The following is a 57671-nucleotide window of genomic DNA, read 5'->3' as shown; positions in this document are numbered from 1 at the left end:
CGGCCAGATACGGCAGTTCGCGCGCATACTCGTATGCACTGATGAACGCCGGAAAGTCCCGGCCATATTCGAAGAGCAGAGGCGAGTGCGGTGGACACGCGCGCACATGGAAGCGCGCCATCGCTCGGAAGAACTCCACGCCCGTCAGGCGCTGCGTCGCGGGGAATATCGCAGCCAGCGCGTCGATCAGGCTGACCGTCACGTTGTTGCGGTAGACGTCGTAGCGCTTGCCGGCCTTCTTGCTTCCTGGGCCGATCACATTAGGCGGCGTGGGCCGGCCCGGATCGGTTAAGCCAGGAGCGAAGTCCGCCGCGAAGGTCGACGAGCGCCTTGTGCTGTGATCCTCAGCCGAGCGCACGGGCTCGCTCCGTCGCGACCGCGTACTTGTCCAATATTCGTTGAGCAGCCGCGGCCTCGGACCGGAGCACCGACCACTCGGGCAGGTCGCTGTCCCACTCAATCAATGTTGGAGCCGGGCCGCGGCTGCCGATGACTTTTTCGTAGAGGTCCCAAACTTCATCGGCGACTGCTCGATCGTGGCTGTCGATCAGTAGTAGGCCGCCTTCGTCGTCTACCTGGGGCGCATGTCCAGCGAGATGGATCTCGCCAACGAGCTCGAGCGGGAATTCGGAAAGATACTGTACTGGCGAAAATCCCTGATTCACCGCCGAGACAGCGACGTTATTGACGTCGAGCAATAGACCGCAGCCCGACCTGCGCGCCACCGCGCGGATGAAGTCGATCTCGCTCATGGTCGTGTCACTGAAGGCGACATAGCTGGACGGGTTCTCCAGCAGGATTGGCCGACCAATCGCCTGCTGCACCTCGTCAATATGGCGGGCGACATGGGCGAGCGTCGTCTCGTTGTACGGGAGCGGCAGAAGATCGTTGAAGAATACCTCCTGATGGGTTGACCATGCGAGATGTTCGGACACCAGAGCTGGCTCATACCGCTCGACCAGTCTCCGGAACCGCTCAAGATGAAGCCGGTCGATTGGCTGCGGACCGCCGATGGACATGCAGACCCCGTGTAGCGACAGAGGAAAGTCCCGTCTGATCCGCTCCAACACACGATGGGGCGGCCCGCCGGAGGTCATGTAGTTCTCTGCGTGAACCTCGAAGTAGCCCACCTGAGGTTCGGCCTCGATCGCCGGGAGATGCTCATGCTTCAGGCTAGTTCCGGAGAGGCCCGACACCGGATAGGCCGGGAACTGAAGATCTCGCGTCGGATCCCGACCGTCGATGTGAATGACGTCGGCCATCATCGCCTCCGCTCCCGGCCTATTAGGATCAGGACTTGATGGGCTTCAGAGAGCCGTGACCGCCCCCCGGCACCTCGATGCTGGCGCAGGTGCCGCCCTGAACGAACTTCCACGCGTTACCCTGGAAGTCAGTGGTCGAGGTGCCCTGGCACGTGGTGCCCGGACCGGCGGCGCAGTCGTTCTGGCCCTTCAGAGCGACGCCATAGCACTTCTCCTTGTGCGCGGCGACGGCCGCCTGGCCTTCCGCCTTGGTCAGCGGAGCGGCGACGGCGGCGGACGCCAGCGCGGAGGTGACGGCGCTTGCCAGGACGGCAGCGGAAATCTTGGTACGTGCGGACATAAGTGTCTCCCGTTGGGTCTACCGTGCGTCACATGACGCACGATGTTTTCTTCGGGCAGCTCCGGCGCGCGGTTACAGCCCCGCCGTCGCAAACTAGGGGGCCGCTTTATGGCTTTCCCGGCGGCGGTGGAGAGGCTGCTCCGAAGTCGCAGCACCGTGGACCAGGAGTGGAGGATCGCGCTCGCCGCAAACATCGGCGGGGAATTAGAACATGTCGCCGATCGGCCGCTAAGTGCAGACCGCAATGATCGCGTTCGATTACTGCAAGAGGCTTATCAACGGCGTTCCTCGCCTCCTCCATGCGCGAAGCATTCACACGTGCGAAGACGGCGTACGGGTTGAGCTCTGCGTTCCGGGCTATGCGCCGGGCGCCGTGGCGGCGACCGGCGTCATCGCGATCCTCGTAGCGTCGGTTAGCTTGTCGTGAGGGCGATGGTCTCAGGCGTGGGCGGCCGCGGCGGCGGGGGCCGGTGCCGGGCTCTCGCCCATCTCCGGGCGGATGCGGAACCAGATCGCGTAGAGTGCGGGGAGGAAGAGCAGGATCAGCACGGTGCCTGCCGCGGTGCCGCCGATCAGCGTGTAGGCGAGAGAGCCCCAGAACACCGAAAGCGTCAGCGGCATGAAGGCGAAGACGGCGGCGAGCGCGGTCAGTACCACGGGCCGCGCCCGCTGGACGGTAGCCTCCACCACCGCCTCGTAGGGGCTCATGCCCTCTTCCTCGTTGGTGTGGATCTGCCCGATGAGGATCAGCGTGTTGCGCATCAGGATGCCGGACAGGCCGATCATCCCGAGGATACCGTTGAAGCCGAATGGCACGTTGAACAGGAACAGCGTTGGCATGACCCCGACGAGCCCGAGCGGGGCGGTGATGAACACCATCCACATGGCCGAGAAGCTACGAACCTGCAGGATGAGGGTGAGCAGGATGAAGCCGACCATCACGGGGAAGATCGGGACCAGCGCCGCATTAGCCTTGGCCGACTCCTCAGCGTTGCCGCCGATCTCGATGCGGTAGCCGGGAGGCAGCGCTGCGATTGTGGGCTGAAGCGCCTCGAACACCTCCGCAGTGACCTGCGGAGGCTGCAAGCTTTCGTTGATGTCGCTCTGCACCGCAATCGTCGGGATGCGGTTGCGCCGGCGCGTCACCGGATCTTCCGGGCGAGACACGACATGGCCGATCTGGCTGAGCGGCACAGGAGCGCCCTCACGGTTGACGATGGTGAGATCGCCGAGCCGGCCGAGGTCAGGTGCGGCCCCGAGGTCGCTCCGCACCACGAGCGCTACAGCGCGGATGTCCTCGCGAACCTGGGCGACGGTCACGCCGCGGAGCAGGACCTGGAGCTGGTCGGACACGTCCGCGGTCGTCAAGCCGATCGCCTGCAGGCGATCCTGGTCGAGCACGAAGCGCGCCGTCGGGGCCCGCTCGCCCCAGTCCTGGTTGACCGTGCGGGTATTAGGGTTCGCCGTCATGACGACCTGGACCGTGTCGGCGATTCCGCGCACGACTTGCGGGTCGGGACCCATGACGCGGAACGCGACCGGGTAGCGCGTGTAGGGGCCGAACACGAGCTGCGAGACGCGTACCTGCGCCTCCGGCGCGAGGCCGGCCGCGATCACCCGCCGCGCCTTGAGCTTGAGCGCCTCGCGCTCGTCCTCGCTACCCGTCAGCACGATGATCTTGGCGAAGGACGGGTCCGGGAGCTCGGGGTTGTAGGAGAAGAAGAAGCGCGGCGCGCCGGCCCCGACATAGGCGGTGACGATCTTGGCCTCCGGCTGCTTGAGCAGCCACTCCTCGACGCGACGGCTTCCGGCGTAAGCGCGGACAGTTTGACGGTTTTACGCGCGGAAGCGGCGGCCGGAGGCAGTGCGATGCCCGGCGTTTCATTGACGCGGCGGAGGAGTTCCTCCCGTTCGGCAAGTTCGCTGAACACCGGCTTGTTCTTCAAATACTCGAATTGAACGCCAAACGACCCGTCGCTCCAGATGGCAAGTGGCCGTGCCTCTGCTCCGGGGCGAGTGAACACAGCGGTGATCGATCCCCACTCGACGCTGGTGTTGAAGGCGACGCGATCAGCAGTCCGCTTCATCCAGCTGATGATCAAACGTGCGTTCGTCACGCTCCTTTCATCAGTGCGCTCGCCCAGCGCCTCAAGCAAGGAGACCTCGTCCCAGCTCCGCTGTGGAGCGCCCGACGTCGAGCTCTTGCTCCGGATGGCCGCCTGCGTCTGGCCGATCACAGTGGGAACGAGCGTACGCAGGCCTTCGCCCTGAAACTGCCGAAGCTCGATCGCGAGAACCTCGGCAGGGCTCATTTGGGCGTTGAGGAACTCGACCACTCGCCTGAGCTCCCGCGGGATGACGTCAGCGACAAACAGCAGACGCACCTTACCGGCCCTGAGGTTCGTCTCCACGCGGCCCCAGAAAACGTCAGGCTTCTCTTCCAGGCCCAGACGATCGCGGAGCACTGACGCTGGATCTACACCGTCCTCCGCCGATCGCGACTCGAACCGGTCCCGCAGGTTCTGCACCGGCCAGTACGACACCGAGTTCGCCGCATAATCCAGCATCTGGCCGATGACCTCGCGGCGGATGCGCGTGTCGCTCGACCGCTTGACCTCGACGAGCGTCGGAACGCCATCCTGATCGATGAAGAGATGGTCTACCGCCCAGCGGCCGCCGCCGCCCTCCTGATCGGCGATCGACTGCTCGCGCGAGACGAGGATGAAGCGGCGGGGGGACTGACTGTCGATCTGGTCGCCGACCAGCAGCTCCGGAAAACTCGCGAGCAGGTTCTGGAACTCGTCCTCGGTGACGAAGCTCGCCGGCTTCATCGGGATCAGCGTTGCAGCGTCTGTCAGCACGAACACTCCGGCGGTCACGATGGTCTCCTGCGCGCCGACCTCCGGCGCACGTCCGGCATCGCTCCGTTCCGCGCGGCAGTCCAGCGAAATGAGACTCATCGTCTGTAGATCGATAGGCGACATCGCCCTGACCGTCCGCACATGGACGTGCGTCGCCGGGTCGGCCTCAATGTGAAGCGTTACCGGCGGGCGAAAGGCTGGTCTCAGGAGGGGCTCGCCTTCGAGGCGAAGCTCCATCGAACCTATGTCTCGGGCGTCGAGCGCGGCGTGCGTAATCCCACGGTGACGGTGCTTGAGGGGATCGCGGTCGCGCTCGGAGTGCCAAGCTCAAAATTGCTCGACGAGCTCGAAGAGCCACGATCGAGCGCGTGAAGCTCCGGCCGCTTCTCTGATTGGTTGCCTGCCGCCAGCATCTCAGGCTCGGTCGCTTGCCGACCTATGCGCCACGCTGGCCGACGAAGCACCGATCGTCTCGCAGGAAAACAGACCGCCTGCCGGGACGGCGAAAATCTGTGCGCAATGCTCTGGCCGCGTTGACGATTTTTCTCCGCCCGAGCAAATCCCGCTCCCGCGAAAACGTCAGCGTGAGCGTACGCCGTCCGTGTCCAGAAGCCTCACCCCCAGAATGTTGGAAAGCTTTTTCCGCCGCCGCCTCGATGCGAAATTGGACGCCGAAGAACGGCGAACGCTGTATGACCATCTCCTGCTTCATCTCGAGGGCCGAACGTTCCCGGCCTACCGAGGACGTTGGATCGACCTCGTCGCGCTGGCTGAGAACACAGGGGCCGCGCCTGCGCGCCTTCTCGAGCTTCGTTCCGATCTCCAGCCGCTCTGTGACGCCATCTGCCGAGCCGCCGGCGACCCGCCGACGCGACCTCCGCGTGTCGACACGGCGGCCCGCGCGCCTGTTACTAGAACGCGCCGACTTCCTGTAGCGGCAAAGGCAAAGCCAGCCAAAGAACGAAGGTCAGCCGAGCCAGCTCTGGACCACTTGTAGCGACCCGTCGAGCTTGGGCGAAGCCTTGCGTTTGCACATGGCGCAGCATGGCGACACATTGCGGTCCCTGCACGCCTCGCTCCTCGCTGCCGGTCCAACTCCATCGCTGAACGCCTTGGCGACCTGGAGCAGGGGGGCATCCATGCCGTCGAACGCCGTCAGCTTCGCTGCCCTACGAGCGATTGAGCGCCGTTATCGGCTGCCGGCGGGCTATCTCGAGGCGAAGGTCGAACGTCGAGGGCGCACGAGGACGGCCAAGGGCGTTGCTCCTATCGCGCCGTCCGAGCGCCGACGGTTGGCATGGCATCTTCCGGATGATTTTCCGCGCCGGTCCGCGGCGGAACAGGAAGAGATCCTGAGCTGGGTCCGAGAGGTGGTCATCAGCGGGGCCACCGATTACCGCCGCTTCCAGGCGGCGGCCAGCAAGACACGTTACGCGCTGCGCTTCGTCGGGTTGAACGCGAAGCTCCTCGGCGCCGGCCTGACGCTTCCCTCCGCGCGCAGCAGCGCCCTAACGATCGCGCCGGAACGCCTCAGATCAGAAATGGCGAACCTGCGGGGAGAGATGACTGTTACGGTCGCCCTAAGGGCCGTTTCGGTCGGCACGGAAATCCGAATCGAACAGCATGGCATTCCGGACGTGATCCCGCAGGAAGCCTGCTATCTCGGTTGGCAGGAATCCCTGCGCAAGCTCGCAAAGCTGGTTGAACCTGAGATCAACCAGTAGCCCGGCTCTTCGACAACGGCTATTTCGGCCTGTCCTACAGCCATTACGACGCGCTCTACCACATCCCTGGCGGCGAGGCGGCGGAGTCGGACACCCGGCTCGACCCGCGCCAGGACAAGCTGCAGGCGCAGGGCGAATGGCGCTTTGACGCCGGCCCGTTCGAGGCCGTGCGCTTCTGGCTTGGCGGCTCGAGCTACAAGCACAACGAGGTCGGCGTCGGCGAAGATGGCGTCGACGGCGTGCAGGCGACCTTCAAGAACCGTGAGGCGGAAGGCCGGGTCGAGATCCAGCACCGGGAGATCGACCTGCCGTTCGCCGCCCTCACCGGCGCCTTCGGCGCCCAGGGGGATTATGCCGAGCTTCGGACCGGCGGAGAGGCCGGGGAGCTCATTCCGCCAGCAGACACCGGCTCCGGCGCGGCCTACGTGTTCGAGCAACTCGACTTCGGCGGCGGCTTCCGCGCGCAGGGCGCGGCCCGCATCGAACACGCCTCTGTCGACGGCACGGCGACGGCGTTCCCATCCGGTTATCTGCCCGCCGGCGGCGATCTCCCCCAGAGCAAGCGCACCCGCCGCTTCACGCCAATGAGCGTCAGCGGAGGCCTGATGCAGGATCTGCCGCTCGGCTTTGTGGCGAGCGTCACCGGCAGCTATGTGGAACGTGCGCCGCAGGCGCTCGAGCTGTTCTCCAAGGGCCCGCACGACGCTCCGGGCACATTCGAGATCGGCGATCCGAACCTGAAGCTCGAAAAGGCGAAGTCCGTCGAGATCGGACTGCGCCGCGCCGAAGGCCCGCTTCGCGTCGACGCCAGCGCCTACTACACCCGGTACAGCGGCTTCATCTACCGACGGCTGACCGGCGCCCGCTGCGACGATGATTTTGATAGCTGCGGGATCGGAGACGAGCTCGCTCAGGTCGTCTATTCTCAGCAGAACGCCAAGTTTTACGGCGTAGATCTCGCGGCTCAGTTCGACGCAATCACGGTCGGCCGCAATGTCTTCGGGGTCGACGTCCAGTATGACTTTGTGCGCGCCAAGTTCTCGGATGGAACTGACGTGCCCCGCATTCCGCCCCACCGGGTCGGCGGCGGTCTGTTCTGGCGCAGCGAGGATGGCTTCTATGGCCGGGTCGGACTGCTGCACGCCTTCGCGCATGACGAGACAGCGCCGTTCGAGACCCGCACGCCGGGCTACGACGATCTGAAGGCCGAGCTCAGCTACACCCGCCGGTTTGACGGATCGGTGACTCGGCTGAGCTCGATTACGGTCGGTCTTGTCGGCGACAATCTGCTGAATGACCGCATCCGGAACTCGGCCTCATTCAAGAAGGACGAGATCCTGCTGCCGGGCGCCAATGTCCGCGCATTCGTCAAGGCGAAGTTCTGAGGGGCAGGAGACGCTCAGCCCGGGAATAGAGCGACCGCAATCGAATCTCGGGGCCGGCGGCGAGTGCAACGGAGAGCCGGCGCGCAATTGCTCGTCAAGCCCGCCTGCTCCGTCCAACCCTCGGCGGTGCGATCGGACCGGCAGTCGGCGTGCGGATCGCCATCACTTTCGAGCCCCGCAGCGTAGCTCAGCCCGTACCCTTGCGGCGAACAGCGTCTCCGGCGCTCTTGGCGTAGGCGCGTGGACTGACGCCCATGTTCGACCGGAACATGAAGGTGAACGATGAAACCGACCCATAGCCGAGCGTGAAAGCGGTCTCGGTGACGCTCTCGCCGTGCTTGAGCATCTCGATCGCGCGGGCCACACGCGCTTTCGCCCGCCACGCACTGAAGGTCACGCCGACTTCGCTGTTGAACTTGCGCGCCAGGGTGCGCACTGACACGCCAAGGGCGGCGCCCCAGTGTTCGAGATCTCGAGGGTCGGCGGGATCTTCATAGATCGCTTCGCAGATCGCCTGCAGCGGACCGCTGCGGGGCCAAGGCAGCGCGAAGGCAACGCGTGGCGCGCGCCTGAGCTGCGTGAATATGAAAGCCGAGAGCTCGCCGAAATACGCCGCATCGATCGTGCGATCGACCTGGGCCGCTTCGTTGATCAGGCTCCGGAGCAATGGGCTGACCGAAAGCACGCAGCAAACGTCAGCGCAGGCCTGTCTCGGCAGATTCTTGATCCACAGGCTCCGAAATTCGCAGCCGTAGAGCGAGCTTACCTCATGGGGGGCGCCCGCCGGAACCCACGCGCCATGTTCCGGATCGATCACGAACCGGGTTCCGTCCACTGACACGATAAGAACCCCCGAGATCGCGTAGACCAGCTGGTGCCAGTCGTGATGATGCTCATGGAACCTCGATCGGGGCGGCATGCTCTCCACCCGGATCGTCAGCGGCTGCGGCGCATCGCCCGCCGGAACCGTGAGAGCTCTCCAGGTCGATCGCGCCCAGGCGGTCATCTGACCGTTGCGCCAAGCTTCAGGAGGATTGGGGAAGCGGCTTTCTCCCGAGGCCGGACTTCAGCAGGCAGAACGCAGCGAGCGCCAGCGGGGGCAGCGTGATCAGGCAGACGGTGTTCCAGCCGAACGAGGTCAGCACTCCGCCTGACAGGAACGAGCCGACCGTCATCAGTCCGAACACGATGAAGTCGTTCAGCGACTGGACCCGCGTCTTCTCTTCCGGCCGGTGGCACTCGAGCACCATAGCGGAGGCTCCCGTGAATCCGAAGTTCCAGCCGACCCCGAGAAGGATCAGCGTGACCCAGAAGTGAGCGATATCCACCCCGGTCAGTCCAACGGCCACCGAGCAAGCTGTCAGCGCCAGGCCCGTCAGGATGATCGACGGGGCACCGAAGCGGGTGATCAGCTTGCCGGTGACGAACCCCGGCCCATACATTGCAATGACGTGCCACTGGATGCCGAGATTCGCCGCGTTCTGAGAGATGCCGCAGATCCGCATGGCGAGCGGCGCTGAGGTCATCAGCAGGTTCATCAGCATATAGCTGACCACGCCGCAGATCACGGCGGTGACGAAGCGCGGCTGACGGACGATCTCAGCGAGCGGACGACCTGCGTCCTTCGATGGCTGCGGCTTCGGCAGCCGAACGCCCCACAGAACACAGGCCGACAGAGCTGCGACGAACGCCTGGGCGAGGAAGGTGGCCACGAAGGCGTGCGGCGGCGTCAGGTCCATCGTCGCGGATACCAGCTGTGGTCCGATCACGCCCGAGAACACGCCGCCCGCCATGACGGCCGACACCGCGCGTGCGCGCCGGTCTGCTGGGACGCCGTCGGCCGCCGCGAAACGGAAAGACAAGACGACGGCGCCGTACATGCCGCCGAAGAACGTGCCGGCGCAGTATAGCCAGAACGAGCCCAGATACATCGCGAGCGCAGAGATCAGGCCGACCAGCACGCCGCAGGTGGTTCCGACGAGGAACGAAGCCCGCCTGCCATGTCTCCGGGCGATCGCGCCCGCCGGCAGCGTTCCGGCCGCCATGCCGACCACAAACGTCGATACGGGCATCGTCGCAAGGGCGCTTGAGGGCGCCAGCATGGCTCCCGCGACGGCGCCCGTCGCGAAGACGACCGTCGAGTTCGCGCCGGCGAGCGCCTGAGCGATCGCGAGGCGGACCACGTTCCCGCGCACACGGTTGTGAAGGTCCACTTGCAGCGGTTGTTCCAGGAGGGTCAGCGGCGTCATCCCGATCGGCGGAGTGGTTCGGCTGGCGAGAGCCTAGCGTGACCGCGCCAGGACGGCTTTCGACAGGATGCCATTGTTTATCGAGAACAGGACAGACGCGCAGCGTACCTCCCCGGGGAAAGGCGGATCAATAGAGTGCTTCCATGCAGGAGGCCGGTACGAACCGCCGGGAGAGTCTGGGCCGAGCGAACGGGTTAAGCTCGCGGAGCGCATTGGTGCGCTATCGAACGACGCTCTCGATCCTCGCGAACCCGCTGGTAGGGGTCAATAACATCCTGATGCAGCATTCGAATGCAGCCGACGATACCGGTCTGCCGATGGTTTCCGGCTCGTTGGTGCCGTGGACTCGATAGAGCGTGTCCTTGCCGTTTCAGAATCCCTCGGGCGCGCCCGCCCGAGGGATTCTGGGAACCGCCATCTAGCCGTCCTGCCAGACGCAGTAGCGTCTGGGATCCTGTGCGATCATGTCGAGCGTCGGCGTCGAGCGCGGCCACTCGCGCTTCATCGGAGAACCAGCAAAAATTCTGCGCCTATGCACCAATAGCATTCGCTTGAGTGCATAGTCGGCCGGCGTCATCGTCTTACCCAGAGCGGCGCCTTCGGGTGCACGGAGTCGGCATGGCAGTGCACCTAAAACCTGAGACAATCGCCGCTTCAAACGGAATTGGAAGCGATCCAAGCTTCCGCTCGATCGCGCCACCCATCCACCTCACCAGCACATTCGCTTTCCAAGGGTTCGACAGCGCGGGAGCCTACGAGTATTCTCGTGTGGCAAATCCAAGTCGCGACATGCTCGCCGACACACTGGCCAAGCTAGAAGGCGGCGCGCGCGCCGTGATCACGTCGAGCGGCATGGCTGCGATCGACCTCGTACTTTCCCGGCTCGGACCCGGTGACCTCGTGATCGCGCCGCATGATTGTTACAGTGGGACCCAACGCTTGCTCATGGCCAAGCAGGCAAGACGGCATCTGAACGTGGCGTTCGTCGATCAGTCCGACAGCGCTGCGGTCGCGGCAGCATTGAGCCATACGCCGTCGTTGGTTCTAATCGAGACGCCAAGCAACCCTCTGTTACGCGTGGTCGACATACGGGAGATCAGCCTAAGCGCTAAGGCGCGAGGTGCCAAGGTGGCGGTCGACAACACTTTTCTTTCGCCGGCGCTGCAGAAGCCGATCGAACTCGGTGCAGATATCGTCATTCATTCGACGACGAAGTACCTCAACGGACACTCGGACGTCGTGGGTGGCGCCGTGATCCTTGCAGACCCTATTCTTGGTGACGATCTTGCTCACTGGGCCAATGTGACGGGGGTATCTGGCGCCCCATTCGATGCCTATCTGACGCTTCGCGGGATACGAACGCTTTTCGCCCGGATTGAGCGCCAGCAGCGCAGCGCGGGTCTGATAGCGGAATTCCTCTCCGGCCACCACGGCGTTGTGGCGACCCACTATCCGGGACTGACCTCCCATCCAAATTTCCATCTCGCGCGGCGGCAGCAGAGAGGCGCCGGAGCAATGCTGAGCTTCGAGATTGACGGCGGCATCCAGGCGGCAGCCCGTTTCGCTGACGCTGTGCGGGTGTTCACGTTGGCCGAGTCGCTCGGCGGAGTCGAAAGCTTGCTGGCGCACCCGGCCACGATGACGCACGTCGGGATGAGCGAAGAGGCCCGTCGTCTGGCGGGCATCGGTTGGGGGTTGTTGCGACTATCTGTCGGCCTTGAGGATGCCGGAGATCTGATCGCCGATCTCGAGCAGGCGCTCGACGTCGCTAGAGGCGTCATCCAGCGACCATCCACGATCTTTACCGGATAACCGAAAATCGTCATTGAAGCACCCGTAGAGACGTCGACGACCATGCCGAACAAATGTTCAGTCGAGATCCAACCGGTTGGAGTTAGGTCTAGCCTCCGGACGCTCGTCTACGAGGCGCTGAAGGCGGCTATCACCAAAATGGACGTTTACGATTCCGCCGAGGAGGTACGACTTGACGAACGAAAACTGTCCTGCGACCTAGGCGTGAGCCGCACGCCCGTGCGAGAAGCTCTCAAGGTGCTGGAGCAGCAGGGCTTTGTACGCTCCAAGCCGCGAAGCGGCGTGTTCGTCGTAAAAAAGACTAAGCCCGAGATCATCGATATCGTCCACGCCTGCGCTGCGCTAGAAAGCATGGCTGCCCGGCTGGCATGTGCGCGAGCAACCACTTCGCAGCTGAGCTCGCTGTACGACGCACTTATTCCGTCGATTTCCGATGACCGGTACTTTTATTCCAATGGCAACATTCGATTCCATCGCGAGATCATATTGCTTGGGAGGTGCGCTGCCATAGATGCGTTATCGCAAGACCTTCTAATCCATTTGCGCGGCATTCGTAACATCGCGCTGTCCGAAGCCGGACCCGCCGTAGGCGCTAAGACAAGTTGCGTGTCTATCATTAAGGCCATCGAACATCGTGATGCGGAGCTGGCTGCCGGATTGATCCGCGACCGGGGCCTCGATCTCGCTCGAATGCTGACGTAGCTGTCAGGTATTTCAATAATTGGCTCCTATACTATGGCGCATAGGAGAGACATACTCAAACTCGTTCATTCAACGCCGTGCGCCTCCTGGCTGCGAGTGCAGGCTTGTAGACCGTCACGCACCCTCTCGAGCGTATCAGCAGTGCTGCGTGACGAGTATACAGCATGAACGGAGTGCGAAAATTCTGGCGCGCCGGTTACCCTATGCAGACGCTTCGAGGCGAGATAGGAGCGAACTACGCTCAACCTGAAATATCCGGATCCTCCAACTTCCAGCATGAAATTAAGCGCCGCCCTGCCAAGCGTGATGGAGGTGCCAGGATTGGCGAGATGAGGGAATGCTGCATCGTGGCTTGCCACAAACGCCGACCCCCATTCCACAAAAATGTAGTCCGCAGGACTCATACTGCCCCGCTGGCAGGTCGTAACCATCACAAGCTTTTCTTCATCTATCAACTCCATCACCAGATCAGGCCGAGCGGGAGGATTGTACAAAATTGCGACGTCTAGTGCACCTTCCTGCACGCGATCGATCAGCCGTTCTGGCGTATTTACCTCAGCTCTCAGCGCCAATTCAGGCGCCTTCTGTCGTAGCCAGCACAGAAGCCTTGGAAGCAGCGGGTTCCACAGGCTGATCTCGCTTCCCAATCCAACGAGCTCCGACCGCCCGGTAGGGAGCGCGACCTGCTGACGCGCTCGCTCCCATAGCTGAACTAGGGCCGTCGCGTGGGGATGGAATCGCTCGCCGGCAGGCGTCAAGCGTGCGCCGGCGCGACTCCGAACAAACAAGCGGCGATTGAGCTGATCTTCGAGGATTCGTATCCGGGCGCTCACGGCGGTCGGGGTAATGTGCAGTTTGTCTGCCGCAGCCACGAAGCTGCCGGTCGACGCCACTTCAAGGAATGTTCGTGCAAGGCCGATATCCATCCTACAGCATTATTGGCCTTGCCATCAGCCCGCAATAGCGACTTCTGAAGAGAACCGCTTTGTGATCTTAGATTGTCATCAAGCGCGGTGGCTGCGTCATAGACGACGTCACATCGCGACGGTCTTCTTGCCGATGCAGTAAGTCAATGCGCATGAGCATTTCTGCGCACGTCAGGTATCTCCGGTGCGACGCGAACGGCATTGGTTCTCATGTCAGGCGAAAAGCGGCGCTGTGGAGCGCCTTAAGAACGGTAGAGTTGGTCCATGCCGCCACTCATCTAGTGCGGGCGGCGAACGTCGCATGCTCGGTTACGATTTGACCCATCGGAACGTCGTGCCACTGTGGATAGATCGTCGCGACCGCAGAATGGGAATACCCAACGCCAATCGTCGTAGGCGAGTAGTCGCAGGCTGACAGTGTCCGGTCGAAATACCCGCCACCATACCCTAATCGATACCCGGCGAAGTCGAAGCCCACAAGGGGTGCGAGGACGATGTCGGGTGTGAGGTTCTGCCCAGCCGGCGGGACGGGGATGTTCCACAAGCCGCGCTCTAGTCGGCCGCCACGGCTCCAGCCGCGGAAGACGAGCGGCCTGTTCTTCTCGATTACGACCGGCAGAGCGCAGATCGCTCCACGCTCGGCGGCGGAGGCGAGCCAGTCGAGTAAATTGAGCTCCCCCCGGATCGGCCAGTAAGCGGCGACGATACGGTTGCGCACGTCACCAACCAGTTCGTCGAGCCGTGATGCGACTGCCGCCGCCTTACACGCGCGCTCGGCAATCGGCAACGTAAGGCGTTGCTCAATCAGTCGTCGACGCGCGGCTTTCCGCCACCGGTAAACATCCGGCACTTTCCGACGCCCTATGCGATTGGGCCGCCATGCTTCGGTGGCGTCGTGCTGGGGCAACAAAGATGGATCCGGCGCATAATAGTCAGGCCGCCTGATACATTCAGAGTGGAGCAATGACGCTCTTGCAATGGTGGTTCGACCGGCCATCTTGCCTCCAGGCGCGCGCTCTCCTTAGCGTTTCAAGTGACACGATCAATCATCGTGCTAGATCGTCCTAAGGCCGCCACGTTTCTCAAGCCGGAACAAGGCTAGAAGAGAGGCGACGACGGAGTGTCCTAGAACCTTCTCCGGACATAGTGATCGTCGCAATCGCAGCAATCAAGATCATGCTGTTGTTCCGAGAGCGCAAAAAAATTCATCAATCTCCTCACTCTAAAGGACGGTGTCCACAATCAGGTAGCCCTGGTCGGTTCGACAGAAGTGCTCTTTGGAGCTTTTCGCTTCATTGGATATTCGTGGGCGTCTGGGAAGAAGTGTGTGATCCGAGACAACGCGAATCTTGGATCGTGATCTTCTAAAACAGCCAAAATAGTTTCGCGGGGTGACCAGCCTGTGGTTCAGGAAAGCGGGACCGCGGTTGAGGTGAAAGTCTGAGGTCGCGGACTGGAATGCGCCGGGATCTGCCGCTGTTCGCCGTGCCGGAGCAGCTTTTCGGTCGGCAGGTGCTAGTTTTACTGCGTGCGTCACGGCACGGGCACGCAGGCGGCGGCGTTCCGAAGCCCTCAGGTGTTACCAGATCGAATGGACCGCCGACGAGATATAGCGATTAGGGCGATCTAACGTAACCGGAGGCAAATAGCTCGGTGCGTCGCTCGATCATATCGGTTCGCGCGCGATCGAAGAGTCGATTGCAAATATACCGAGTCTACGCAGCAACAAAGCGCCGCATTCAGAAATGCCGCCGAAGAGAGTGCGCTCGAAGAGTGCGTCAGGTTAAGGCCGTGTTCTTGGGCGCAGCCTCATCAGGCTCCCAGTCCCGAAACTAATTGGCCACTCTGCGGCGCTCCAAACGCCCAGTCGCGTCTCGGCGAGATCTTACCGCTGTCGAAAATCAACCCCTAGGTAGGCGAACAGAAGGGCGAAACTTAACCAAGGCGCGACGCGCCGAAGAACGGTGTACCGCCGCGTACTTCCTAGTGATTGCACCGTAAGCAATCCGAGCACGACAACGAGCGCGCCGAAGAGTGCGCCGTAACGTTGGAACACAAGCGCTATTGCGGTGAGCGACGCGGTTACGCCCACGGTCGATTCGATGACATCGTAACGCCCGCCGATCTTTCCATCCCGAATCAGAGCTGTAAAGCTGGTCAGCCCCAACACGAACGATGCTGCCGGGACGAGTGCCAACACTCGTGGATCAATGAGTTCTTCAACAAGAGGCAGGGTCAATTAAATCCTCCCACGCGGCCGCTCCCGCGCGCTTCGGGGCGAAGCCTGATTGTCATGTGCGTCATTGCGCCAACCCATCAGCCCCGGCGCCCTCGGATTGAGCGTTCTGCACAAGCATGTTGCATTTCAGGAAGCTCTTGCCGATAAGGTGCGCCGCCAATGTACCTTATCGGTAGCTGCGAACAAGCTCACCTGCTCCATGATTGTCCACGCTGCCCCCACGCGAGCGACTGTTCGCCATTCATTCCTCCAGGAGCGCAGCTCGCGGCCTCGATCTTGAGGTGCGTCGTCGGCCCGCCCACTCCGTGTCAGAATTTGTGAGCGCTTATGCCATTTGGAAAACTTCGACCGTGGCGAGGCAGAGATGCCGCCGGCTTTCGGCTGTTCAGACCTATCCTCGCCGGTGCCACGCTTCGCGAGCGCGTGATCGCGTGTTTGGGGGCTTTGGCAGGGATTACTCTGACGGGTTTGATTTGCGGTTGGTGCTTCGGGGAGGGACCTCATATCCCCCTGATCGTCGCTCCTATGGGAGCTTCGGCGGTTCTGATTTTTGCTGTGCCGGCGAGCCCCTTGGCTCAGCCTTGGTCGGTGATCGGTGGCAATACCATTTCGGCATTCATGGGCGTTCTGGCCGCCCATTGGGTCTCAAGCCCAGTGCTCGCCATCGGCGTCGGTGTCTCGCTCGCGGTTGCGGCGATGTCGGTCACGCGTTCCCTCCATCCTCCAGGAGGAGCTGCTGCGTTGACGGCGTTGATCGGAGGGCCAGCGGTCACCTCGGCTGGCTTCCTGTTTCCGCTCTTTCCGGTCTGCCTAAATTCGCTGGTGCTGGTGGCGCTCGGCGTCGCATTTCACAAAATTTCCCGGAGAAACTATCCGCACATCGCGGTTCCCGTGCCCGCGAACAACCATGCGACAGCGGACCTTCCCGCCTCCATTCGCGTCGGATTCAAGCCGGAGGATATCGATGCGGCGCTGGTCGCTTTCAACGAAACGCTGGACATAGACCGTGCTGATTTGGACCGGCTTTTGCGGCAGGTCGAGCACCAGGCGCTTGTGCGAACTCATGGCAATCTGACTTGCCGCGAGATTATGTCGCGCGACGTGGTACAGATACGGGTGGACAACACGATCCGGCAGGCGCGCGAGCTCCTTCTGGCGCACAACATCAGGACTCTGCCAGTCGTAGATGCGGGCGGGCGTCTTGTAGGAACTCTGGGCTTACGGGAGCTGGCGCTTCGAAACAGTGGCGCAATCGCCGACGTGATGTCGGAGCCGAGGACGGCTGATCCGAATGATCCGGCGGTAAACCTCGTCCCTATCCTGACGGACGGGTCGACCCACGCGATCATCGTTACCCACGGTGATCAGACGGTTCTCGGCATCATCACGCAAACGGATTTGCTCTCGACGGTGGCTCGCTCGAGTGCAATCAACCAGATGCCGGAACGACACGAATTGGTGAGCTGACCCCGCAGCAGATTCAATTCCGCATAGAAGAGAACGATGGGCGGTCACGATGTTTGGGCGAGCACGCCGGTCTTCTTTTGGAAGGTCGTGCGTAGGTTCAACCGGGAGGAGGGCGTCGTTCTGCACGTTCCTTCGCTCGTCGAAGCGGACGTTCTCGATGTCCTCATAAATCAACGGCAGCTCCCCCGCCGTTGAGCCGGTCGTGCTCACCCCCAGCCGATCTATCGAATATCCAGTTCGATGGCAGCGTCATTGCCGTTCGTCAGTGCGGCGGCCGTTCGGCCCTGGGATCGTTGAAGACTTCTCATTCGGGCAGAAATTCATGGCCGTGTGCAGCCCGGCCACCGCGAGCGGCCGCGGCGCATCCTGTAGTCCGCGGATCCCACGATCTTATCGCACTTCTCGCAATCTACCCGGCCGGCGACAATTCGGGGGCCAGTGGAGCATCGAGCAAGCTATGAGAGCGGACTTTTCGCTTCGTTGGAACCGCCAATGAGCCCCGAGACCCTCTCCCTCCGCACGCTTCGCTTCGTCAACGTCGCGCACGCAATTGACCACTTTGTGCTCCTGATCTTTCCCACGGCCGTGATCGCGATCGCCCCCGACCTCGGTCTCGATTACTCGTCCCTGATTGGGGTCGCGACTGGGGCTTTCGTGGCCTTCGGCGCTTTCTCGCTGCCCATGGGGTGGTTCGCCGAACGCGTCGGCCGCCGCAACCTGCTGGCCGTGTTCTTCTTCGGCTGCGGCGCTTCGCTGATTGCCCTGTCTCTCGTCTCGACGCCATTCGCATTCGCAGGATGGCTATTCGTGCTCGGAGTGTTCGCCGCGATTTACCACCCGATCGGCTCGGCGATGCTCGTCAGTCACGCGCGGCAGCTAGGCCGAACCCTCGGCGTGAACGGGGTCTGGGGCAACGTTGGGGCCGGCTTCGCCTCCGGCGTGACGGCGCTGGTCGCGGCGTGGCTCGGCTGGCGCGCGTCTTTCGCAGCTCCCGGCATCCTGTGCCTCGCGACCGGCGTCGTCTTCCTCGCAGTGGTGCCCGGCGACGGCAAGGAGCGCTCCGGCGTCGAGGCGGGCGGCCTGACCAGACCGCTGGCCCGGCCTGGTCTCCTGCTCGTGATCTTCGTGGTCGCGGTCGTGGCGGGCGGCATGACATTCAATGTTGCCACGATCTCGGCTCCGAAAGTGATCGACGAACGGCTCGGCTTCGATCTGTCCCTGTCGTTCATCGGTTCGCTCGCTACCGCAGTCTTTATGGTCGGCGCAATGACCCAGCTCGCCGTCGGCCGGCTGGTCGACAAGGTCGAGCTACCTGTCATCTTCGTGGGGCTCGCCGCCACTCAAACGATGGGGCTAGCTCTCGCCAGCGCCGGAACCGGCGTTATGCTGCTCTCGGGCCTCGCCCTCGCCATGGCGGGCATCTACGGTCAGGTGGTCGTGAACGATGCGATGGTAGCGCGCTACGCGCCAGCGCACCTGCGGGCCAAGGCCTACAGTGTTCGGTACTTTCTCGGCTTCACCGCGAGCGGCCTCGCGGCTCCCTTCATCGCTTTCACCCATGCTGCAGGTGGTTTCTCGGCCACGCTCGGCGTAACCGCCGGGATTGCCGCAACCGTGTTTGTCTGCGCGTTCTCGTTCTTCTTCGCGGCCCGGGAATTCAAGGTCACTGACTCGAATGTCCTTTGAGCGAGAGGTGCGGTGGAACACAGGTCAGCTCTGGCCGGCTTGAGTTCCCCTTAAGCTAGTTTTCTGGGGTGGACGCGCCTCAATGAGAGGCCGCTTTCGTGCACGTCAGCTTTCAAGAAGCAAGGAAGCGTTGGTTGGCTTGCGGGTTTGCTTCCGTTTCAGACGGGCTGGCTTCGCGGCCGAACAGCCACCGCGGTGCGGGCCGAATGCGCGTGGCCGACGGTCGCGAGAGCTCTTCGTTCGTCGTCCGAGCAAGCTGGCTTCGTCTGTAGCCGTGCACAATCGCCTTCAAGTATCCATCCAGCTCCGCCGCTAATGGTTCAAAAAAAAAGGCGGACCCCGAGAGGTCCGCCTTACCCATGGACTGCCTGGAAGAGGGAGCTGCCAGGTTCCACAGAAGTCCACATCAGCGCCGCGTCTACTGACGCGATGCATGCGCTGGATGATTGATTTCAGTCTGCGAGAGAGAACACGGTCAGCTGACCGCCGAGAGCCGTGTACTGCGAGAGAGCCGCATAGCCGCCGACCGCGCCGAGGCCGTCGGTCGGGTTGGCCAGACCGGCCGCAAGGCCGATGCCCGCCCAGCCGCCGACGCCCGAGAGCACCGCGACGAACTGCTTGCCCTTGTGCTCGTAGGTCATGACGTTGCCGATGATGCCGGACGGGGTCTTGAACTTGTAGAGTTCCTTGCCCGTCTTGGCGTCGACAGCCTTCAGGTAGCCTTCGAGCGTGCCGTAGAACACCACGCCGCCAGCGGTCGCCAGAGCGCCCGACCAAACGGAGAACTGCTCCTTGTTCGACCAGACGATCTTACCCTTCTTGCCGTCCCAAGCGATGAAGTTGCCCATGCCGCCATGGCTGTTCGGCGCGGGGTACATCGAGAGGGTGGCGCCGACGTAAGGCTGGCCGGCGGTGTACGAGACCTTGAAAGGCTCGTAGTCCATGCAGACGTGGTTGGTCGGAACGTAGAACAGCTCGGTCTCCGGCGAGTAAGCCGCAGGCTGCTGATCCTTCGAGCCGAGCGCCGCAGGGCAGATGCCCTTCGAGTTCACGTCTTCGCCGTTCTGCTCCGTGGAGTATTTCGCGACGACGAGCGGACGGCCGTAGGTCTTGGACGACTTGTCCATGTCGACCTTGGTCGCCCAGTTCACCACCGGGTCGTACTTCTCGGCGACGAGCAGCGCGCCCGTCTCGCGGTTCAGCGTGTAGCCGAAGCCGTTACGATCGAAGTGCGTCAGGAGCGGCTGCTCCTTGCCGTCGATCTTCTGATCCGTGAGGATCATCTCGTTGATGCCGTCATAGTCCCACTCGTCGTGGGGCGTCATCTGGTAGACCCACTTGGCCATGCCGGTGTCGGGATTACGGGCGAAGATCGTCATCGACCACTTGTTGTCACCCGGACGCTGTTTCGGGTTCCAGGTCGAAGGATTCGCGGTGCCGTAATAGAATAGGTCAAGCTTCGGATCGTAGGAGTACCAACCCCAGGTCGATCCACCGCCGGTCTTCCACTGATCGCCCTCCCAAGTCTTTAGCGAACTGTCTTTGCCGATCGGCTTGCCGAGCTCCGTGGTCTTCTCCGGATCAACCAGCATGTCCTCGTCAGGACCCTGGCTATATGCCCGCCACGCCAACTTGCCCGTCTTCAGATCGTAGGCAGTGATGTGGCCGCGCACGCCGAATTCGGCGCCCGAGATGCCGACGATCAGCTTGTCCTTCACCGGCAGAACGGTTGCGGTGTTCGACTCGCCCTTCTTCGGATCGCCGTTGACGACTGACCACTTCTTCTCGCCGGTCTTGGCGTCGAGCGCCACGACCGTCGTATCGGCCTGATGCAAGAAGATCATGTCATCCGCATAGGCAAGGCCGCGGTTCACGACATCGCAGCACATGATCGGAATAACCGCAGGATCCTGCTTCGGCTGGTAGGTCCAGATGATCTTGCCGCTGTCGTTCAGGTCCAGCGCGTAGACGTTGTTCGGGAATGGCGTGTGGACGTACATGATGTCGCCAATCACGAGAGGTGAACCCTCGTGACCGCGCAGAACGCCCGTTGAGAAGCCCCAATCGACCTTGAGCTTCTTCACATTGTCCTTGTTGATCTGCGAGAGCTTGGAATAGCGCGTGTTCGCGTAATCGACTGTCTGAAGCACCTGCTGCTTAGGATCAGCGGTTCGCTTCAGGACGTCGTCATTGGCGAGCGCCGGAGCGACCGCAGCGAAACTAACGCCGAGGCTCAAGCCCAGCGAAATCGTCTTTATCCGGATCACCAGCGTCCTCCAAGAGCATCGTTTTTCTTGTGCCTCTGGCGTCCAGCCAGGAGGGCCCCTCAGGAAAGCCTTAAAAAACTTAGCTTATGAAGAGCGGCGATCCCGACTTCGATCGGGAGTTTTGCCCGGGATTCGGTGGGATAGCTTGCCTGCGTCAGTCCGCAATGGATGATTGGCGCCGTTCGGCAGGAAGGCTCTGGCCATGCGACTTCTCGTTAGCCTGATATTGCAGGTCGTGGGCGTCGTCGCTCTCTGCCTGTTTGGAGCGGCCTCCTGGGTGATGGTGGATGTCAATCGCAGCATCCATTCGGAGCTGACCGCCTCGGCTCAACGCGTCCAGCGGGAGGCTGTATCGCTGGCTTGGCGCGAAATGACGTTCCGGGGCTCGGTCGCTCCCGGCGCGGAGTTCGCGTTTCCGGACTGGCGCAGCTCCGACACGCTTAGGGTGATCAGTCCCGGCTACTGCGTGAGCGTCGCCTGGAGCGGTTGGGCGCCAAGACGTCTCTGTGGAATCCGAAACGCTGGATCCGAACCCCCGGCTTGGTTCGTCGCCCTGAACGAGGCCATGTTCGGTCCTATCGCGCCGGTGAGCCGTACAATCACGCTGTACATGCAGGAGGCGGGACAAGTCCGCGCTGAGACCGACGAGGGCGCCGCCGCTCGGGCAGCGTGGCGGCAGGTTAGTGTCGTTGTGGGCGTCTCAGCCGCGATGGCGGCCGCGATCGGCCTGCTTTCGACAGTTGTGATTGGACATGCCCTGATGCCTGCTGAGCGCATCGTGCGCGCGCTACGACGGCTTGAGCAGGGTGATCATGCCGTACGGCTGCCGTCCTTCCGGGCAGCGGCGGAGTTCGCGCATATCGCGCGAGCGTTCAACGACCTCACTCAGCGCCTCGCGGAGACAACAGCGGAGCGCGCCGCTGTGACGCGGCGGCTCTTCCAGGTTCAGGAGGAGGAACGCCGCTCCTTGGCACGCGATCTGCACGATGAGTTTGGACAATGCCTGACAGCCATTACCGCGATGTCTGACGCAATCGCAGCGGCGATCGAAGCGGATCATCAAGAGGTTGCGGAAGAGGCGCGCGAAATCGTCGTCATCACCCGTCGTATGATGGCGACACTGCGCGGAACGCTCGCGCGGCTCAGACCTCCAGAGCTGGATGAGATGGGGCTTGAACGCAGTCTCGATCAACTCGTCGCCACATGGAACGCCCGCCTCGCCGGAGCCGGAGCCGGCCATGCCGTTGCACCAGTGTACAAGCTCGACATCATGGGAGGTCTTACGGGGGTACCGGCTCAGGCGGCGCTCAGCATCTATCGAATTGCCCAGGAGTGTCTCACCAACGCGACGCGTCATGGGCGTCCCAGCGAGGTGCGACTCCAGATCGCCGCCGATGCGTCGCGCTCCGTGATCCGTGTCACGGTCGAGGACGACGGCGGCGGCGATCCTGCTCGTCTCATCTCCCAGTCAGGTCATGGGATCCTAGGCATCCGCGAGCGCGTCGCGGCCCTCGGCGGCAGCTTTTCCGCCGCAGCGGCCGCCGATAAAGGAGTGCGTGTTTCCGCATTAATTCCCTTGGAAAGCACCGTTTTCACCGAGACTCTTGCATGAGACGCCTGACGGCAATCCTTGTAGACGACCACCCGGTCGTTCGTGCTGGCTACCGGAAACTGCTCGAGAGACAAGCGGATTATAAGGTTACCGGCGAGGCAGGAACGGTACTTGAAGCATATCATCTCTATAAGAAGGTCCAACCAGACATCGTCGTCATGGACATCTCTATGCCTGGATCCAGCGGACTTGAAGGTATCCGTCGGATCCGGGCCTATGATGGCAGGGCGAAGATCCTTGTTTTCTCAATGCACCAAAGCGTGAATTACGCGCTGAAGGCTTTCGAAGCCGGCGCCTCCGGCTACGTTACGAAGAGCAGCCCCTCGGCCGAGTTGATCGCCTGCATGGGCACCGTGATGCGCGGCGGACGGTCTGTTAGCGACGACATCGCGCGTATGATCGCCGCTGAGCGCGTGTCAGGCCGCGCTTCTCCGATAGATGGTCTTGGTCCACGCGAAGTCGAGATCCTGCAGTTGCTAGCTGCAGGCAACTCCACGGAAGAGGCAGCAGCGGCGCTGCAGCTCAGCCACAAGACCGTTCAGAATTACCACTCGGTCATCAAAGCGAAGCTCAACGCTTCGAATGATGCCAAGCTCGTGTGGATTGCTCTCGGAGCCGGATTGCTTGAACCCCCCGATTTCGAGAACTAAGGGCGGGGCCGCTTGAGGGGTTAGTAGGGTCAAGTTACCGGTGACCTCGCGGGCGCTTGGCCCTCTCGACGCCCTCCTTGACGTCAAGCCCATTCCGGTGTGGCGCAGCCGACGCCCCTCGCATACAAGCGCTGTCATTTGCAGCATCTGCTTAAAACGAGGGCGTCCTGGCTAACATTGACGAGAAACTGGAGCCGATTCTGGCCGAGGTGCTGGCGCGCAATGCCGGCGAGAGTGAGTTCCACCAAGCCGTGCGGGAGGTGCTGGAGAGTCTGGGGCGCGTGGTAGCCAAACATCCGGACTCACGCCGACGACGCGCTGATCGAGCGCATTTGCGAACCGGAGCGCCAGATCATCTTCCGCGTGCCATGGGTTGACGATCGCGGCCAGGTCCAGATCAACCGCGGCTTTCGGGTGCAATTCAACTCGGCGCTCGGCCCCTACAAGGGCGGCATTCGCTTCCACCCCTCGGTGAACCTCGGCATCGTCAAGTTCCTGGGTTTCGAGCAGACCTTCAAGAACGCACTGACCGGCATGCCAATTGGTGGCGGCAAGGGCGGCTCCGACTTCAATCCGCGCGACCGCTCCGATGGCGAGATCATGCGCTTCTGCCAGTCTTTCATGACCGAGTTGCACCGCCATCTCGGCGAATATACCGACGTGCCGGCGGGTGACATCGGCGTGGGCGGGCGCGAGATCGGCTACATGTTCGGTCAGCACAAGCGTTTGACCAATCGTTACGAAGCGGGCGTGCTGACCGGCAAGGGCCTAGTCTATGGCGGATCGCAGGCTCGACGCGAGGCGACCGGCTATGGCGCGGTTTACTTCGTGGAGAGCATGCTCGCGACGCGCCAGGAAGGCATCGAGGGTAAGCGCGCGGTGGCCTCCGGCTCCGGCAACGTCGCGATTTACACCGCCGAGAAGCTGCAGCAGCTCGGCGGCCGAGTAATCGCCTGCTCCGACTCCAACGGTTATGTCGTGGACGCGACGGTTTCGCGGCGCTTTTGAACTGCCAATCGCAGATCATGTTTGGCACAATGTCGGTGTCGGTACGCATGAAGGACGCCGACACGCTCGAGCGCTTCGATCCCAGCTTCCCCGAAATACGCGAAACCTACCACCGTTGCGCAAGCTAGCGCTCACAGCCTGAGCGTCTCGACGTCTGGCGACAAACACAATGGGGGCGGCGGCCGCGCGTTCAAACCGGCTCGGCGCAGTCCGATCCTTGAGGAGCCGCGCCTTGAAAAGCTTCATGAACGCTCGGGCGTCGGTCGTCACCGACGCCCTTGACGGGATGCTGGCGGCCTCCGGCGGGCGTCTCGTTCGGCTCGACGCCTATCCCGACATCAGGGTGGTGCTGCGGGCGGATTGGGACAGGTCTCGTGTCGCATTGATCTCGGGCGGCGGGGCAGGCCACGAGCCCGCGCATGCAGGCTTCGTCGGAGAAGGCCTTCTGACAGCTGCGGTGAGCGGCGAGGTCTTCACGTCTCCCACGGTCGACGCCGTTCTTTCGGCGATCATCGCAGTTACGGGAGAAGCAGGGTGTCTGCTGATCGTGAAGAACTACACGGGCGATCGACTGAACTTCGGCTTGGCCGCCGAGAAGGCTCGGGCTCTCGGACTGAAGATCGAGGTGGTCATCGTCGGCGACGATATCTCGATAGATAACGCGCCCCAGCCGCGCGGCATCGCCGGTACGCTGCTGGTTCACAAACTCGCGGGCGCGGCCGCGGCGGCCGGGCTTCCGCTCGCCGCGGTGAAGGCGCGCGCCGACGACGCGGCGACGCACGTCCGCTCGCTCGGCCTTTCCCTCACCAGTTGCGCGATGCCGGGCGTCGAGCGTGAGGAGCGCATCGCACCCAACGAGGTCGAGCTCGGCCTCGGGATCCACGGCGAGCGGGGCAGCCGGGTCATCGAGTTCGCGGAAGCCGACCATCTGGTCGCGCAGGTCGCCGCACCGCTCCTTGAGAGGCTGTCGCCGGCCGACCGCATCGTACTGGTGGTCAACTCGCTCGGCGGAACGCCTCCCATAGAGATGTCGATCGTCATGGCCGCAGTCGCTCGGACTGAGCTCGCCGCTCACGTCGAAATGGTGATCGGACCGGCAGAGATGATGACCTCGCTCGACATGCGCGGCTTCTCGCTTACAGCTCTCGTACTTGACGAGGAGAGGCGAGCAGGCTTGCTAGCGCCCTCTGAAAGCGCGGCGTGGCTTTCCGCAGTGAGATTCGTTCAGCCCCACACGATCTCAGCGCCCGAGCTACACGACGCCCCCTCGATCTCGCCGTCGGACGACCCAGCCGTTCGTCGCCTCCTTGCCGCCGCCACCGCTTTGTTGAAGCAGACCGGGCCGGAGCTGGACGCGCTCGACGCCAAGGTGGGCGATGGCGACGCCGGCTCAACGTTCGCGAAGATCGCCGACGCAATCGCGGCTCAGGTCGATCGGCTGCCGCTCGGCGACCAAGCTGCGCTGATGACCGCGCTCGGCCACATACTGTCGCGAATCGGCGGCGGCAGCAGCGGAGTTCTGCTAGCGATCTTTTTCATGGCCGCCGGAGCAGGGCTCAAGCAAGACCCGTCTTTCCCAAGCGCGCTTCGGGCCGGACTGAAGCGCATGCAGGACTATGGCGGAGCCCGGCGCGGCGACCGCACCATGATTGACGCATTGGAGCCGGCGATTGACGAGCTCGTCGCAGGTGGCGGTCTGCGCGAGGCGGCGAGAGCCGCCCGCCAAGGCGCAGACAAAACCCGCTCGATGATAAAAGCGCGGGCAGGGCGCTCGTCTTACGTCCCTTCTGCGTCGCTCAGCGGCGTGCCCGACCCCGGCGCCGAAGCGGTCGCCCGTGTTCTTGAGCGGCTATCCGCCGTTAGCGGCTGATTACCTCATTGCCGCAGCTTCAAAGTGTATTCCAGAAAACAACGCGGTGTGGCGCGCATCGGTAAAGCTGATGTCTGCGCTGCATCGGCCCGACCACGGGCCGCCAGCTCGTTCGCAGTGAAGCCTCGCCAGGCCGGCCTGTTTCGATCGGCCGCTTCGGTGAGCCCCAACGCACCGTCAGCTTATTCTTGCACTTGCGCCCTCGGCCTGCGACCGCTCGGCGCCAGTGAGGTCCGCGCTGACAGCCGCTCGGCGCCGATTCCGTTGAAAAACTCCGTCGTTGAAGCGAGGCGGCGCCGCTGATTCATTCAGCTCCATGAGCGGAGGGCGGCGGCGATGATGGGCAAGCGGCAGGTCGACCAGGCGGCGCTGTTCTACGAGTTCTCGCTTGAGCGGCACGTGCCGCAGGACCACCTGCTGAGGGCGATCGACCGCTTCGTAGATCTGTCAGAGGTTCGGCGGGATTTGGCCCCGTTCTACAGCGCGACTGGCCGTCCTTCGATCGACCCGGAGCTCCTGATCCGGATGCTGCTGGTCGGCTACTGCTTCGGCGTTCGCTCGGAGCGGCGGCTGTGCGAGGAGGTTCATCTGAACCTCGCCTATCGCTGGTTCTGTCGGCTCGGCCTCGACGGCGACGTGCCGGATCACTCGACCTTCTCGAAGAACCGCCATGGCCGCTTCCGTGACAGCGACCTGCTGCGCAAGCTGTTCGAGACCGTGGCCAGGCGCTGCATGGCGGAGGGCCTCGTCGGCGGCGACGGCTTCGCGGTCGACGCCAGCCTAATCCGCGCCGACGCCAACCGGCAGCGCTCGGCGGACGGCGCGGCGGAGGTAGGCTGGGACGAGCTGGCCGCGTCCCGCCGTTCCGTCCGCGAATACCTCGACACGCTCGACGATGCGGCCTGGGGCGCGGCGAGCGAGACCCTGCCGAAGTTCGTGTCGCGGTCTGATCCGGCGGCGCAATAGATCGGCGCGCACAAGGGCCACGCCTTCTTCGCCTACGCCACCAACTACCTGATCGACCTCGACCACGCGATCATTGTCGACGTCGAGGCCACCCGCGCGATCCGGCAGGCCGAGGTCGGCGCCGCGCGAACGATGGTCGCGCGGACGCAGGAGCGCTTCGGGCTGTGGCCCGAGCGGCTCGCAGCCGACAGCGCCTATGGCTCGGCCGAGATGCTCGCCTGGCTGGTCCATGAACGCGGGATCGAGCCGCACATCCCGGTGTTCGACAAGAGCGCCCGGACCGACGGCACGTTCAGCCGCTCCGACTTCCCGTATGACCACGCCCGCGACCTCTACGTCTGCTTGGGCGGGAAGGAGTTGCGGTCCCGCCAGAGGTTCTACCGGAGCTCGGCTCCGCTCGCCGACGACGATGGCATGATCCGCTACCGCGCGAGCAAGTTCGACTGCGACGCCTGCTCCCTGAAGCCGCGGTGCTGCCCGAACACGCCGGCCCGGAAGATCCCTCGCTCGATCCACGAGGGTGCTCGCGACATGGCGAGGGACATCGCGAAGACCGACTCCTACGTCGTCTCCCGGCGCGAGCGGAAGAAGGTCGAGATGCTGTTCGCGCACCTCAAGCGCATCCTGCGGCTCGACCGGCTGCGCCTTCGAGGGCCATGCGGCGCTCGCGACGAGTTCCTGCTCGCCACCACCGCTCAGAACCTCAGAAAGCTCGCCAAGCTGGGCGCGGCGCCGACGCCAATTGCAGCCTGAAAGGCCCCGGAGCTCCGCTCGTCCTCGGCGCAATACGTGCGCCGACATGGTGACGCTGACCAGCGACCGCCTTCTTCAACGCAATCCGCCATTAGCGGACATTAGCCAGCGGCCACAAAAGCTGACCTTCGGAGCCCAGCTATGGCCCACCCAATAGAGTGGTCCCCTTGAACCGGACAGCCATCAGGCTGCGGTTTGGACCGTCTGCCGGGCTTGGTGATCCTCGAACTGGCGTTCGAAGCTCGGCCATACCGGGGCATTCGACGAAGAGTATGTGAGTTCCGATCGAAGAGGTCGACTGAAGCAGTAGGCTATCCTCAAGCAACTTAATGCGAACAATAAAAAATATAATTTCTGAGATTACGATATCAAGATCCTGAAATTACTATAATTACTAGCTCGCCCACAGGAATTGAATTACGGCGCTCCGGATGTAATCCCAATCTAGACACGGGGGTGGATCGATACGTTCTTCTGATAGGAAAGCGGCGCCGAGGCGCGATCGGGCTTTGGCCGCGGTTGCGTCGCTCGCGCTCGTGGCCGCGGCGGGGACTGGCGGCGCAGCCAGCGCGCAAAACGCATCCGGAGGGGTCACGCTTCCCGAGATCCTCGTTCAGGGTAGGGCCGACGCGACCTCGAAACCAGACAGCCCGCTTTGTGCATCCGAAGCCGGACTGCTGCGATGACAAGGTTGCGCGCGCAGACCCTGCCCCCGCCAAAGGGCTCTCGATCAACCTGCACGCCGGCGGGCGCCGCTCAGCTTGCAAAGGCGAGCGGCGTTCCGTCGAGCGGGTGGCGCAGCACCTCCATGGCCAAGCCGTAGATCGCCTCGAGACGGTCCGGCGCCATGATCGAGCTCGGGGATCCGCGCGCGATCATCCGCCCGGTGTGAAGCGCCGCCACCTCGTCGCAGAACCGGGCCGCCATGTTGACGTCGTGCAGCACCACCACGACGCCGCGCCCGCCGGTCTCGGCGAGCTTCCGAACCAGCGTCAGCACCTCGATCTGGTGGGCGATGTCGAGCGCAGAGGTCGGCTCATCGAGCAGCAGCCAGCGCGCCTGCTGGGCGACCAGCATCGCAAGCCAGACGCGCTGGCGCTCCCCGCCCGAAAGCTCCTCCACTAGGCGGTCCGAGAAGTCCTCCACATTGGCGAGCCTCATGGCCTCCGCGAGCGCCTGCGTATCCTTGGGGCCGAAGCGGCCGAGCGCTCCGTGCCAGGGATAACGCCCAAGCGCCACCAGCTCCCGGACGGTCAACCCCGAGGCGAGGGGCGGCTGTTGTGGCAGGTAGGCGACTTGGCGCGCGAAGTCGCGCGAGCGCCAGGCGCCGATCTGCCGACCGCCATAACGGATCGCTCCGGCCGTCGCGGTCTGCTGGCGCGCCATGAGCTTCAGCAGCGTCGACTTGCCCGAACCGTTATGGCCCACCAGACCGATGACCGCGCCGGGCGCGAAGGTCGCGGAGAGTGGCGCCAGGAGAGCCCGGCCATCGACCGCGAAAGACACTTCCGAAAGCTCGAACGTTGCCGGCGGCGCGGCGTCAGCATTGGTCATCGTCAAGACGTCTCCATACATGCGAGCGAGCCACGGGCTCTCGACTTCGCGCCCGCCACTCGGTGGGCGTACAGCCGGCGAGGTCGCGAAACACGCGCGTGAAATGCGCCTGGTCCGAAAAGCCCAGCCCGCTGGCGATGTCGCTCAGCGGCGCTTCGGCGCGTTCGATCAGCCGCTTCGCCTTCCGGACCCTCGCCTGAAGCTGCCAGCGATGCGGCGGCATGCCCGTCGCGGCCTTGAAGGCGTGGCTGAAGTAGCTTTCCGAAAGACCAGCGAGGCTGGCGAGCTCGCTGAGGCGAATCGTCTCGGCGCAGCGCTCCTCGATGTAGTCGACTGTGAGCTGCAACTGCCGGTCCGAGAGCGCGCTGCGCGCCGGCCGCCGAGACGACGCGAAGGCGGCCGCGACCAAGAGCCCAACGCCATAGAGGCCGAGCTCGCGACGCGCCAGGAAGGCATCGAGGGTAAGCGCGCGGTGGTCTCCGGCTCCGGCAATGTCGCGATTTACACCACGAAGAAGCTGCAGCAGCTCGGCGGCCGAGTAATCGCCTGCTCCGACTCCAACGGTTATGTCGTGGACGAGGATGGGATCGACCCTGCACTCCTCAAAGAGATCAAGGAGGTCCGGCGCGGGCGCATCTCTGAATACGCGGTGCTGCGGGGCAAGCAAGCCCGCTATGTCGATGGCGGCTCGATCTGGAGCGCGCCGTGCGACATCGCGATTCCCTCGACCACGCAGAACGAATTGACCGGCAAGAACGCAAGGACGCTGGTTACGAACGGCGTGGTGGCGGTCGGCGAAGGCGCGGCCCTCCGCCAGTAGCTGACATGAGCGGAACGGCAAAAAGCAGACTTTCGGGGCCTTTCGCCGAGGCCGCGCTGACGAGGCTAGTCGCCGCGACCGAGTCGAACGGCACGAGCCTGCGGCCTGCGTATAGGCTCCGTCGGTGGTGCTGTCGATCATGGGCTGCCAGTCACCAGTAAGACCACGCGCGCCCATCGTTTTGGGAAAGGCGTCCCAAACCCCTTGCTCGGCGCAGCGCCGGAACCGGACATAGACCGAGTTCCACTTGCCGTAACGCTCGTGCATATCGCGCCAAGGGCAGCCGACCGCAGCACATAGAGCATCCCGTTCAAAAAACGGCGGTTGTCTGGGCGGGCCGAGACCACCGGCAGCGTTCGGCAGGTAGCCGCGCTCCAACCAGCGCCCACTCGTCATCCCTCAGATCGCCCCGAGCCGAAACTGTCTTCTCTGAAAGGAAAGCCTTGCATCGGTCACGCAGAGATCTGGGAACCCCTTTTGTCAATACAGCCTAAGGCGCTAAGGGCCTGTTCCGGCTTTCTTCGCGCGCCGGCGACTGGCCCGGCCAAATGGGCCGCCGGCAGTGCTCGCGCTTAGCGCATTATTTCATTAGAAGAAATATAAGTTATTGTATTTGCGTATATTTCTTTACCGCGGTACGCACCCTCGCTTGCCGTCGCAGCAAGCCGGATGCAACTTCACTGCGGTCCTACCAATGTTAGCTTGGCGAGAAAGACTCGAGGCTCTGTTCAACAGCCATCGTCGCCAGATGGAGCGATTGGCTCGCCGAAGCGTCGGTTGCCGCGAGATCGCCGCCGACATCGTGCAGGATGTGTTCGCCCGCGCGCTGGCGGCAGGCCCCCGGGGCAGCATCGACGATGACCGACGGGTGTTGTTCGCCTCGATCCGCAACGCGACGATCGAACATCACCGAACGTCGCGCCGGAGAGGCCAGCTCATGCTTGCCGCGGCGGCTGTCGACGAGGCCAGCGTTCTGTCGCCAGAGCGGTCAGCTCAAGGCGCCGAGGCGCTCCGGGCGCTTGATGCGGCGCTCCGCGAACTCTCGCCACGCTGCCGCCGGATCTTTCTCATGCGCAGAGTCGATGGTTTGCCGAATGCGGAAATCGCGCGGCGGCACGGCATATCGGTCAACAGCGTCGAGAAGCACATCGCGCGTGCGCTCCGCCACTGCCAGACCCGAATGGGCGAGCACCTCCGCGAGGACTGATCGTCAGCGCCGTCGGTCGACGACACGGCGATTTCCCCCCCCGGCCGTTATTGGATACGGATTAGCTAGGCGCGTCGGCGAGCCGCGCTCGACTGGCGAGGGGTACGACACTGACAGCCGAACCGACCGACGAGCAACGCGAAGAGGCTGCTCTCTGGTTGGCGCGGAAAACGGGCGGCGCGTTCACCGTTGAGGACCAAGCCGCGCTCGAGCGTTGGCTGAACTCCGATCCAGGACATCGCCGAGCCTTCGACGAGATGCGAGTTCTGTACGCTCAGTTGGAGGATCCCGCATGCGGGATAGCCGAGCGAAGCCGGATGAGACGGAGGCTCGCCCGCCTCGCCTCGCCCCGCAGAGGATGGATCATGGCTCCGGCCGGAGGGCTGGCCGCCGTCGCGTTGGTCGTGGTCCTGGCTCCGGGGGTAGTCGAGGATTGGCAGGCGGACCTCGTAACCTCTCGAGATCCCGTCTCCGTCTTACGTCTTCCCGACGGGTCGACGGCCCATCTGGCCGCAGACACAGCCGTCGCGTTTGACTTCCAGCCGGGAAGGCGGCGGGTGCGCCTTCTGCGCGGAGAGGCGTTTTTCGAGGTCGCGCACGGTGCTCCGGGCGCTTTCACGGTGGAAATCGGCGAGGGCGAAGTTCGAGACATAGGCACGAAGTTCGACGTCAACCGGCTGCCGAACGGAACGGACATCGTCGTGAGTGAAGGCAGCGTGGCCCTCGCGGGACGGGAAGACCGGCAACTCACGATCCTTCAACGCGGAGACAAGGGCGTTATCGCTGGCGGCCGCACGCGGGGCGTCGAAGCCGCGGACGTCGACCTTGCGCTATCTTGGATGTCAGGCCGCCTCGTGGTGCAAGGCGCGACGGTGGAGGACGTTGTGGCGGCCCTGCAGCGACACACAAGCCGCCGAATCTTCGTGCGCGGCGCGCTCGCCCGACGCGAGGTCTCCGCAAGCCTCCCCCTGACCAACGTCGACGCCTCCCTTGAGACCGTGGCGACCGCCGTCGGAGGACGCGTGCTTCGCGCGCCTCTCCTGATCGTCATCTACTGAGCGCTACCCGCCACTACTGAGCGCTACCCGCCACGATCGCATCTGGATGAATCTTGCCTGCCCCAGGCACGGCGGAACGCTCGTCGTCCGTTCTGTCCTGCGGAGGCCTTCGGTGGCCTCGCGGCCAGCGGGGGCGGACCAATGAGAACGGACGGGCGTCGGGCGTATGACGGCTTGCAGATTGCGGCCCGGCTCGCGGCGATTGCGGCTGTCGCGACGCTCGGCGCGCAGACCGCGAGGGCGCAGGCGTCTGAGGACGAGGAAGCTTCTGGAACTTACCGCTTCCATATCCCGGCCAAGTCGCTGGCCGCGTCAGTCGCCGATCTCGGCGCCGTAACCGGCTGGCGCATCGCCTATCCGTTCACTTTGCCGCCTGATGCGCGCAGCAACCCCATCAGTGGGACCATGAGCGCGCAGGCGGCCCTCGAACGGATGCTGGACGGTTCAGGCGTCGTCTATCGATTGGCGGGGCCGCGATCGATCGTGCTGGTCGATCTGCGGGGAAGGTCGGCGAGCGAAGCGGCGCTCCGCGATGCGGTCGCGCTGGCGCCGATCGAGGTCGCAGGGTCCAGAGGGCCCGTTTCCTACGCTGGCGGCCAGGTGGCGACTGGAAGCGGCCTTGGTCTTCTGGGCGACCGGGACGTCATGGACACCCCTTTCAGCGTCACGAGCTACACCGCCAAGACAATCGCCGATCAGCAGGGACGCAGCGTCGGCGACGTGGTGAAGAACGATCCGTCCGTCCGGACGACCTGGTCGGACGGAAGCTATTCGAACCAATTCTTCATCCGCGGCTTTCCGGTGGGGAACCCGGATATCTCTATCTCCGGCCTCTATGGTCTCGCGCCCTATCAGATGGCTGGGACGGCTTGGGTCGATCGGGTCGAGGTCCTGAAAGGCCCGAGCGCGCTGCTGAACGGCATGGCGCCGGGCGGCAGCATCGGAGGCGCGATCAACCTCGTTCCAAAGCGCGCCGGAGACGATCCACTGACGCGCCTGACGTTGGGCTACGCCTCCAACGCGCAATTTGGCTCGAGCGTCGATCTCGCGCGCAGGTTTGGGCCCGATGACGCCTTCGGCGTGAGACTGAACGGCTCGTATCGGAAGGGCGACACTTCGGTTCACGGTCAGTCGACGGAGCTCGGCGAGGCGGCTCTCGGGCTGGACTACCGCGGAGAGCGGCTGAGGCTTTCAGCTGACGTGATCTATCAGAAGAACGATTCCGACAATCCCGTCCGGCCGATCTATTATCGCGCGGGCTTCCAGATTCCCAAGGCGCCGAAGGCGTCGGCCGATCTCGGTCAGGACTGGTACTACACGAAAGGCGAGGACATTACGGGCGTCGTCCGCGCCGAATATGACGTGACGGAGAACTTCACCGCCTACGCGACCTTCGGCGCTCACAGGAACACGCTGACGGGCCTCTACAACTTCGAATACATCAAGAACGCAGCCGGGGACTTCGACGCCAACAATTATTATCAGCCTACCTATAACAGGGCCTGGACGGGCGAGACGGGCGTGAAGGCGAGGCTTGAGACCGGGCCTGTTCGTCACGAGCTGACGATCAGCGCGACGAGGCTATATTCGGAGCTGGGAAACCGCCCTCAGGTGATCTCCACCTATTCATCGAATATCTACGATCCGGGCGGCGTCAAGAAGCCCGACCTGTCGCCTTGGTTCTCCAGCACCCCGAAGACCAGCGCGCTAACCCTTTCGACCGTCGCGGTGGCCGACAGCCTCTATATGCTGGACGACCGTCTCCAACTCATCCTCGGGGGACGATTTCAGAAGGTGCAGCAGAAGGCGTGGAACGTTACGACCCGGGCGCGGACCGCCGACTATGACGAGCAGGCCTTCACTCCGGCCGTCGGCGTGGTCGTCAAGCCGTGGGAGCGCGTCTCTCTCTACGTGAATTACATCGAGGGACTGAGCCAGGGGCCGGTCGCGCCTGCGGGCTCAGAGAATTTCGGCGCGGCGTTTCCTCCGATGAAGTCCAAGCAGTACGAGGCGGGCGTCAAGATCGACTTCGGCCGCGTCGCTGCGACGATGAGCTTGTTCCAGATCGAGCAGCCCAACGGACTTCTGGACGCGAAGACGAACCGCTACGGCCTTGATGGCGAGACCCGCAACCGAGGCGTCGAGCTGAATGTCTTTGGCGAACTCGCGGTCGGCCTGAGACTTCTTGGCGGAGTCGCCTTCATGGACGGCGTGCAGACCAAAACAGCGAACGGCGCCAACAACGGCAAGAGGGCAATCGGAATACCGAAGACGCAGCTCAACCTCGGAGCGGAGTGGGATGCGCCAATCGTTCAGGGGCTGACCTTCACGGGCCGGATGATCCACACGTCCAAGCAGTTCGCGAGCGCAGACAACAGCCAGAGCATTCCGGACTGGACGCGCTTCGACGTCGGGGCCCGCTACACCTTCGAGCGTGCGGACGGAAAGCCCGTGACGCTGAGGGCGACCGTGGAGAACGTCTTCAACAAGAGCTACTGGGCGGCCGCTTCGACGAACTTCGGACTGGCGCGCGGCGCCCCGCGGACGGTCCTGCTGTCGTCGACCTTCGACTTCTGACGTTGTCCGGGGCGCCAGCTCGAGGCCGAGCCTCCCGCGACGCGTCGCGTGCGGGCAGAGCTCTGCCGCTCACGCGCAGGGCGGTGATTGGCGCCGGCGTGGCCTGTCTCACGGACTCCGCCCTCTCACGGAGAGCTTTCGCCGCCGAGCCGGCCATCTCGGTCGCGGCGCCCGATTGGGCCGCGGCCGAGAGCCTCCTGGCGATGGGCGTCGCGCCGCTCGCTGTCACCGACACCGCTGTCTATCGGGAATGGCTGCCTGAACCGTCATTGCCCCTGGAGACGCTCGACCTCGGATCGAGGGCGGAGCCCAATCTGGAGGTTCTCGCACAGGCGCGGCCGCAACGGATCTTCATCTCTAACTGGCAGATCAGCCTCAAGCCGCAGTTCGAGCGGATCGCCCCCACGCAGGTCGTCACGCTGATCGATCCGCCGTCGTCCCCCCTCGCCAACGCCTGTGAGGCGATGCGGTCGATCGCCCGATCGATCGGAAGGCGCGAGAGCGCGGATCGGTATCTTGCGGCCTTCCGTGAAGCGCTCACCTCATTCGCCGCTCAGCTCCGCGGCCGCCGTCCGGAGCCGGTTCTCGTGGGGGTGCTGCACGAGAACGGGAGACAGATTTACCTCTATGGGGAGGGCAGCTGGGTTCATGAAATCCTGCTCCGGCTCGGCCTGCGCAACGCTCTGCGCGCGCGGCCCTCGCGGTTCGGAAACGCATTGGTCGATCTGGCCGAACTGGCCGAAACGCCAGACGCGCGACTGCTTTATCTCGATCAGGGCGAACGGACGAGGCGCGCCGAACGCGCTCTTGCGCGAAGCACGCTTTGGCGGAGCCTGCCGATCGCCAGGCCGGGCCGGATACGGACGATCGCGCCGTTCTACGCGCTTGGCGGCGCGCCCTCCGCGTGGCGGTGCGCGCGGCTGATCTCCGCGGCCGTGCTCTCCGGGCCAGCGCAGGATGGCTGACCGCCTGCGCGCCAAAAGGGTCGTCGCGCTACCGGCCGTCGCGGCGGCATTGGCCGCGGCCGCTCTCGGCCTGACGGCCCTGACGGCGCGTGCAACCTTGGGCCCCGACCTTTCATGGTCGAGCTTCGCCGACCCAGGTTCGGACATCCATGCGCTTGTGCTGCGCGAGATGGCGGCTCCCCGCGTCGTCGTCAGCCTTCTCGTCGGGGCAGCGCTGGGGCTCTCGGGGGCCCTGCTCCAGCATGCGCTGCGAAATCCACTGGCCGACGCCACGACGCTCGGCGTCTCGTCCGGCGCCTATCTGGCGCTGGCCGCAGCCTCCCTGTTCGCGCCGGACCTCCTCGACCGCGGCCAGGAGGCGGCGGCGCTGGCCGGCGGCGGCGCCGCGACCCTCTCTGTCGTCGCGCTGACGCGCCGACACGGCTTCGCCCCGACCGCCGTCATCCTGGTCGGCCTGACGCTCAACCTGCTGCTCGGCGGCGTGGGCGCCGCGCTGACGATCTTCCACCATGACACGCTCACCACGTTGTTCGTCTGGCAGACAGGCTCGCTCGTGCAGAACGGATGGAGCTCGGTCGAGTATCTCGCGCCGCGGCTCGCCCTCTGCGGAGCCGCGGCCGCTCTTCTGGCGCGGCCTCTATCCGTTCTGGCGCTCGACGACCGTCAGTCCAGCGCGGTCGGCTTGCCGGTCGGCGTCATGCGCGGCCTTGCTGTGGCGATCGCGGCTGCGCTGGCGGCCTTCAGCGTCAGCGCAGCCGGCGTCATCGGCTTCGTTGGATTGGCGGCGCCTCAGATCGCACGGCTGCTCGGTGCCAGAAAGCTCCGGCAGCGACTGTCATGGGCGACGACGTTCGGCGCTCTTCTGCTCTGGCTCACCGATCAGTGCGTGCAGCGCGTCGCCTTCTTTCACGCAGAACTGCCGACCGGCAGCGCCACGGCGCTGTTCGGCGCGCCGATGCTGCTCCTGGCGTTGAGGAGCCGGCCCGCGGGCCGGGAGCCGCTCCGGCCGGGAGCCCCTCAGCCGCGCGCGCAGCGTCCGTTTCTCGCGCTCGCCATGTTCGGGGTCCTGCTTGTCGGGGCCGCCGCAGCGGCGACGGCGTTCGGCAGGTCCGCATCAGGCTGGGCGTGGCTGTCGGGGGCGGACTTCCAATTGGTGGCGCCGTGGCGCGCGCCGCGCGTGGCTGTCGCCGGAGCCGCAGGATCGATGCTCGCCATGGCGGGGTTACTGCTCCATCGTCTCACCGGAAATCCTATGGCCAGTCCCGAATCCCTCGGCGTGTCGTCCGGCGCGGCGCTCGGCGTCGTCCTTCTCCTTCTGGCCGCGCCGGACTTCTCCCAAATCGCCATGACGGCTGCGGCCGGCGGCGGGGCCGCGGCGGCGCTGGCGCTCGTGGCGCCCACGGCTCGCAGCTCCGGCTCGCCCGATCGCCTCCTTCTGACGGGCATGGCTCTCAGCATGATGTTCAGCGCATTCGCGGCCACGCTGCTCACGAGCGGCGATCCACGCGCCGCGATCCTTCTCTCCTGGATGTCCGGGTCGACCTATCGCGTCTCGGCCTCCGCCGCGCAGCTCGCGCTCGGCGTCGCGGCGGCCGGCCTGGCCGCGAGCCTCCTCGTCTGGCGCTGGCTTGAGATATCGCCGCTCGGCGGGACGACGGTCCGCGCGGTCGGCGTTCCGATGACGCTTGCGCGAACCGTCATCCTCGGTCTCGCGGCTATCCTCACAGCCGCAGCCACGCTGCTCGTCGGCCCGCTCAGCTTCGTCGGGCTTATGGCGCCCCATCTCACACGCGAGCTCGGACTGCGGAGGCCGCTGGAGCAGACGCTCGGGAGCGCGGCCCTCGGCGGAACATTGATGATGCTCGCGGATTGGGTGGGCCGGAACATGTTCTTTCCCTGGCAAGCGCCGGCCGGCCTCATGGCGGCGCTACTCGGCGCTCCCGTCTATCTCTGGCTAGCCGGCGGGCGACGGGCATGAACCGACCGTCTGGGGACCGTCAGCTTCGCGCCCTGATCGCGGAGGCGTTGCGTCTTCTGCGCCCCGTCCGCTGGACCGCGCTTCTCGCGACTACAGCAGGCGTCGTCGGCGGCGTCGCTACGGCCGGTTTGCTGGCGGGGGTGAACAGCGCGCTGATCGGTTCCGTGGAGCCGAGCGTCGGGCGCGTCGCGGAGCTCGCCTGCCTCTGCGCTCTGAGCCTTGTTGGAACCGCCGTCGCCGGCGCCTTGAACAGCATGGTCGGGCAGATGCTGATCGCGGCGCTTCGAAAGGACATCTCCGCCCGCATCCTCCGGGCACCGCTGCGAGCTCTCGAATCCCTGCGCGCGCCCGGAATCATGGCCGTGCTGACAAACGACATCGACACGGTCTCGGCCTTCACGTTCAACTTCTCCGGCTACGCCGTCGCCCTCGCGGTCACTCTCGGCGCCTTTGTCTATCTGCTGGCGCTTTCGCCCGTCATCTTCCTCCTCGCGCTGGTCTCCCTCGCAGCAGGCTCAGCGGTCAACCTCGTGGCCAAGCGCATCTGGGTCCGAGACTACGAAGCCGTCAGAACCGCGTCAGATGAACTGCACAAGCAGTACGCCGCGATCATCGACGGCGCGAAGGAGCTCAAGATCAGTCGGCCGCGCCGCGCTCGGGTCTACGGGGTGCTGCTGGCCGGAGCCGCCGAAAGGATCGCGGCGCTGAAGACCCGCGCGATGGCCCTGTTCTGGATCGCGGACGCAGTCGGCTCCGCGTTGTTCTTCGTCGTGATCTGCCTTCTTCTGGCGGCGTCCGGTCGGCTTGGCGTCGACCGGTCGGTCATCAGCGGCGCCGCGCTCGTGCTCCTCTATGTCAAAGGGCCTCTCGAGCGTTTGGCCGGGGCCTTGCCGGTTCTGGATCAGGCGCAGGTATCTTTCCGGCGCATAACGAAGCTTTCGGAGGCTCTGGAGCAGAGCGAGCCGCGATTGAGCCTGATCATGGATTCCGCAGATTCGCCGACTCGCATGATCCGGTCTCTCGAGCTGCGGAACGTGACGTATTCCTTCGGCGACGGCGTCGGCGCGCGGTCGTTCACGCTGGGCCCGCTCGATCTGACGGTCCACGCAGGCGAGCTGCTGTTCATCGTCGGCGCGAACGGGTCGGGCAAGACGACCCTGGTCAAAATTCTCCTCGGCCTCTACGCCCCTGACGCGGGCGAGGTGCTGCTCGACGGAACACGCGTGGAGCCCGAGAGACGTGACGAGTATCGGCAGCTCTTCTCGACCGTGTTCTCCGACTACTATCTGTTCGACGATCTCGCCTACGGCGCGGCGTCCGATGACGCGAGACGCCGCCTCGATTGCCTGGGGCTGGCTGGCGAGGTCCGGATCGAGGACGGTCGGTTTTCGACGACGGATCTGTCGACAGGCCAGAGGAAGCGGCTCGCTCTGATCCAGGCCTATGCAGAGGGCCGACCAATCCTCGTCACTGACGAGTGGGCCGCCGATCAGGATCCGGAGTTTCGTCGCAGATTCTATGAGGAACTGCTGCCTGGGATGAAGTCGGGAGGTCGCACGCTCATCGTCATCAGTCACGATGACCGCTATTTCCACGTTGCAGATCGGGTGATTGAAATCCGAGAAGGGAAAATTGTATGGGTTCGGAAGGGAGAAGAAGGAGCCTTATAATCTAGAATGGCGTCGCTGTGCCTTCGCGAGCCATCTCGCGCTAGCCTAATTGGCTGCCTTCCCAAATCTATTCGGCCCCTGTGTCCCCGGCATCATCGCTAGGATGGCGAGCGGGATCACGCCGAGATCGCGAACTTGAGCGTTCGTCTTTAACTGCTGGCGGATCGCCCAGATGTGCTTCGGCTTCAAAGGCGCTTTTGGGCCGATGAGCCGACCAGCGTCCCATGGTTTTTGAGGTAAGCGGAACAAGTCGGGCTGGCGCATAGCCTCCTCCTAGAGGCGGCCCCTCAAAAGCAATCCTACACCCGTAACCGTTCGGGGACGCGCCAAGAGCGGTCATTAGCAGGAAGGGGAAATGCGGACGTTCGTCGCCTAGGATGCCGTCTGGTACGGTAGGCCCTCGTGAAGCCCCACGCTCCACAGATGGGCGCACGTCTCATGCGCAACAACGTTCTTTGATTTTAGAATAAGGGTATAGGGACGCATGCGATCGGTACCGCCTAATCCGGAAGCGCAGTTGCTTGCCAAGCAGCTTCCGTCGGATCCCCGTTCAGCGGCCGTGCAAGCGCCTTCCCGACCCAGAAGGGCCTCCTGTCGGCCACGCGCCTTCATCGATTCCTCGTTAGGGAGGCGGGCGGTCCGCTCCGCCTCGCCCGCCGCCCGCATGACCTTCGGAGCCCATGGACGACGCGTCCTCGCCTCCCCAGATTGCGGGTCTCCGCACGCCCAAAGTTCCCAATGACTGACATCCCGCCCTGGCTGAAATCGATGGAGCACGGTGTGCTCGGCGAAACCCGCGCCCGCGCCTTCCTGCTCCAGCGCTTTTGGGTGCTCAGTCGGTCGGTCGATATCGACGGTGCCGATTATCTGATCCAGCGTCGGCTGACCGGTGCCAACTTCCTCGACCAGCGGGCGCCGCGCCTTGGCGTGGTGCAGGTCAAATTCATCCAGGACGGTGCCACGACTATCAAGATTCCGACGGCCTATGTCGTGGATGCAGACGAGAAACCGTATGGTGAGTTCTTCGTCTTGGTCTGCACCGGACAGGAGGACGACCAGCGGATGTTCCTCCTTTCGGCACCCGCTATCGTTGCCGAGTTCGAACGGAAGACGACGACCCGTAAAGACGGAACGGAGAAGCCCGCCTATATGCTGAAGGGGGCGGACCTGCTGGCCTTGGGCAACTATGAGGTCCTGCGCCAAGGCCTGAAGCTCGATGAGATCGAGAACGCCCTGACCCGCGCGGACCTCGGCGACAACCGCCGCTTCCTCTACCGGTCCGGCTATGTGAAGCCCGAAAAGGACCACATCGACCACGACTTCAACCTGCCGCTGGAGAACGGCTGGGGCGACATTGGCTCAGCCTTCTTCGAGAACAAGACGAAGATGACGTCGACCCTCTACGACCTCGAGGAACTCGTGGAGGCGGCGGAAAAGATCATCGCCACTACGGATCCGGAGGAGGCGCTGCGGATCTATGATGATGTGTTCACGCAGCACATCGGCGGTGGATACAGCTCTCGCACCAGCCTCTCGGTTCGTTGTGAAGGCTTCGACGACGACGAGTTCGCGACGACGGTCCGAACCCACCGGAAACGGCTCGACGCCATTCGCGCCCTCGGCGTGGAGGCGGCCTATTTCGATCTCGTCGCAACCTACCGGTCCGAGGTCGCCCGGCAGCTCGAACCGCTCATCCAGTCCGGGGTGACAGTCGTGAAGGTCAAGACGACCTACGATCCGAAAACCCTGCGTCGCGGTATCATCGTCGTCACCGCGTCCAGTGAGACGCCCAAGGACAGCAAGGTCTCCAAATCCGAGAAGGGCCGCCAGATCCTTCATATCAACGTCGCCTCGATTGCGACGGCCTATGGGAGAGCGGAGACCGGCGAGGCCCAAAAGGCGATCACCGGTCGGCTCTGGCAACTAAGTCAGCCCTTCATCGCCGCCCTCGACGAAATCTACCTAGGCGCCGACCTCGTCGCCTGCTGATCGGCGCCTCAACTCGCGGGCAAGACGATCAGGCAATAATCGGACTCGATTAGCTTGGGTGAGCCGCCGCGACTAGGAGAGCTGAGTTGGCGTTGACCTGACAATCGCCGAACTAAACGCCGATCGGGTAAACCTGTTGCTGACTGACACCGAGGCGACCGTTGCCGGTCAACTCGATGACGCGCATGGCGGGGTTCGTCGGATCGTCCGATCCGGCTGTGCTGAATTTCTCGACCATGTGCCGCGCTAGGCTGCGGCTTGCCGTGGTGATCACAAGTCTAACCCGACCGCCGCCCTCGGTGGCAACGGCGCGGAATACGTCCATGAGCCCTACGCGATTGAGGTCATCCAAGTGCGCAACGGGCTCATCCAGGAAGAACGTGCCACCCAATCCGCGTGCCCGGGCAAGGAACAGTGCCAGTGCGAGATCTTGCCTTTGTCCCTGGCTGAAATCACGACCAGGGTCGAGCTGCGCGACCCCCGCATCCGCGAACCAGTGCAGGAACGACTCCGACTGGCCGAGGTCGATCCGATCAACTATCCGGTTCGCGTGCATCCGAAGGAACAGCGCGTTCACGACGCGGCTCAAGCCGCCGACCTGGGCTTGGCTCGTCGCCGTGTAGTTCTCGCGAAACGCCTTCTGGAGCCGCTGGGCGACGTCGCTGCTCGCCTTCAGGCGAGCATGTTTCGCGGCGATTGGCGCCAGATCGGCTTCGATCTTCGCCAGCTTGGTGTGCTTGATTTCGACATCCCAGGAAGCCCGCGCGGCCGCCACTTCATTGTCGGCGGCATCGAGCTTGGCGAGCGCCGCATTGACCTCGCCCCTCAAACGCTCGAGCCCGTCCGCCGTCCACGGGGCTTGGCCGGCCGCGGACGTCCAAAGCTGGGAGATCGTAGCGCGTTCACGTTCAGCGGCGGCCTGGTCGCGGCGGACCGATTCCAGCTCTGTCTGCCGGGTCGTCTCTACCGTAACCATTTCAGCGAGCGTCGCTTGCGCGCGCCCCAAGCTTTCACGCGCCGTTCGCAAGACGCCTTCCAACATCGTACGCCTGCCGAGGATGGTCTGGGTCAGTCGAGCTCTCAGGTCCGCAATCGGGAGTGCGCGATCGAGGAAGCGTTCGCCGTCTGCGCTGAGGATCGATTGATGTTCCGTCTGGGCGGCGCTCAACGCCGCCAGCGCATCGGCGAGATCCAAGCGACGCTCCGCCCAATCCAGAAAGCGCCGCCGATCTGATCCTGACAACGGTGCATCGAGCGCGGTCAGAAGCTGTCGGTCCGCATCCAAGCGACGCTCCAGGTCTTGTGACTCCCGATCAAGGGCGGCGACCTGACTTTGGATTTGGATCGCGTCGGTGACCGCCTTGCGCGCGGCGATCGCGGCCGACGCCGCGCTGCTCGCCAGCGCTCGGGCGGCCGCCACCATCGCCGGCGCTGCGCTTAGGGTGCGCTCGACCGCTGCAACGAGTTGGGCACGCCCCTGCCAGTCGTGGCCGCAGAGTGGGCAGTCGGTATCGCCGTCATGCTGATGATTGATCACGCTTCGGCCCGCCGACTGCAGCGTGGCAAGGGGGCCGGCGAGCGCTTCGGCGTCAGCACGCGCCTGCGACGACGCCGCTTCGCTCGCTTCCGCAACGTTCCGCAAACGTTGCAGCTCTTCAGAGCTGACAACCTGAGCGGCGAGCTCATTGCGGCGCGCCGCAAGCTGGGCGCGTTCGGAGAGCATCGCATCGATGCGCGGCTCCGCGTTCACGGCATCGCGGAGTTGCGCGCGCCGCGCCGCTCTGGCCGTCGCATCCCAACGCGTCTCAGGCGCAGCCTCCACGAGATTCGCGAGGGTCGCTGGCGTGATCGTCAGATAAGGCTCTGCGAGCGCCGCCGCGCTCAGCATGGCGTCGAGACGAGCGATCACCGCGTCCTCGGCCGCGCTTAGCCGGCCAATCTGTGTCGAGGCCGGCTGGACCACAGCCTCTGCCGTGATCACAGCTTCCGCTGCGGTCCTCCGATCGTCTTGGGCCGATTGGAAGGTCTCGGCCGCCGCCGTCTCCAAGGGAAGAAGGGCGGCGATCTGCGCCTCAACCTCGGCCTTGCGCGACCAAACCGGCGCGAGCTCGTCCAGGGCTTTGGAACGCCGCGCCTGTTCGGAGCGCCCCTTCGCGATCGCCCCGACGGCCGCCTCGATCCGGTCGGGGATGTCCAGGCCAGTGCCGGAGCGAGCCAACAGGTCTTCGGCCGCCGCTAGGCTGGCGTCTGCGTTCTTCGCCGCCGCGGCGTCTTTGAGCTCGGCGCGGAGCTGAGAGGCTTCCGCCCTCAGGGCTTTTCGCCGCGCGTCCAAGTCCTTCAGGAACGGCGCAAGTTCGCCGATGTACTTCCCGCTCGCCTGCTCGGCGTCCCGGAGGTGCCGGATCCCCAGCAAGTCGGCGAACACATCCTTCCGTCGGTTCAAGCTCTCCGGACTGTTGTCGACGAGCGCCGCAAGCGCCTCGCTGGTCAGGAACCGCGTGCCGCGGAGGTAGTGTTGGCGGAGGCTGATGGCGCTCTTGTGATGCTTGTCGGGGGCTGACGCCGTCGGCGCCAGGATCTCCAGTACATCGCCCGGCCTGCGCGGCGACCCATTGCGCTGATCGATCCAAGCGCCGGCCGGGGTGCGCCACAGACGATGAGGCTGATCGCCGATGCGGACCGTCGCCTCGACCTCTGGAGCTACCTCGTCCAGAAACGCCGACTGCAGGACGTCGTTGTTCCAGGCGCCGTCACGCAGCCGCTCGACCTGACCTGTCAGCAGCCATTCGACGGCCTCGCAGAATGTGGTCTTGCCCGTGCCGTTGGCGGCGTACACCAAGGTCACCGGCGCCGTGAAATCCAATTCTAGGGGCTCGGTGATGCCCCGGAATGCGGCGATCTTGACCTTGTCGGCGAGCAGCGAGCCGGTCATGGGTGCCGGTCCTCCGCTTCGGCCGCGCGCTTCGGGCCGGAACGCTGGATGCGCGCCCACAAGGACGCAGCTTCGTCATCTAGGACGGGCCAAGCCGGTTCGCTAGAAGCCGCCGTAACCCCCGTTGGCAGACCCAGAACCGTCACTGCGTCCAGACGACGCCAAGCGCCGCCGGCGTCCGGCCATACGACGTGCTTGCGGCAGATCTGGGTGGAGAGCTCGACGGACCGAACGACGCTGTTGAGCGCCTCCGCCACAGGTTGAGCGAAGGCCAGGAGAAGATAGCCATCGACGACGCGCGCATTTCGGCGGCGCTCAGCGCCGTAGAGATAGTCCGCGAACCAAGCCTCGGCCTGTCCAGCCTGGACGACGAACTGCTCCTCGCAGGTGGGCCAGAACGCGACCGCGGCGTAGGTGCCGCTCCAGAGGGTGACGCCGTCGGGCGCCTCGACGTCCGGCTCCACCGCCAGTCCGACTGCCTCGCACAGCGGCCCGATCGCCTTCACACCCCCGCCAATCCAGTCTGCGTCCGTCATGCTGCCTGCGCCGCCTGTGTCAAACGATCGATCAGCGCCGCCATCCGCGGCGCATCCTGCGCGGCGTCATAGTCGACGTAGAGCTCGATGAGGTGATCCAGCCGAACCAGCGTGGCGGTTCGCACGTGCCGTTGTTCGGTGATGTCGCTCTCATGGTCCGCCAAGCCCCCACCGAGATTGAGCGGCGCATCAGAATCGGGTCCTGCGGCGATGTTGTCCCGCGGGTGTCTGGCGACAGGGCCTTCATCGATTTGTCCGTACTGACCAGCGGCCAGAACGACGAGGTGCGGGTGTTGTTCGGCCTCTGCCAGCCAGTCCCCCAAGGCGTGTCCGATCTGACGACCGGAAAAGCCAGGGTCGCGCCAGATCAGGACGTTGGCCCTCGGCGCTTGCAGGACAAGCTGTCCTGCCTGCCCCGCATCCGCACGCCAGACGAAGACATCCTCTTCCGTCAGCAAGGTTGCCAAGCCATGGATCGCCAAGGCCAGGGCGCCCCCAATCGGGTCCTCCGCGACCTTCTCCGGCGAGCAGCGCGTGTCGCGACGCACCCCATGAAGAAGGCCCGCTAGCAGGTCGGCCGCGATAGGCGCGGCCTCGGCGCTGAGGTGCTGGCGCACGACCCCGAGCCCCGCAGCCACGCGCGGACACCACGTCGCCCCGATCACCGCCCGCCGAGTGAACCGGGCGAGTTCGATGCTCGCGATCTCCGGTAGCCGATCGATGGGCTGCGGGATCCCCGTGGTGTCCAATGGCGCGCCCACCGCAACATGCCAGTAGAATCGCTCGCCGGTCGGGCTGTACGGCGGCCATGCGAGCGGTCCGCCGGTCGCATATGGTGAGGTCACCCGCAGAACCGCACCCTTGACACTTTGCGTCCCCACGCCACGCGTGGCGCGAAGGTGTTCCTGGTTGCGCGGGATCGGCGCCATGCGACTGAACACTCCGGTCAGCGAGCGCCAGGCGTCCTGAGCTTCAGGCCAAACCGGAGTGTCGATCGCGACATTCGTCAAGGCGACCAGCGTGTCGCGCGTCGGTGCGACGTGGTGCAGCCAGTTATCGATGGCGATCGCCCAGTTCGCGTTGCTTGGGTCTCCCTGCACCAGGGAACCGGTCACCAGCACCGGCGGCGCGGGCGCGGCGGCGGTTTGCAGCGCGGTCCGCATGCGGTGAACCGCGGTCCCGTCGCCCTGCGCGAAGGTCTGCACCATGTCAGCGCAGATCATCGGAACGAGGTCTAGATCGTTGAAGGACACCTTCAAAAGGTGCGTCCCCGACTGGATCCATTCCAGGGCCACCAGCTCTGAGCCCTGCTCCATGTGATTCTTGAGGAGCGCCACGCACGTCGTGTCGACCCCGAATCCATGCAGCCAGCACCAAGCTCCATTGACCGGCCTAGCCGCGGAGAGTTGTGCGGTAGCGGGGGTCCAGCTTAATCGCCGCGCCGTCTCGCCTCCTTCGTTCGCCCAGGCCTCCACGGACACCGCCGGGGTCGCGCCAAAGCCGGCAATCAACACCGTTGGTCGTTGCTGCTGGCGCACGAGGTTGTCCAGCTTGGCCCAGTCGCCGTGCCCGAAGGCGTATTCCGGAGTTACGATCACGACCGGAGACGCGCCAGGTGCGATGTCCCGAAGCACGGGCGCGGCATGCACGCCGCCGCCGACCAGCAGGTGAGAGATGGCCGCACAGGCCGCCGGCCGGCTCTGGTCATTGTTGATCTGATTGAGCGAACTCTGCGCGAGTTGCAGGACACACAGATTCAGCCGACCGCCCGGCAGCGTGCGGATTGACGCGGGAACCGTGACCGTTGCGACGCCAAGCACGTCGTCAAAGCTGATCTCAGGAGCAGCCAGGACCGAACTTCCTTCCTCGTAGCGTTTGGAAGCCCAACGGCCTCGACTAGACTTTTGCGGCTAAGCTACGACAGAGCTTCGTAAAGACAAATCCTTTGGTTGAAAGCCTGCGCATGACAATCACCGGCCGCGTTCGCGTCCTTCGTCGGCCCGCGATTCCGATTTGTCGTGCGCTTCCCGAAGCTCAAGCGCGAGCGTCAACCGCCGGCTACAGCATGTCGCACACGAACACCGCGACTTCTACCGCGAGCTTTCGATCCCGCGCAGAGGTCAATTCGAGGAGCTGTGATTGGGCTAGGCATAGTGCCGAGGTCGGGTCCAATGAGCGGACTTTCTGAACTTCGCTGATGAGTCAGCGGCAGCTCGCGCCGCCGCTGATAACGCACGCGTTTCGCACGGCGCTAGCGGCTGGGCCGCGACCTTGGGTGCGCTGGCAATTGCGCGCCGGCGACGCCCTCTATCGCTAGCGCCGTCGTCGAGCCTTCGCCAAGCCTCAAAGCTCGAGCTGCTCGGACAGCGCGAGAGCGTCGTCGACCTCGATGCCAAGGTAGCGGACCGTGCTCTCAAGCTTCCCATGACCCAGGAGCAACTGGCACGCTCTTAGATTGCCGGTCTTCTTGTAGATCAGCGACACCTTCGTGCGCCGCAGGCTGTGCGTGCCGTAAGCAGACGGCTCGAGGTCGATCATCCGCACCCATTTGTCGACGAGCCGAGCATATTGGCGAGTACCGATGTGCTGGCCCGGAGCGCTTCGGCTCGGGAAGAGCCAGTCGTCCGGGCGCCCACCTCTCACCCGAAGCCATGCCGCGAGCGCGTCTCTCGCAGGCTCAGTGATTTCGAACGGGACTGGTCGGCCGGTCTTCTGCTGAATGACCGTGGATCTCACGCGGATTGATTCGCCCATGGCCACGTCGTTGATCCGGAGCTTGACCAAGTCGCACCCGCGCAGCTTGGCGTCGAGGGCGCAGTTGAACATCGCAAGGTCTCGGACTTGAGCGTTCGTCTTCAACTGCTGGCGGATCGCCCAGATGTGCTTGGACTTCAGCGGCACTTTAGGACCGATCAGGCGGCCGGCGTTCCATGGCTTCTGGGGTAAGCGGAACAAGTCGGGCTGGCGCATAGCCTCCTCCTATAGGCGGCCCCTCGAAGGCAATCCTACACCCGTAACCATTCAGGGAGCGCCAATAGCGGTCATTGGCCTTAGCGCCGAGAGCGGACATCCGCGTCGTGAAGTTCGTGGGTTGTCAGAGCCTGGAAATAACTGGCTTGTTGCTTGGTAGTGGCGCAGGCGGTCCTAGCTCGGTCAGGGCAGGAAAAGGTCTTCCTCTACCCCTTGGCGCTACCCACGCAGTGCGGACAGGTCGGATCGGCGGTTCGTTCCGTGAGGTACTGCATGAAGGGGTTCTTCAGCACCTTGGGATGCGAGTGTCCGACTACCACCTCGGCAGGAATGTCCCGTCGAAGGATCACCGAGAAATCGAGGGCCGGCGAGAAGGTCTCTCCCATAACGAAAACCCGGGTCCACTCCCGCAGGAGATGCCGCGCGAACTCTCGACGCGTTCCTTCCGACGCCCAGTCAAAGGGTAGGTCGACTTCCACCACGGTCGGTGTCCCATACCGCTTTAACGCGCGGTGAGCCTCCCAGCCGAGCAGGCATTGAAGCCACTCGCTGCCAAAGAGGAGGTAGTGGCCGCTGTGGTCGAGCTGCGGCCGCTCATCGGCGCAGACATAGAGCCGTCCGGTGTCGCGCTCCCGCTTGTCGAATTCGGCGATCATCGCCTCGATCTTCGGGCGCATCCATGCCAGGTCGTCATCCTCGGTCACCAACTGGCGCGCCAGCGCTTCGAGCGCCGTCGGATCGTTGCGCCGCAATCCCTCTCGATGGAAGACGCCAGCGTCCGGCACACGGCAGCCATGGAAGGTCCGCAGCTTCGCCTTCGCCAAGTCAACGGCCAGCCCCTCGATCAGAGTCTCCACGCTCGGCTGCACATGGCGCTCGAGAGCTTTCAGCCAGTGGCTGTCGTCCCAGCAAAGATCGAGCTTTCGCTTTTGGAGACGGGCTTTGCCGCCCGGCCTCCACTGTCTTTCGAGCCAAGTTTCCAGTGCGCCGAACCAGGTCGCGCGGTCCTGCCAATGGACCCGGCGGGCCCGCCAGACTTCGGCAGAAGGCGTCGGTGCCCCGACGTCGGAAAGATCTGATTTGCCGTTCATGGCTCATGGTATCGTGGACGCGAAGCACCGCGCCATGACGGCGAGCGCGGACGGCGCCATCGAGGAGTCGTCACGGAAGAACAGCGTTCAGGGCGCGCGCCTCAGCTTGTAGGCGGCGATCAATCGGGCGCGTCCTAGCTCGGGCGCCATCCGGCGTTCCGCAACAAGCATATGGTCGATGATCTGGCGGAGCGTGCTTAGGTCGGTCTCGTCGTCCAGGCGAAAGGCCGTGCTCGTGAAAAACGCGCCGAAGCGATCCCGGTACGCTTTGCGGTCTTCGCACGCTGAGCAGGCGGTGACGGCGATGCTGAGCAGGTAGGGAATTCGCTCTTGCGCGTCTTTCTGGCGGATCAGAGTTGTGCAGCGGTCGAGCACCGCGTCGCTGAGGCGAACTGAGCGTCCCGCGGCGCTCATGTCGGCGACGGCGTTCAGCGCCGTCAGATAGCGGTCTAAATCGTCCGGCACGAAGTCGCGTTCGGCGGTGAGAATGCCGATCAACCGATCAATGGTCGCGGCACTCGGTTGGCCAATCTTGGCGCAGAACGGCAGCGCGTCGAGCAATCCGAGAAGCGTCGTTGCGCCCCCCGGAGGGGTTTCCCATTCGGCGAGCTCGACGGCGTTCAGCGGAGGGCCGAAGTCGTCTAACGGACCTGGATAGATGAGAAGGCCCAACGGACGGCTTGCGAGGTCCGACACAGCTTCGCCCTCTACGATCTTGGACCATGAGGCCACCTGTCCGCCGGACGGCATATTCTGAATCGCGAGCATCGCTTGCGCATTGAGGTCTGCACGGAGGTGGACTTCAGACAGAAGTTCGGGAGACCATCGGGGCGCTTCCTGACGTTCCATCGATGTCGCCCAGAGCTGCTCGACGCCGAAATTCTCGATCGCCCACTGAGCGAACGCTTCCGGATCCGTCGCCTCGATCCGCGCGTCCGTCAGGACGCCCGCGTGGGCGAGAGCGGCGAGCCGGACCCAGTACGCAGGGGCGTCCCCGGCTCGCGCTTTTCGGCGCGCCCAAGCCAGACTTATCGCCGCGCAGCCGGTGAAGAGTTGCCGCCTTCCAAGGGATCGAACCGGATCCAGGAACAGCTTTTCGAGAAAGGCTTCACCCAGGGCGACCATTCCGGATCTGTCCGCACGCACGCTTACAAGGTGAAATCCGAAGAGGAGGCTGTAAGGGTCTTCAGCCTTCAGAAGCCCCTCGATCGAGGCGTCCTCGATGTTCTCCAGAAGTTCGAACGGTGCGAGAGATCGCGTCAGGCCGGAGAACGCGATGCGCCGCAGGGCTCTCTCGGGATGCCGGGAGAGCTGGGACGCGCGAAAGTCGGCCAGGGCACCCGCAACGTAGCCGCGAAACGGCGCATCGAGCTGGAAGGGAGCGACAAGACGGTCGTAGTAGAGCCGACCGTCCGGCATCAGGTTGTCGACGTCGAGCTTTCGCGACGCTGCGATCGCGTCGGCCAACGCCTCGGGCGTGTCGCCGACGCTTCCGAAGATGTCGCTGATCTCGCGATCGTCCAAGGTGCGGCTGTCGGACAGCGCGAGCCAGGCCAGTTCCTCGCCTGCGGCAAGTGGGGCCTCGGCGAACATCGTTTCGAGCCGGCGACGTCTTACGTGAGCGTCGGAGGAGTGGAGATCGGCGCTGACGTACCGAAAAGTCCCCTCAGGCAGCGTGAACGAGGCGTCACCCTTCTCGTTAAGCTCGACAGCGCATTCGAGTTCTCTTCCGTCCGCGAAGGTAAGCTTTGCGACGCGCGCGCCGGCCAGCGCGGCACGCACTGCCGCCGTCAGACTGGAAATGACGACAGATCGTTCAGCGCTAAGGGGCGCGGTCAGGGCGACGTCCGCTCCAACCAGTTCGGCAAGCGCGCGATCCTTCGCGACCGGTTGCGATGCCGAAGGCGGCAAACGGTCTACCACGTGATAGAAGAGGACCGACCTAAGGTTCGGCGGAATTTTCTTCTTCATCGTCGATCACTCGAGCCACAAAAGATTTCAGATCTTCGATTATTTGATCCCATAGCTCCGGATCGGACTGCGTGAAGTAAGGAATGAAATCTTCTTCTAGCCATGCCTTGTAGTCGGCGGCCGCTCGACCCTTGTTAACGGAGCCGGCGATCAGCATCGCGGCCTGCGAAACAGCCTGCTGACGCGCAAGAGCGAAAGAGGCGTCGTCGTCGTCGATCAAACGCCAAAGGAGAGGATTGGGCAGCGCGCTGAGCGCCCAGTCGGCCCGGGCGCGTTTCGTCGCGACGTCTGCGTCTTGCTCCCAGATCGTCGCGATCGCGCGAAGCAGTTCGAGCCGAACCCGATTAAACCACGGCGCGTCGCCCGCGACGTCGACATTGCGGATGTTGGGAAGATCGATGCTGTCGCGGATCGACTGCAGCTCCGGGGTGGGAAGCACCCGGCCGGTCTCATGAGTGGCGGCCAATAGCCGATGGACGATCTCGACGCTCGTGACCGGCACGGCGAAGAAGCCGGCGGCCCGCAGCCGATGAAGCTCTTCCCAGATGTCGACGGTCCGATCGTCGCCGTTTGCGTTTAAAGCGACGAGGACATCGAGCGTGTTGGCGACGCTCGCAAGATGACCGCGAGAGTCGTCCCAGCTCGGCGCCCGATTGAAGAACCGATCGTCGACGGAAACGACGTCCACGCCTTCGAGGTCCGACAGGAGGTCAAGAGTCGGCATCTGGCCGCCCCTCCCACGCCGGTCGCCGGCATCCGGCGGCCTCCGCGCGCTGAATCGGACCTTGCCGGACATCAGCCCGCGGCGCAGGCTCACGCGGATCCCCTCGATCAGCGTATCGAGCTCGGCGGCATGCCGTTCGCCGCGGATCCAGCCAGATGAATCCGCAGCCACCGACTCATGGACGTAGAGAACGGGCGCGACGCGAGCCAGGGGCTCGAGGAGATCGAGGAAGCTGAGATAGCTGATCGTCAGACTGTCGAGATAGACAGGCCTGTCCGCGGATATGACGGAGCCTGAGGTCCATCCGACGTCGACTTGCGTGACATAGGCACCGGCGGACGCTTCGGAGCTCGCGCCGAGCTGACCCTTGGCCTTCAGGAAGGCTAGAACGGCGTTCAAGTCGGCGAGCCGCGCCTCCATCTCGCCGAGGTCCGCATTGTCTTCGGAAAGCGTTCCGATCCGCGGCACCGGCGCGGGGCGAGCGACGACGCCTCCGGTCTCAGCCGCATGCGCTAGCAAGGACGCGAGTTCCTCGCCGACTTCCTGAATTTTCGGCGCGCCGAAACGCGTCGGGACGGTCTTTAGCGCGCCCGAGGCGATCAGCGCCTGCACACGTTTGGCGCGGTTAACGAGCGACGGTTGCTGAACGCGAAGAAAGCGGCGTTCGGCGAACAGGTAGGCCAGGGTGTGAGGTGAGATCACGAGAGCGTCGAAGCGATCGATCGCATCGCTCAAGCGGCCGAGGAAGCCGAGCGTCAGTATCGAACTGACGTCAAGGCCGACCGTCTGGGACGGATCGAGCTGGGCCGGAACGTGGGCCCCTGAAAAAGCGAGGACCGGATAAGCGACGCCGGAGACGCTCGGGTCGGCGTTCTGGATCGCTTGGCCGAGAAACATACCGGTGAACTCGCGTCCGAGCGCCTCGGCGACCATGATGAGAGGCAGCTCCCCCTTACGCAGGCCGCTATCCATCTCATTCATGGCTTGGCTGCGGCTGGCGAACTGATCCGCGACGTCCGCCAGTTTGACGATCCGGACGGGCCCGTCAGGGCCCGAAGTCTCGGCCGCGCGCTTCAGCCAGTCTCCGGCCTTCGATTCAAGCTTTTCGTCGCCGGCATCCAGGGCCAGCATATGGGCTTCAAGATTGATCCTCGGATCGTCTGGCGCCGCGGCGAGCGCCGCGTCCCGAAACGTTTGGACGGAGCGGCTGCCGACCTCGAAGGCCAGCCGTGCAAAGCGCATCAGATCATGAGCCGAAAAGGCCGCGATCTTTCCTTGAGCCTGATCCAGCAGGCTCTGCAGGAAATCCCAATCGCCGGTTTCGATCGCGACCCGAACGGCAAGCTCGAAATCCTGAGGAAGTCCGCGCTTCTTCAACAGCTCTCGGGCGATTGGGGCCGCTTCCATCACCTGCCCAGACCGGCTGAGCGACCAGCCCTCGAGCGCGCGCAGCTGATCGTCGCGCGCCACCAGGTCTGGCAACGCGCGCAGAAGCCGCGCCATGCCGGCGTTGTCGTTGAGCCCTTGCAGCGCGCTCAGCGCGAGCTGCAGATCGTCGAGCGTGCCGGTCTGCTTGGCGAGCTCCGCCGCGTAGGTCGCCAGCCCGCGCTGGTCTCCCTCGCGCGCGTAGAGCGCGACGAGGAGGCGCAGATTGTCGTGATCGGGCGAAGCTTCGTACCGAAGACGCGCGACCTCCAGCTGCCGCCCGGTCTCAAGCGCGTCGAGATCCTCGCGCAGCGACCTGGCGCTCGCCTCGTCGATCTTGCTCCCGACGAAGGCGTCGAGCGCTCGGCGGGCGCCCGTGATGTCGCCGGCCGCGGCGAGAGATCGGACCTCGAGATCGACGAGGCCGCCGGCTTCGAAGTCGGGCGCGCTGAAGAGTTCGTCACGATTGGCCGCGATGAATTCGCCGACCGCACGCGGGTTGTCGCTCGCCAACGCGATCATGAACGCTGCGAAACGTTCCTCCGGACGCCAGCCGCCAAGCTCCTTCTTGCGCTTCAAAGACCGCGCCAGCGCGGCGCGGTCGAATGGGACATTGTAGCCGATCGCAAGCCGCACCCGACGGGCCGTCAGTTTCGGATCGGCGATTTCGGACTTCAGCTGTTTGATCGCCTCCGCCCGAGTGGCGCTGTTTTTCAGCTGGAGCCACAACCGGAACTCGAGCGCGAATTGCTGCTGTTCGGCCAGCCCGAGGTCCTCGAACGTTCCGGCCAACCGGCCGAAGTCGTCAATCGCTTGCTCGGCGACTCGTTGAGCCGCCAAGCTCTCGGCCAGCGGGACGCCCTGCGGGTCGAGCGGCAACGCCCGCATGAGGTCGAGCCGCCGCGCTTCTGGCGCAAGCCCGGCGACGTCGATCTGTGCCTTCAGCATATCCAGAACGGGAAGGTTGACGAAATGCTGCGGCGGCGTTTGGTGGAGAAAGCTGGTCGCAGCGCCGAAGTCGTTCGTGTCCAAGGCGCATGAGACCAGCTGGAAACTTCCGATCGGGTTGAAGTCGGTGGGGCCAAGTTCTTCCAAGGACGCCCATGACAGCGCCTGCGCCGAGCCTCTGAGCCGACGGATCGCCAGAAGGAGCGCGGTCCGCGTTTCCGGATCGTCTTTCTCGCGCAGCGCTCGGAGCGCTCCGTCTCCGTCGCCTGCCGCTTCGAGCAGGAGCGCGTCGACGATAGTCAGGTCATGGGTCGGATCGAGCTGAGCGGCGCGCGCTCTCCATTCTCGCGCCTTGTCCGGTTGGACGAGCGCGACAGCGCGCGCGGCTCGGTCACAAACCTCGGCTCGGCGCTCGGAGGCCGCAAGTCGAAACTCGCCGTCGGTCACGCTGTCCGCCAGCGCCTCCAGCTCTTTGGCGGTGTCGGCCTCCGTGAAGCATCGGCGGCGCATCACCCTTGAGAGGTCTTCCGCGAGGAGTCGGTCGGCCCGATGGGCAGGCACAGCGCTGCGCTCGGAGCTTAGCCGTGTCACCTCGGCTTCGATCGAGCGTCGGGCGTCGGCGAATTCGCTCAGCTCGCCGCTGACTTTCAGCAGAGTTTCGGTGTTGCGCTTGAGCGCCGGGCTCGCCCCCGGGTCAAAGGCCTCCATCGCTTTCTCAGAGCGGTGGATTTCATCGCTCAGGACTGTTTCGCCCCAGACCGTGATGTCGATCTGGCGTCCGGCGGCCGCCTGCTGCTGGGCGAGCGCCGCCGCCTCCTGCTGGAGGTCTCCGACCGTCGTCAGGGTCGTGACATAGAAATATTCCCGCAGGAGCGGTTTGAACTTCAGCGCGTCGGCGACGTCCTTGCGGAGATCGGTGACCGTGAGCTTACCGTACGTGGAGCGCAGCTTGCATTGAACGCCGACGAGGCGGTCGGGATCCCTGCCGCGCCGGCACAGTATGTCGACGCCGTCCTGTTTCGCACCGGTCGTGCTGAAACGGTGCGCGGACGGGTCGTCCAGCCAGTCTGAGAACAGGACGCAGCACTGACGTTCGAACTCCATGTCGTTCGTCGTCCAAGAGATGCGGACGTTGCTATACGAAGACATCCAGGCCCACCCGCCTAAAGCGCGCAGCCGCGGTAGCGCGATAGTCCGGTCGCCTCCCGCGGGCCCAGATCCGACAAGCACGAGATCTTCGAGATGTACGAGCTCGCCGGCGGGACCGCGCACGCTTCCGCAAGTGCGTCCTGGCGATCCAACCGTCCCGGATAAGGCTTTTGCCGTGCCTCGCATCGGGTTGAGCGAGCGAGTCTTCTGCCTTGGCCGACCGCACGACAAACTTGTCCCAAAGCCAGGCGCGGGCCGAGATCGTACGCAGCGTCCGATCTCGAGGCGTCATAACCGGAACGCTCGCCGAGCTCCTTCGAAGTGGAACTGCGCGAACTTCGCAGCGAATATTGAGGACGGTTTGCGGGTGATCCAGCGCGAGGGGGCTGGCGTTGCTAAGCCTCACGACGCCACCGTTTGACGACGGCCTCAATGTCTGAGCGTTGAATGGGCGGCTTGGCCCAACCATCGGCGAACTTGATGTCATTCGAGTCGGGAAGCTGTTGCTCGCTGAGTTCGCGGATCTTGATCCTTGCGGGAATAGCGGCAGCTTCACCGACAAAGACGGCCTCCCGCCGCACGAGTGATGGCAGCAGCTTGGTCAGGCCAGCAAGACTATCAGGTAGGAAGCGCCCGACGTGCTCCTGGTCGGCGGAATTGGTGAGGCGAAGGATCACCCAGCTGTTGCACTGGGAGAGAACCGTGCTCTCGACATCCGCTGGGCGTTGTGAGACCAGCATGAGACCGAGCCCGTACTTACGGCCTTCACGCGCAAGACGCCGAATGGCCACCTGAGCGGCCTCGTACTCCGCCTGCCCGTGGTTGGGCACGTAGCGGTGCGCCTCTTCGCAAACGAGGAGCACGGGATCGCGTTCTCGCTCCTCGCGCGTCTGCCAGACTTTGAATTGGAAAAGCAGCCTGGCGATGACCGCCGCGAGCGGGCCGGCGACCTCGTTTGGGAGGCCGGAAATATCAACAATCCTGATGTCCTTCCGCTCGTTCGCTGCATCCTGCCCGACGAACTGCGCAATGATCTCAGAAAGCTCGGCGTCGCCCTCGGCGTAATTCTTGAGCAGGAACGAGAGCCGTGGATCAGCGCGTAGGACGTTCAGCTTGTCCAAAATCGAGCGATGCGATTTGGAATCCGTGGCCGACTTACGTTTGATTACGCCCTTTGCATCCGTGGTCACGCCCTGCTCTTCGAAGATGTGAGCGACGAATTCGTCGAGCGAGAACGGGAAAGGCAAATCTCGGTCAAATGCGGCGACCCTTCCGGCGTCTTCTTGCTTGATCGGACGCGGATCGTCCGGCGCCTTGTCCGTGGTCTGATTGATCCAGCTTTTTGCGGCTTCGATGAGCTTCAGATGGACCATGCGAGCATGGGCAAGCGCCTTGTAGACTATGTTGTTCTGAGACGTGGCTTCCTCTTCGGTCTTGCCAATGACTAGCGAGCGGAACTCATCGCCGGTCATCAGCCAATACGGCAGCCGAAGGATTGGCCGGGCAGCTTCTTCGCCTCCGGCGCTGGAGTCATAGGCCCTATAAACAGTCGCACGGTCTCCAAAGGCCTTGGCGTACTCACCATGGGGATCGATCACCACGATACGTGGACGCCATGTGCCGCCCTCGATGGGTTGGTTGAGCAATCCGTGGAGCAGAGCCGCGACCGTCGCGGACTTACCGGAGCCCGTGGACCCCAGAATGGCGCAGTGCTGGCCGAACATCTTGTTGATGTTGGCGCGAGCGACGGCGGCTTCGGCGCCTACGTAGCGGCCGATCTCAACCATGGGGTCCTCGCCGTCCCCACGCTGCTGTTCTGCAGCGGTGAAGAGGGCCTGCACCTCCTGATGCGACATCAGGTAGACCCCTTGGAGGGGCAAGGGATAGGTCGTCACGCCACGACCGAACTGCAAGTTGCCCTGATTGGCGTGCCAGACGCCCTCGCCGAATAGATCGATCTCCATGATCCGCTGGTCGCGCTCGGGCGGCACCGGAGGGCCACCGCCTTCGAGCTGCATGTCGGACCGCATCCGTAGAAGCCGGACATAGGCGAAAAGAATTCGCCTGCCGAAATGAACCTTCACGACGCTGGCGATCTGACCGACCGCATAAACCCGACCTTCGTAGGTGCGGTTAAGTTCGGTGATGCCGCCATCGAGTTCGACACGGGCGGCCGTTCCAGAAACCTCAATGATTGAGCCGATCCTAAGATCGGGAACGACGTCGAAGGGCCTCATTCGGCACCGTCTACAGCAGTTGCACCCTCTACGTCCGTGATGGGTGTGGGGAAAGCCACGACATTGTCTTCCGCCTGCCGTGGGCCGTCGC

At 64.1% G+C, this 57671-nt stretch carries 38 protein-coding genes and 6 pseudogenes (2 of these 44 cut by a window edge); 21 read left to right on the top strand and 23 right to left on the bottom strand.

Annotated features, from left to right (window positions below):
* From VM780_RS04490 to VM780_RS04475, 4 genes and pseudogenes are all read right to left on the bottom strand, one after another.
* On the bottom strand, positions 1–358 hold the beginning of the coding sequence (locus VM780_RS04490; protein ID WP_325445532.1) for a DNA-binding domain-containing protein. Its footprint begins 437 nt before the window's first position; only the first 358 of its 795 coding nucleotides appear in the window; it begins with the start codon at positions 356–358; the stop codon falls past the left edge of the window.
* On the bottom strand, positions 345–1265 hold the full coding sequence (locus tag VM780_RS04485; RefSeq protein WP_414652788.1) for a DUF692 domain-containing protein: 921 nt from the start codon (positions 1263–1265) through the stop codon (positions 345–347). Before VM780_RS04485 ends, VM780_RS04490 begins: the two co-directional genes overlap by 14 nt.
* A gap of 25 nt (positions 1266–1290) precedes the next feature.
* Positions 1291–1602, bottom strand: coding sequence for a DUF2282 domain-containing protein (locus tag VM780_RS04480; protein WP_325445530.1), 312 nt, complete (start codon positions 1600–1602; stop codon positions 1291–1293).
* Between the two features lie 438 nt (positions 1603–2040).
* Positions 2041–3402 (bottom strand): annotated as a pseudogene (locus VM780_RS04475) (efflux RND transporter permease subunit); the annotation flags it as partial.
* Between the two features lie 1202 nt (positions 3403–4604).
* On the opposite strand from VM780_RS04475, the gene VM780_RS04470 reads away from it, so the two are divergent.
* From VM780_RS04470 to VM780_RS04460, 3 genes are all read left to right on the top strand, one after another.
* Positions 4605–4835 (top strand): helix-turn-helix transcriptional regulator, encoded by a 231-nt coding sequence (locus VM780_RS04470; RefSeq protein ID WP_325445528.1) that lies wholly within the window; start codon positions 4605–4607, stop codon positions 4833–4835.
* A 767-nt stretch (positions 4836–5602) separates the two neighbouring features.
* Positions 5603–6187: an SRPBCC domain-containing protein gene (locus tag VM780_RS04465; RefSeq protein WP_325445526.1), complete on the top strand. Its 585-nt coding sequence runs from the start codon at positions 5603–5605 to the stop codon at positions 6185–6187.
* A 29-nt stretch (positions 6188–6216) separates the two neighbouring features.
* Positions 6217–7572, top strand: coding sequence for a TonB-dependent receptor (locus tag VM780_RS04460; protein WP_414652790.1), 1356 nt, complete (start codon positions 6217–6219; stop codon positions 7570–7572).
* Positions 7573–7759: 187 nt separating this feature from the next.
* On the opposite strand, the gene VM780_RS04455 is transcribed toward VM780_RS04460, so the two are convergent.
* Complete coding sequence (locus VM780_RS04455; RefSeq protein ID WP_325445524.1) at positions 7760–8578, bottom strand: helix-turn-helix transcriptional regulator; 819 nt, start codon at positions 8576–8578, stop codon at positions 7760–7762.
* 19 nt (positions 8579–8597) lie between these two features.
* A complete protein-coding gene (locus VM780_RS04450) occupies positions 8598–9785 on the bottom strand; it encodes an MFS transporter (RefSeq protein ID WP_325445522.1) in 1188 nt (395 codons plus the stop codon).
* A gap of 654 nt (positions 9786–10439) precedes the next feature.
* Between VM780_RS04450 and metB the strand changes: the two genes are divergently transcribed.
* Complete coding sequence (gene metB, locus VM780_RS04445; RefSeq protein ID WP_325445520.1) at positions 10440–11633, top strand: cystathionine gamma-synthase; 1194 nt, start codon at positions 10440–10442, stop codon at positions 11631–11633.
* A 42-nt stretch (positions 11634–11675) separates the two neighbouring features.
* Positions 11676–12335 (top strand): GntR family transcriptional regulator, encoded by a 660-nt coding sequence (locus VM780_RS04440; RefSeq protein WP_325445518.1) that lies wholly within the window; start codon positions 11676–11678, stop codon positions 12333–12335.
* A 65-nt stretch (positions 12336–12400) separates the two neighbouring features.
* On the opposite strand, the gene VM780_RS04435 is transcribed toward VM780_RS04440, so the two are convergent.
* The 3 genes from VM780_RS04435 to VM780_RS04425 all read right to left on the bottom strand — a co-directional run bounded on the left by VM780_RS04435 (position 12401) and on the right by VM780_RS04425 (position 15500).
* Entirely contained in the window at positions 12401–13261 is an 861-nt protein-coding gene (locus VM780_RS04435; RefSeq protein ID WP_325445516.1) for a LysR family transcriptional regulator, read from the bottom strand.
* Between the two features lie 274 nt (positions 13262–13535).
* On the bottom strand, positions 13536–14168 hold the full coding sequence (locus VM780_RS04430; protein ID WP_325445514.1) for a 5-formyltetrahydrofolate cyclo-ligase: 633 nt from the start codon (positions 14166–14168) through the stop codon (positions 13536–13538).
* A gap of 978 nt (positions 14169–15146) precedes the next feature.
* Positions 15147–15500: a hypothetical protein gene (locus VM780_RS04425; RefSeq protein ID WP_325445512.1), complete on the bottom strand. Its 354-nt coding sequence runs from the start codon at positions 15498–15500 to the stop codon at positions 15147–15149.
* A gap of 327 nt (positions 15501–15827) precedes the next feature.
* Here VM780_RS04425 and VM780_RS04420 point away from each other — a divergent pair, with 327 nt between their 5' ends.
* Together VM780_RS04420 and VM780_RS04415 are read left to right on the top strand one after the other, a co-directional pair.
* Entirely contained in the window at positions 15828–16967 is a 1140-nt protein-coding gene (locus tag VM780_RS04420; RefSeq protein ID WP_325445510.1) for an HPP family protein, read from the top strand.
* Positions 16968–17459: 492 nt separating this feature from the next.
* On the top strand, positions 17460–18653 hold the full coding sequence (locus VM780_RS04415) for an MFS transporter (protein ID WP_325445508.1): 1194 nt from the start codon (positions 17460–17462) through the stop codon (positions 18651–18653).
* A gap of 452 nt (positions 18654–19105) precedes the next feature.
* Here VM780_RS04415 and xoxF5 read toward each other — a convergent pair whose 3' ends face one another.
* Positions 19106–20911: a lanthanide-dependent methanol dehydrogenase XoxF5 gene (xoxF5, locus tag VM780_RS04410; protein WP_325445587.1), complete on the bottom strand. Its 1806-nt coding sequence runs from the start codon at positions 20909–20911 to the stop codon at positions 19106–19108.
* Between the two features lie 211 nt (positions 20912–21122).
* On the opposite strand from xoxF5, the gene VM780_RS04405 reads away from it, so the two are divergent.
* The 5 genes and pseudogenes from VM780_RS04405 to VM780_RS04385 all read left to right on the top strand — a co-directional run bounded on the left by VM780_RS04405 (position 21123) and on the right by VM780_RS04385 (position 27779).
* The gene (locus tag VM780_RS04405; protein WP_325445506.1) at positions 21123–22532 is read left to right on the top strand and encodes a sensor histidine kinase; all 1410 of its coding nucleotides are present in this window, start codon (positions 21123–21125) and stop codon (positions 22530–22532) included.
* Entirely contained in the window at positions 22529–23182 is a 654-nt protein-coding gene (locus tag VM780_RS04400) for a response regulator transcription factor (protein WP_325445504.1), read from the top strand. The genes VM780_RS04405 and VM780_RS04400 overlap by 4 nt, the downstream gene beginning before the upstream one ends.
* Positions 23183–23349: 167 nt before the next feature.
* Positions 23350–24166 (top strand): annotated as a pseudogene (locus tag VM780_RS04395) (Glu/Leu/Phe/Val dehydrogenase dimerization domain-containing protein); the annotation flags it as partial.
* A gap of 268 nt (positions 24167–24434) precedes the next feature.
* Positions 24435–26060, top strand: a complete 1626-nt coding sequence (locus VM780_RS04390) for a dihydroxyacetone kinase subunit DhaK (protein ID WP_325445502.1) — start codon at positions 24435–24437, stop codon at positions 26058–26060.
* A gap of 336 nt (positions 26061–26396) precedes the next feature.
* Positions 26397–27779, top strand: a pseudogene (locus VM780_RS04385) (transposase).
* 756 nt (positions 27780–28535) lie between these two features.
* On the opposite strand, the gene VM780_RS04380 reads toward VM780_RS04385, so the two are convergent.
* Together VM780_RS04380 and VM780_RS04375 are read right to left on the bottom strand one after the other, a co-directional pair.
* Positions 28536–29333, bottom strand: a complete 798-nt coding sequence (locus tag VM780_RS04380) for an ATP-binding cassette domain-containing protein (RefSeq protein ID WP_325445500.1) — start codon at positions 29331–29333, stop codon at positions 28536–28538.
* Complete coding sequence (locus VM780_RS04375) at positions 29320–29679, bottom strand: AraC family transcriptional regulator (RefSeq protein WP_325445585.1); 360 nt, start codon at positions 29677–29679, stop codon at positions 29320–29322. Before VM780_RS04375 ends, VM780_RS04380 begins: the two co-directional genes overlap by 14 nt.
* A gap of 87 nt (positions 29680–29766) precedes the next feature.
* Between VM780_RS04375 and VM780_RS04370 the strand changes: the two are divergent.
* Positions 29767–30138, top strand: a pseudogene (locus tag VM780_RS04370) (glutamate dehydrogenase); the annotation flags it as partial.
* 72 nt (positions 30139–30210) lie between these two features.
* Here VM780_RS04370 and VM780_RS17625 read toward each other — a convergent pair.
* Positions 30211–30613 (bottom strand): annotated as a pseudogene (locus VM780_RS17625) (transposase); the annotation flags it as partial.
* Between the two features lie 189 nt (positions 30614–30802).
* On the opposite strand from VM780_RS17625, the gene VM780_RS04365 reads away from it, so the two are divergent.
* The 7 genes and pseudogenes from VM780_RS04365 (at position 30803) to VM780_RS04340 (ending at position 39608) form a co-directional block, all read left to right on the top strand.
* Entirely contained in the window at positions 30803–31360 is a 558-nt protein-coding gene (locus VM780_RS04365) for a sigma-70 family RNA polymerase sigma factor (RefSeq protein WP_325445498.1), read from the top strand.
* Positions 31361–31452: 92 nt separating this feature from the next.
* Positions 31453–31611 (top strand): annotated as a pseudogene (locus VM780_RS17575) (FecR/PupR family sigma factor regulator); the annotation flags it as partial.
* Between the two features lie 114 nt (positions 31612–31725).
* The gene (locus VM780_RS04360; RefSeq protein ID WP_325445496.1) at positions 31726–32418 is read left to right on the top strand and encodes a FecR family protein; all 693 of its coding nucleotides are present in this window, start codon (positions 31726–31728) and stop codon (positions 32416–32418) included.
* 141 nt (positions 32419–32559) lie between these two features.
* Complete coding sequence (locus tag VM780_RS04355; protein WP_325445494.1) at positions 32560–34995, top strand: TonB-dependent receptor; 2436 nt, start codon at positions 32560–32562, stop codon at positions 34993–34995.
* A 98-nt stretch (positions 34996–35093) separates the two neighbouring features.
* A complete protein-coding gene (locus VM780_RS04350) occupies positions 35094–35960 on the top strand; it encodes an ABC transporter substrate-binding protein (RefSeq protein WP_325445492.1) in 867 nt (288 codons plus the stop codon).
* Positions 35953–37938: a Fe(3+)-hydroxamate ABC transporter permease FhuB gene (gene fhuB / locus VM780_RS04345; RefSeq protein WP_325445490.1), complete on the top strand. Its 1986-nt coding sequence runs from the start codon at positions 35953–35955 to the stop codon at positions 37936–37938. The genes VM780_RS04350 and fhuB overlap by 8 nt, the downstream gene beginning before the upstream one ends.
* Positions 37935–39608 (top strand): cyclic peptide export ABC transporter, encoded by a 1674-nt coding sequence (locus tag VM780_RS04340; RefSeq protein WP_325445488.1) that lies wholly within the window; start codon positions 37935–37937, stop codon positions 39606–39608. Before fhuB ends, VM780_RS04340 begins: the two co-directional genes overlap by 4 nt.
* 45 nt (positions 39609–39653) lie before the next feature.
* On the opposite strand, the gene VM780_RS04335 is transcribed toward VM780_RS04340, so the two are convergent.
* Positions 39654–39872 (bottom strand): hypothetical protein, encoded by a 219-nt coding sequence (locus VM780_RS04335; protein ID WP_325445486.1) that lies wholly within the window; start codon positions 39870–39872, stop codon positions 39654–39656.
* Positions 39873–40346: 474 nt separating this feature from the next.
* Between VM780_RS04335 and VM780_RS04330 the strand changes: the two genes are divergently transcribed.
* Positions 40347–41597, top strand: a complete 1251-nt coding sequence (locus VM780_RS04330) for a hypothetical protein (protein ID WP_325445484.1) — start codon at positions 40347–40349, stop codon at positions 41595–41597.
* Positions 41598–41709: 112 nt separating this feature from the next.
* Here VM780_RS04330 and VM780_RS04325 read toward each other — a convergent pair whose 3' ends face one another.
* The 9 genes from VM780_RS04325 to VM780_RS04285 all read right to left on the bottom strand — a co-directional run.
* A complete protein-coding gene (locus VM780_RS04325) occupies positions 41710–44529 on the bottom strand; it encodes an AAA family ATPase (RefSeq protein ID WP_325445482.1) in 2820 nt (939 codons plus the stop codon).
* The gene (locus tag VM780_RS04320) at positions 44526–45065 is read right to left on the bottom strand and encodes a hypothetical protein (protein WP_325445480.1); all 540 of its coding nucleotides are present in this window, start codon (positions 45063–45065) and stop codon (positions 44526–44528) included. Before VM780_RS04320 ends, VM780_RS04325 begins: the two co-directional genes overlap by 4 nt.
* On the bottom strand, positions 45062–46885 hold the full coding sequence (locus tag VM780_RS04315) for an ABC-three component system protein (RefSeq protein ID WP_325445478.1): 1824 nt from the start codon (positions 46883–46885) through the stop codon (positions 45062–45064). The genes VM780_RS04320 and VM780_RS04315 overlap by 4 nt, the downstream gene beginning before the upstream one ends.
* Before the next feature lie 523 nt (positions 46886–47408).
* Positions 47409–48035, bottom strand: coding sequence for a site-specific integrase (locus tag VM780_RS04310; protein WP_325445476.1), 627 nt, complete (start codon positions 48033–48035; stop codon positions 47409–47411).
* A 206-nt stretch (positions 48036–48241) separates the two neighbouring features.
* Positions 48242–49126 (bottom strand): hypothetical protein, encoded by an 885-nt coding sequence (locus VM780_RS04305; protein WP_325445474.1) that lies wholly within the window; start codon positions 49124–49126, stop codon positions 48242–48244.
* Between the two features lie 87 nt (positions 49127–49213).
* Positions 49214–51097 (bottom strand): hypothetical protein, encoded by a 1884-nt coding sequence (locus tag VM780_RS04300; RefSeq protein WP_325445472.1) that lies wholly within the window; start codon positions 51095–51097, stop codon positions 49214–49216.
* Entirely contained in the window at positions 51069–55298 is a 4230-nt protein-coding gene (locus VM780_RS04295) for a hypothetical protein (protein WP_325445470.1), read from the bottom strand. Before VM780_RS04295 ends, VM780_RS04300 begins: the two co-directional genes overlap by 29 nt.
* 440 nt (positions 55299–55738) lie before the next feature.
* On the bottom strand, positions 55739–57580 hold the full coding sequence (locus VM780_RS04290; protein WP_325445468.1) for an ATP-binding protein: 1842 nt from the start codon (positions 57578–57580) through the stop codon (positions 55739–55741).
* Positions 57577–57671, bottom strand: partial view of an SIR2 family protein gene (locus VM780_RS04285; protein WP_325445466.1) — the final stretch only. It continues 1168 nt past the right edge of the window; only the last 95 of its 1263 coding nucleotides appear in the window; its start codon lies beyond the right edge, outside the window; the stop codon is at positions 57577–57579. Before VM780_RS04285 ends, VM780_RS04290 begins: the two co-directional genes overlap by 4 nt.

It is taken from the genome of Hansschlegelia sp. (assembly GCF_035538955.1).
GTDB lineage: Bacteria > Pseudomonadota > Alphaproteobacteria > Rhizobiales > Methylopilaceae > Methylopila.
This window is presented reverse-complemented; position numbering and strand designations above follow the sequence as displayed.

Excerpts from the sequence above, each read along its gene's own strand:
- VM780_RS04485 (WP_414652788.1), bottom strand. The coding sequence starts at position 1,265 with ATGATGGCCGACGTCATTCACATCGACGGTCGGGATCCGACGCGAGAT.
- VM780_RS04480 (WP_325445530.1), bottom strand. The coding sequence starts at position 1,602 with ATGTCCGCACGTACCAAGATTTCCGCTGCCGTCCTGGCAAGCGCCGTC.
- VM780_RS04470 (WP_325445528.1), top strand. The coding sequence starts at position 4,605 with ATGGACGTGCGTCGCCGGGTCGGCCTCAATGTGAAGCGTTACCGGCGG.
- VM780_RS04465 (WP_325445526.1), top strand. The coding sequence starts at position 5,603 with ATGCCGTCGAACGCCGTCAGCTTCGCTGCCCTACGAGCGATTGAGCGC.
- VM780_RS04455 (WP_325445524.1), bottom strand. The coding sequence starts at position 8,578 with ATGACCGCCTGGGCGCGATCGACCTGGAGAGCTCTCACGGTTCCGGCG.
- metB (WP_325445520.1), top strand. The coding sequence starts at position 10,440 with ATGGCAGTGCACCTAAAACCTGAGACAATCGCCGCTTCAAACGGAATT.
- VM780_RS04440 (WP_325445518.1), top strand. The coding sequence starts at position 11,676 with ATGCCGAACAAATGTTCAGTCGAGATCCAACCGGTTGGAGTTAGGTCT.
- VM780_RS04435 (WP_325445516.1), bottom strand. The coding sequence starts at position 13,261 with ATGGATATCGGCCTTGCACGAACATTCCTTGAAGTGGCGTCGACCGGC.
- VM780_RS04420 (WP_325445510.1), top strand. The coding sequence starts at position 15,828 with ATGCCATTTGGAAAACTTCGACCGTGGCGAGGCAGAGATGCCGCCGGC.
- VM780_RS04415 (WP_325445508.1), top strand. The coding sequence starts at position 17,460 with ATGAGCCCCGAGACCCTCTCCCTCCGCACGCTTCGCTTCGTCAACGTC.
- VM780_RS04405 (WP_325445506.1), top strand. The coding sequence starts at position 21,123 with ATGCGACTTCTCGTTAGCCTGATATTGCAGGTCGTGGGCGTCGTCGCT.
- VM780_RS04400 (WP_325445504.1), top strand. The coding sequence starts at position 22,529 with ATGAGACGCCTGACGGCAATCCTTGTAGACGACCACCCGGTCGTTCGT.
- VM780_RS04390 (WP_325445502.1), top strand. The coding sequence starts at position 24,435 with ATGAACGCTCGGGCGTCGGTCGTCACCGACGCCCTTGACGGGATGCTG.
- VM780_RS04380 (WP_325445500.1), bottom strand. The coding sequence starts at position 29,333 with ATGACCAATGCTGACGCCGCGCCGCCGGCAACGTTCGAGCTTTCGGAA.
- VM780_RS04360 (WP_325445496.1), top strand. The coding sequence starts at position 31,726 with ATGGCTCCGGCCGGAGGGCTGGCCGCCGTCGCGTTGGTCGTGGTCCTG.
- VM780_RS04355 (WP_325445494.1), top strand. The coding sequence starts at position 32,560 with ATGAGAACGGACGGGCGTCGGGCGTATGACGGCTTGCAGATTGCGGCC.
- fhuB (WP_325445490.1), top strand. The coding sequence starts at position 35,953 with ATGGCTGACCGCCTGCGCGCCAAAAGGGTCGTCGCGCTACCGGCCGTC.
- VM780_RS04340 (WP_325445488.1), top strand. The coding sequence starts at position 37,935 with ATGAACCGACCGTCTGGGGACCGTCAGCTTCGCGCCCTGATCGCGGAG.
- VM780_RS04335 (WP_325445486.1), bottom strand. The coding sequence starts at position 39,872 with ATGCGCCAGCCCGACTTGTTCCGCTTACCTCAAAAACCATGGGACGCT.
- VM780_RS04330 (WP_325445484.1), top strand. The coding sequence starts at position 40,347 with ATGACTGACATCCCGCCCTGGCTGAAATCGATGGAGCACGGTGTGCTC.
- VM780_RS04325 (WP_325445482.1), bottom strand. The coding sequence starts at position 44,529 with ATGACCGGCTCGCTGCTCGCCGACAAGGTCAAGATCGCCGCATTCCGG.
- VM780_RS04320 (WP_325445480.1), bottom strand. The coding sequence starts at position 45,065 with ATGACGGACGCAGACTGGATTGGCGGGGGTGTGAAGGCGATCGGGCCG.
- VM780_RS04310 (WP_325445476.1), bottom strand. The coding sequence starts at position 48,035 with ATGCGCCAGCCCGACTTGTTCCGCTTACCCCAGAAGCCATGGAACGCC.
- VM780_RS04305 (WP_325445474.1), bottom strand. The coding sequence starts at position 49,126 with ATGAACGGCAAATCAGATCTTTCCGACGTCGGGGCACCGACGCCTTCT.
- VM780_RS04300 (WP_325445472.1), bottom strand. The coding sequence starts at position 51,097 with ATGAAGAAGAAAATTCCGCCGAACCTTAGGTCGGTCCTCTTCTATCAC.
- VM780_RS04295 (WP_325445470.1), bottom strand. The coding sequence starts at position 55,298 with ATGGAGTTCGAACGTCAGTGCTGCGTCCTGTTCTCAGACTGGCTGGAC.
- VM780_RS04290 (WP_325445468.1), bottom strand. The coding sequence starts at position 57,580 with ATGAGGCCCTTCGACGTCGTTCCCGATCTTAGGATCGGCTCAATCATT.